The following is a 57,671-nucleotide window of genomic DNA, read 5'->3' as shown; positions in this document are numbered from 1 at the left end:
TTTCCTGCAGGGTGTAGGCGGCGCCGTACGCTTCCAGCGCCCACACTTCCATCTCACCGAAACGCTGACCACCGAACTGGGCCTTACCACCCAGCGGCTGCTGCGTAATCATCGAGTACGGGCCGGTGGAGCGGGCGTGAATCTTATCGTCCACCAAGTGGTGCAGCTTCAGGATGTACTGGTACCCCACCGAGATCGGGTCAGGGAACGGCTCACCTGAACGACCATCAATCAGACGGGCCTTACCGGAGCGGTTAATCAGGCGGTCACCATCACGGTTCGGGTTTGCGTGGTCCATGAGGTCAAACAGCTCGTCCTCATGGGCGCCGTCAAACACGGGGGTTGCCAGGCGGGTGGGGCCGGACTCCTTCGGGAAGTTCGGCATATTCTTCAGCCAGGCCGGGTCGCCCTCAATCTTCCAGCCCTGCTTGGCCAGCCAGCCGGTGTGAACCTCAAGCACCTGCCCAATGTTCATACGGCCGGGCACACCCAGCGGGTTCAGGATGACATCCACGGGAGTACCGTCTTCCAGGAAGGGCATATCCTCAATCGGCAGGATCTTGGAAATAACACCCTTGTTGCCGTGGCGGCCCGCGAGCTTGTCACCATCGGTGATCTTACGCTTCTGCGCCACGTACACGCGCACCAGCTGGTTCACGCCCGGGGGCAGATCGTCCTCGTCGTCGCTTTCACGGTCGAAGATACGAACACCGATCACAGTACCGGATTCGCCGTGAGGAACCTTCAGGGAGGTATCGCGTACCTCGCGGGACTTCTCACCGAAGATCGCGCGCAGCAGGCGCTCCTCCGGGGTCAGGTCAGTCTCACCCTTGGGGGTGACCTTACCGACCAAAATGTCGCCAGCCTCAACTTCGGCACCAATGTGGATCACGCCGCGCTCATCCAGCGCGGACAGGGCCTCATCTGAGACGTTGGGGATATCGCGGGTGATTTCCTCAGGCCCGAGCTTGGTGTCGCGGGCATCGATCTCGTGCTCCTCAATGTGGATGGAGGTCAGCACGTCCTCGGAAACCATGCGCTGGGAGAGGATAATCGCATCCTCATAGTTCAGGCCCTCCCACGGCATGTATGCCACGAGCAGGTTCTTGCCCAGAGCAAGCTCACCACGGTCGGTGGAGGGGCCGTCCGCAATAACGTCACGCTCTTCCACACGCTGACCGGCCTTAACCACAACACGCTGGTTGTAGCAGTTACCCGGGTTCGAGCGGGAGAACTTCATGATCGGGTACGAGCTGCTGGTGCCGTCATCATTACGAACCATCACCAGGTCAGCCGAGACCTCCGAGACCACGCCAGCTTTCTTCGCCAGCACGGAGTCACCGGAGTCAAGCGCAGCGTACTTCTCCATACCGGTACCCACCACGGGAGCCTCAGACTCCAGCAGCGGCACAGCCTGACGCTGCATGTTCGCGCCCATCAACGCGCGGTTCGCGTCGTCGTGCTCAAGGTAAGGAATCAGAGCGGTTGCCACCGACACCATCTGGCGCGGGGAAACGTCCATGTACTGCACGTCAGTCGGTGCTACCAGCACGGCCTCACCGGAACCATCGCCTGCACGGCAGAGAACCTCGTCCTCAGCGAAGGTGCGGTCAGCGGTCAGCGGGGCGTTTGCCTGCGCAATAATAACGCTCTTCTCGTCATCAGCAGTCAAATAACGCACCTTGTCAGTGACCTTGCCGTCTTCAACCACGCGGTAGGGGGTCTCAATAAAGCCGTAAGAGTTAATGCGGCCATAGGTTGCCAACGAACCGATCAGACCAATGTTCGGGCCTTCAGGGGTCTCAATGGGGCACATACGACCGTAGTGCGAGGGGTGCACGTCGCGCACTTCCATGCCCGCGCGGTCGCGGGAAAGACCGCCGGGGCCCAGCGCCGACAGGCGACGCTTGTGGGTTAGCCCAGCCAGCGGGTTGTTCTGGTCCATGAACTGCGACAGCTGTGACGTACCGAAGAACTCTTTAATGGCCGCCACTACGGGGCGGATGTTCACCAGGGACTGCGGGGTAATCGCATCCACGTCCTGGGTGGTCATACGCTCACGCACCACACGCTCCATGCGGGAAAGACCGGTGCGGATCTGGTTCTCAATCAGCTCACCCACGGTACGGATACGGCGGTTCCCGAAATGGTCGATGTCGTCCACATCAACCTTCAGGTCGATCTCCTGGCCGCCGCGTGAACCCTTAATGGTGGGCTCACCAGCGTGCAGGGCGCACAGGTAATGAATCATCTGTGCAATATCGTCCTGGCTCAGCACCGACGCTTCATCCGAGTCTAGGGGCACCTCCACGCCGAGCTTGCGGTTCACCTTGTACCGGCCAACCTTCGCCAAATCGTAGCGGCGCGGGGTGAAGTACATGTTGTCAAGCAGTGCCTGGGCTGCCTCAACTGTGGGGGGCTCACCCGGGCGGAGCTTACGGTAAATATCGAGCAGGGCCTCGTCCCGGGTTGAGACGGAGTCCTTCTCAAGGGTTGCACGGATCGAGTCGTACTGGCCGAACTCTGAAAGAATCTTCGACTCGCTCCACCCCAGGGCCTTCAGCAGCACGGTCACGGACTGTTTACGCTTACGGTCCAGGCGCACACCCACCTGGTCGCGCTTGTCAATCTCAAGCTCGAACCAGGCGCCGCGTGAAGGAATCACACGTGCCGAGTAGATGTCTTTATCCGAGGTGCGGTCCGGGGCCTTCTCAAAGTAAGCACCGGGCGAGCGCACCAGCTGGGAAACGACCACACGTTCGGTACCGTTAATAACGAAAGTACCGGATTCGGTCATGAGCGGGAAGTCGCCCATGAACAGGGTCTGCTGCTTAACCTCGCCCGTGGCGTGGTTAATGAACTCAGCTTTGACATAGAGCGGAGCGGCATAGGTGGCGTCACGGTCTTTGCATTCTTCAACCGTGTACTTGGGGTCCGCGAACTCCGGGTCGGAGAAGGAGAGCTGCATGGTCTCCTGAAAGTCCTTAATCGGGGAGATTTCTTCGAAAATCTCGGCAAGACCGGACTTACGCGGAACGGAGGTATCGCCAGCAGCTTCAGCTGCTTCAAGGCGAGCCAGCCACCCGGCGTTACCGACAAGGCGGTCAAAACTATCGGTCTGGATAGCCAGCAGGTTAGGAACCTTCAACGGTTCGTTAATTTTTGCGAATGAAATACGGCGGTCGGTGTTACCCGCACCGTTAGCGGCGTCATGGTTAGAGGTGCTCGAAGCGACCAAGATGGGGATCCTTCCACAGACATGTCTGTTAGCAATCAGCCTCCCGGCAACGTTACCGAAAACACAGACTCCGGGCCGCAGATACGGTGCACGAAGCTACAGATGTCGAACGGGGAAACGTCACCTTCAAGCCTGTGCCCACCGCTATATGAAGGCACTCAGGTTAGGGAAAGCGTAAATATTAACGATACACCATTGTTTGAGGATTGTCTACCACACCCCGTGGGATGATGCAAGCGCCGGTTCACAAGAACTTGTGATGCCCCTTGTGAAAGCTTCAATAGTATGCCCGCAATAATTAATCACCGGATTTTGAACCGCTCATGAGAGTCTCTCACTCTCCCCCGCCCCGGCTGGCCTTCATGCTTCTAGTGCCCATAGTCAAAAATAGTGCCGTCAGGGTTGGTGTACGACTCAACCGCCATACCCACTTTCACCAGTTTTACACCGTCCTGGTACACCATTATCATGCCATGTTCAATATCCCACTCAGTCTCGGCTTCCACCACAATCAGCAGGCTGTTATTGTCCAAGGCCACCGTGCACTGATCCCAGATAGGGCCCACCAGGCTCCACACCTGAGATTCAGGAATATCCGGCAAGTATTGTTCCCACCCGTACTCATCCGCCATATCAAAATACATGCGGTAGAACTGGTGCACATACGGGGTTGCCTGAGCAAAAATATCGGCATCGGGTGAGCGGAAGTTATCAATCGCGGCACGAATACGCTGCCACCCGGCAGAGTCAAGAGTCTGCAGATCGAACCTAAACGTTACTGCATTCTTCTTGAGCGCAGGCACGTCCACCGGGTCGCTCACATAGAGCTCTTTATCGGTATCATAGGTGAAGTTTATGGTCTCAGGTTCAGGAGTGCTCTCAGGTTTCATCGCCGCCACTTTCCTTCTGTATGAACTCTCATTATTTCATCGCCGCGCCCCGTTCCGGTCTTTTTAGCGAACGTGTTCTTGAATCGTTGTCTCTAGTTCTTCTAGAAACCGTGCGGTGGGCGGACACGCCTAACACCCGGTAGCTAGCACTCCACCACATTCAGCGCGAGACCGCCCATGGAAGTCTCCTTATACCGGTGTGACATGTCCATGCCGGTTTGGCGCATGGTCTCAATCACCTGATCCAGCGACACCCGGTGCACCCCGTCCCCGCGCAGGGCCATGCGCGCCGCCGTCACCGCATTCGATGCGGCCATAGCATTCCGCTCAATGCACGGGATCTGCACCAGCCCACCCACGGGGTCGCAGGTCAGCCCCAGGTTATGCTCCATCGCGATCTCGGCGGCATTCTCAATCTGCTCATTCGTGCCGCCCAGCACCTGCGCCAGCCCAGCCGCCGCCATTGACGAGGCGGTACCAACCTCACCCTGGCACCCCACCTCAGCCCCCGAAATGGAGGCCCGTTTCTTATACAGGGCACCGATTGAGGCAGCCGCCAGGAAGAACTTAACCACCGCGTCCTCACGCGCAGCCTGGCCACAGTGGCGAATTCCCGGGGTGTAATTCATGGCGTAGTGCAGCACCGCCGGAATAATACCTGAGGCGCCGTTCGTTGGGGCCGTCACCACGCGCCCACCGAAGGCGTTCTCCTCATTCACGGCAAGCGCGATCAGGTTCACCCAGTCCGTGGCGAATTCCGCCGACTTCTCGGGGTCCTCCACCATAAGGTCACGGTGCCAAGCCCCCGCACGGCACCGCACTTTAAGCGGCCCCGGCAGGTACCCCACGCGTGACAGCGAAGACCCAATGCACTCTTTCATGACCTGCCGAATGCCTAGAATACCAGCGCGTACTTCCTGCTCGGACCGGACGGAACACTCATTCGCCATTTTCAGTTCGGCAATACTCAGCCCGGCATCATTCGCCAGCTGCAGCAGCTCGGCACCGGAGCCAAACGGATAAGGCGGGTTCGACAGGGACGCCCCTCCCGTGGCCTCCTCATCACCTTCAACAACGAACCCGCCGCCAATTGAGAAGTAGGTGCGCTCCGCCAGTATCTGCTCACCAGCAAACGCAGTGATTTTCATGCCGTTCGTGTGGCGTGGCAATACCGTGAGCGGGCGCAGGGTCATCTCGGCTTCACGGTAGTTCAGCACCGGCCCGTACACTTTCCCGTCCTCACTGCCGGGGGCTCCCCCCGTGTAGGCCTGGGACGGGTACCCGGCAAGCGGCAAGGTGCCATCTACACTATTGCGCTGCATCATCGCCTCGGCATCAGCAATGCAGATGGTTTCGGGGACGAACCCGCAGAGTCCTTTCAAAGCCGCGCTCATGGTGCCGTGCCCGGCCCCGGTTGCCGCAAGGGAACCGTAAAGATCGACGTGGATACGGCTCACCCTATCCAGCAGGTTCGCGTCGATCAGCTCGGCAATAAAACGGTTGGAGGCGCGCATCGGCCCCACTGTGTGCGAACTTGAGGGGCCCACCCCCACACTGAACAGCTCAAAGACACTAATGTCATACTCCAGTGCCTCCGCTTTCTTCTGCACGGCGCTGGGTATGCTGGCGGTGCTGGGGTTCCGGTCGTCATCGGGCGCACCAATGTTAAGAGCCATAGTTCACTAAACTTTCTGATTTTTTCCCGGCACGACATTGCACCGCAACAGTGTTCTCACCCAGCCCCATACGGTGCCGAACCCTGCCCCGGGTTCTGGGGTGAGGCGGCGAAACGCTACAGTATCTGCGGTATGAGCGGAGCCGCCGAGCAGGTATCAACAGCAGACGTTTCCCATCCTATCCCACCGGGCACCAACCTTAAAACTAAGGGTGGGTTACCCTGCACTCATGCCCGCCCGCTAAGTATTCGTTCACCCAAGACACCACAAGCAGAGGACACACACAAAAACCGGGGTGCCGCTCCCCCACCGCTGTGAGGAGACAGCACCCCGGCCGGATCCGTGCGCAAGCCCTACCGGCTACACTGTGAGCAGCCGCCGCTTGTTGCTACTTCTCGCGCTTGTAGAACGGCAGCGGAACCACATCAAACGTTGCGCGCTTGCCGCGAATATCCACGTCCACCTCGGTGCCGACCTCGGAAAATTCGCGCTTCACCAAGGCCATTGCCACCGGGTAACCCAGGGTCGGCGAGGGAATACCGGAGGTGACCTCACCAATCTGGTTGCCCTCAGCATCAACAAGGAACGAACCCGCACGTGCCGGACGCTTCGCCTGTGCCTTCAGACCCACCAGGATGCGCTCCGACGGAGACTTCGCCAGCTCGGTCAGGGCGGCACGGCCCACGAAGTCAACGGCCTTCTTCTCCAAGGCGATCTCAACCAGGCGACCCAAGCCAGACTCGAACGGGGTAATATCCAGGCCCAGCTCGTGGCCGTAAAGCGGCATACCAGCCTCAAGGCGCAGGGAATCACGGGAAGCCAAACCAGCAGGAGTCAGCCCGAACGGCTCACCTGCGGCTGCGAGGGCCTCCCACAGTTTCACGGCATCAGCGTTCGGCACGAACAGCTCGAAACCGTCCTCGCCGGTGTAGCCGGTGCGTGCCAGCAGCACGTCCACCCCGGCGATGGTAACCGGCACAGAAGCGTAGTATTTGACCTCACGCACCGCGTCCTCATCGGAAGCACCAGCGGCCAGCAGAATCTCCTCAGCACGCGGACCCTGCACAGCAACCAGGGAGGTTTCCTCAGACTCATTGACGAACTTCACATCAAAATCGCCCAGGCGCTCACTCATGGCGGCGAAATCTTTATCAATATTGGCGGCATTGGGCACCACCAGGAACTCCTCGTCACCCAGACGGTAGGTGATGAGGTCGTCAATAACACCGCCCTTATCGTTCACCAGGATCGAGTACTTGGCGCGGCCAGGCTTCAAGACAGACATGTTGGAAACCAGCGCGTAGTCAAGGAACGCTGCGGCGTCCGGCCCGCTCACACGGAACTCGCCCATATGGGAGAGGTCAAAGATACCGGCGCGGGTGCGCACAGCCTCATGCTCGGCAACATCGTTAGCGTACTTGAGCGGCATATCCCAGCCACCGAAGTCGGTGAACGAGGCACCCAGTTTTTCGTGGACGGGGTACAGGGCGGTTTTCTTGGGTGACATATTATCTCCTTACTACACTGCTTCGTGTAAAACTAGTGCAAGAACAATCGTTCTGCTATAAGTGTGGTTGGTGTGCTGGGGTACGCCCCGCTCCCCTGCCCTCCCGCGTCTGGGGGGGGAGAGCGAAACGGGGCGCCCCTGAACCGGTGCTACCGGCCGAAAACCCTACTGGGCTTCAAGGTCGAATGCCTCCATCGGCGGGCATTCGCAAACGAAGTGGCGGTCACCACCGGCACCATCAATACGGCCCACCGGGGTGAAGTATTTATTCAGACGCAAAGACTTCACCGGGTACGCCGCCTGCGTGCGGGTGTAGGGGCGGTCCCACTCGTCAGCAGAGACGACCTCCACAGTGTGCGGGGCGTTACGAAGCACCGAATCCTCCAGTGCGACCTTACCGTCTGCGACCTCAAGAATCTCGTCGTAGATGGTCTCCATCGCCTCAATGAAACGGTCGAGTTCCTCCTTCGACTCCGACTCGGTCGGCTCCATCATCAGGGTGCCCGGAACCGGGAACGCCAGGGTGGGGGCGTGGAAGCCGAAGTCCATCAGGCGCTTGCACACGTCCTCAGCGGTCACATGCGAGCGGTCGGTCAGCTCACGCACATCCAGGATGCACTCGTGACCCACCAGCCCGCCCGGGCCGGTGTACAGTACGGGGAACTTATCGTTCAGTTTCTTCGCAACATAGTTGGCGTTCAGTACCGCATATGCGGAAGAGCTCTTCAGACCCTCGGCACCGCTCATCGCAATATACATCCAGCTGATCGGCAGCACCCCGGCCGAGCCGAAGAACGCCTGCGCAATCGGAAGCGCCGCGCCTTCAGGCAGGTTACCTTCAGCGTCAGCGGTGTAGGCATCACCGGGCAGGTACTTCACCAGGTGCTCCCGCACCGCCAACGGGCCCACGCCGGGGCCGCCGCCGCCGTGCGGAATGGAGAAGGTCTTGTGCAGGTTCAGGTGGGAGACGTCGCCGCCGAACTTACCGGGCTGCGCAAAGCCCATCTGTGCGTTCAGGTTAGCGCCATCCACATACACCTGCCCGCCCGCGGCGTGCACCAGCTCGCACACCTGGGCCACCTGCTCCTCAAACACGCCGTGCGTGGAGGGGTAGGTGATCATAATGCCTGCGATCGCATCGCCGTACTTCTCAATCTTCGCCTTCAAATCCTCAACATCGATCGAGCCGTCGGATGCGGTTGCCACACCCGCAACCTTAAGCCCAGCCAATGCGGCAGATGCGGCATTCGTGCCGTGCGCAGAGAGCGGAATGAGCACAGTATTGCGCTGATGGTCACCATTAGCCTCGTGGTAGGAGCGGATGGCACGCAGACCGGCGTACTCGCCCGACGCGCCTGAGTTCGGCTGCAACGACACCGCATCGTACCCGGTGATAGCCACCAGCCAGTCAGAAAGCTCACGGATGAGCTCATGCCAGCCCTGGGCCTGATCGGCCGGTGCCAGCGGGTGAACGCCCGCGAATTCAGGCCACGAGATCGGCTCCATCTCAGCCGCCGCGTTCAGTTTCATGGTGCACGAACCCAGCGGAATCATCGTCCGATCCAGCGCCAAGTCCTTATCCGAGAGGCGGCGCAGGTAGCGCATCATCTCAGTTTCGGAGCGGTACTTGTGGAAGATGGGGTGCTGCATGTAGTCGTCGGTGCGCAGCAGTGCATCCGGGATACCAAACGCAGGGTCAGCTTCGGCGGGCAGCTCCCCGCCGAGGGCCTTCACAAGGCGCCCCAGCACGGCATCACCATGCGACTCACCCACCGAGATACCCACGCGGTTAGCGTCGAAACGGCGAATGTTAACACCGGCATCCAACGCCTTAGCCACCAGCTCATCAGCCGCACCGGGTGCTTCGACAACAACGGTGTCGAAGAAGTTCTTGTGCACAATACCGTAGCCAGCCTTCTGCAGGGCAGTGGCCACACGTGCCGCATTTGTGTGCAGGCGTTCAGCAATAGCGCGCAGCCCCTCGGGGCCGTGGTACATGGCGTAAGCACCGGCAACAATCGCCAGCAGAGCTTGGGCGGTACAGATATTACTGGTGGCCTTCTCACGGCGGATGTGCTGCTCGCGGGTCTGCAGTGCCAACCGGTACGCAGGTTTACCCGAAGAGTCCTGCGAAACACCCACCAGACGACCCGGCAGGGTACGTTCCATACCCTTATGAACCGCCATGTACGCGGCGTGCGGGCCGCCGAAGAAGAACGGCAAACCAAAGCGCTGGGTGTTGCCCACCGCAACATCGGCACCCAACTCACCCGGGGACTTCAACAGGGTCAAAGCCAGCAAGTCGGCGACCACGGTCACCAGGGCCTTACGTTCTTTAGCGGCCTTAATAAGCGGCTCAATATCGCGCAGCTGGCCATCCTGGGCGGGGTACGCGAAGACCACACCGTACAGGTCGCCCTCAGGCAGCCCATCTGAGAAGTCGGTGATTACAAACGGGATGTCGAGCATCTGCGCACGGCCACGCACCACCGAAATCACCTGGGGCAGGCAGCGTGAGTCAATGGCGAAGAAACCGTTCTTCACCTTACGGTTAGCGCGGTGCATCATCACAACCGCTTCAGCAACCGCGGTCGCCTCATCCAGCAGGGAAGCGTTGGCGATCTCAAGACCGGTCAGTTCCATGACCGTGTTCTGGAAATTCAGCAGAGCCTCCAGGCGGCCCTGCGAAATTTCAGCCTGATACGGGGTGTATGAGGTGTAAAACCCGGGATTCTCAAGAATATTACGGCGAAGCACAGCGGGGGTTACGGCATCATAGTAGCCGGCACCAATCATCTGTGCGTACACCTTATTCTTAGCGGCATACCCGGCGATCTTAGCCAGCGCATCCTGCTCAGTCAGCGGCTCCGGCAAAGGCAGATCGGCACGAAGACGAATCTGTTCGGGGACGACGGCGTCCATCAGAGCCCCTAGGGAGTCATACCCCAGGGTGCTGAGCATCTGCTCAGCGTCTGCGGAACGGGGGCCGAGATGACGGTCAATGAAAGACATAATATCTATCTCCTAATCGGCGCAAACCGTTAGCGGTTCACAACGGTGCTGTTGTGTATAACAGTACTAATTTTCCCACAATGTGGGCTTAAACTTCTAGCTGTCTGTGCCCTGTGACCCGCATATTATGGGGGTTTACCGGCACATATATGAGCAGGTTAGGGCGCGTCAAGAGACTTCTTGCCGCCGCGCACTATGAGCGTCATCCCCACACCGACGGCCGCGGTCAGGGCCAAGAGCATCAACCCGTTAAAGTAGCTGTTCGCGGCGGCATTATAGGTTGCGCCCATCACCAGCGGCGGGAAGAACCCGCCCAGCCCACCGGCGGCACCAATAATCCCAGACGCGATGCCCACCTTATCGGCTGGAATAGCACGGCCAACCCAGCCAAATACGCTGCCGCACCCAAGCCCCAGCAGCACCGCCATCATCAAGAACAGCGGACCATACACGTGCTCCCCTTCCGGCTGGAAGGCCACCGAGGCCCCCAGCACCACGGTTCCGCCCATACCTATCAGGGTCACCAAGCGCGGACCCACCCGGTCGGCCAGTATCCCGCCGAGAGGACGAGCCACCACCGCAGCAACCGCGAAGCCAGAGGCACGCATCCCCGCCTCAATCAGGTTCTTCTCGTACACGTTCGTAAGGAACGTGGGCAGGTAGTTTGAAAACGCCACAAAGGCGCCGAAGAAAATCGAGTACAAAAAGCACAGCTGCCACGTTTCTTTAACGCGGGAGGCCGCCAAAAGTTTAGGGATTATCGGCTCCGCAGAACGAGTGAACTGCGGGGAATCACGCAGAACCGTAAAACATACGGCCGCCATCACCAGGCACAGGGCGGCCAGCAGAATATGGGTGGGCCAGTACCCCAGCTGCCTGTGCAAAATCGGGGTCACAAACGCCGAAACGGCGGTACCCACGGTGCTCACCCCATAAATACCGGTCGCGAACCCCTTCTTCGAGGCACCGTACCAAGCTGCACTGAACGGGATACCCACTGCGAACACGGTACCGGCAATACCAAGAAGGAAGCTAAACACCAGCATCAGCCCGAACGATTTCATCGAACCCGCCAGCGCCACCAGCAGCGTTAATGGGGCGCTGAGCGCCATAACAGCGGTGAGCATCACGCGCCCGCCGTACTTATCGGTGAGCGCCCCAGCAGGGATACGCCCTACCGCCCCCACCAGTACAGGCATAGCAATCAGTAAGCTGGAGCCTCCCTCATCCAGATGCATTTGGTCTGGGGAGGAATAGAATTTGGCGAGCGGGCTAATAACGCTCCAGGCCCAGTACGCAAAAATGGAGGCGAACGTTGCCACCAGCAGGTTACGCAGCTGCCCTTTCTTCAGGTCAGCATGTTTCACTTCAGAAGCTTCCATGGTTCCTCGTTGGTGTATCGGTGTTGCGTTGTCTACTAAAACCCACACTGAATATATGCATAGTTTATACGAAATTTATGGGTTATTGTGACTGTCGCCCCATAAGTTTGTTGTTTTACGATTTGAAACCCACAGAAAAAGCTCTGGTCGTTCCCCACCAGGGTGGGGAACGACCAGAGCCGTGGAACAAACAGTTGAGTGAAAAACTCAGCTACTGTTTCGCAACAACCTAAGCCTTATGATGCTCCGGCTTGCCTCCGTGCTTGACCAAGAATGCCGAGGCGAAGGCCAAGGCCGCGGTTACAGCCAACAGGGTTAGGCCAACGAAGTAGTTACGATGTGCAGCATCGTAGGTTGCGCCCATCACCAGCGGCGGGAAGAACCCGCCCAAAGCACCAGCAGCAGCGATCACACCAGAAACCGCACCCACGTTCTTCGGGTCAGCCGCGCGGCCAACCCAGCCGAAGACCGAGCCGGAGCCCAAGCCCAGCAGAGCTGCCATCGCCAAGAAGATGGGGCCATAAACGTGCTCGGCGTCCGGCTGGAATGCGGTAACCAATGCCAAAGCCGATACGCCGCCCAAGGCAATGAAGGTAATGATCTTCGGGCCGAACTTGTCAGCCAAGATACCGCCGAAGGGACGAGCGACCACGGCAGCCGCCGCGAAACCTGCGGCACGAGCACCAGCAGCCTCAGCGTCGAAGTTGTAGATATTGTTCAGGTAGGTCGGCAGGTAGTTCGAGAACGCCACGAAGCCGCCGAACACCACAGAATAAAGGAAGCACAGCTGCCAGGTGGACTTCACCTTGAACGCCCGAATGATCTTCGGCATCAGCGGGGTAACCTCGCGGTTAGCGGTCGCCGGTGAATCACGCAGAAACAAGAATGAGATGGTGGCGGTCACTGCGCACAGGCCAGCGATAATGTAGTGGGTGTTCATGTAGCCCACGAGAGACAGCAGACGCGGAGTGAAGAAGGCCGACAGTGCGGTACCGACCATGCCTGCACCGAACACGCCGGTTGCGAAGCCTTTACGCGCGGGCGGGTACCAAGCTGCACTGAACGGGATACCCACTGCGAACACGGTACCGGCAATACCGAGCAGGAACGAGAAGACCAGCATCAGGGGGAAGGACTTCATCGAACCGGCAAGACCGACCAAAAGCACCAGCGGGGTGCTCACAGCAAGCACCAGGCTCATCATGATGCGCCCGCCGTACTTATCGGTCAGACCACCGATCGGGATACGCCCGACTGCACCAATAAAGATCGGCATGGCAACCAGCAAACTGGTGGTGCCCGGGTTTAGGTTCATCTGTTCCGGTTTAGCGTAGTACTTAGCTAACGGACCGACGATTGTCCACGCCCAGAACCCGACGGTCGAGGCGAAGGTAATCAGCAGCAGATTAAACAGCTGACCTTTTTTCAGGTCGTAACTCTCAGCAGCGGGAGCACTCATGTTTCCTCATTATGATTGTGTGTTTACTTATCGGCGGAAGACATCTTCACGGTCGTGAGTACCGATCGGATCCCAACCACGGCGTGCGCCCACACGCTCCCCACCGCGGGAACGGTAGATGGTGTACGGGCGGAACAGATAGTGCAGCGGCATAGTCAGCGCGTGCACCAGGCGAGTGAACGGCCAGATGATGAACAGCACCATAGCCGCAATAATATGAATCTTGAAGGATAGCGGCACGTTGACCATCAGTGCCACCTCCGGGTGGAAGTAGAAGATGGAACGGAACCACACCGCAACTGAAGTACGGTAGTTGAACTCCACTTCGTGCCCGTTCACCGGCGGCAGGCCGCCGGAAGGATTAATTGCCGAGAACAGGGTCGCGGCGGTACCGGCCAGAATCACGGCCACCAGCACGAAGTACATGAATTTATCGTTCGCAGTAGTTGCGGTGAACACCTGGGCGTTATTGCGGCGGCGCCACAGCAGCAGTGCCAAACCGGCAATGGTGGCTAGAGCGGCAGCCGAGCCGCCCACCAATGCAACAATGTGGTAGGTGTGATCATCCACCACATAATCCGTGAGCATCTTCGGGACCACAAGACCGCCCACGTGTCCCATGAACACGGCGGCTAGGCCGTAGTGGAACAAGGGCGAACCCAAACGCAGCATCTTCGATTCGTAAATCTGCGAAGAACGTGTGGTCCAGCTGAACTGATCGGTGCGGTAACGCCAAATGGTGCCACCGATCAGGATAAGAATGGTGACGTAGGGAAGCACGCCCCACAAGAGGATATCAACAATCCCCGGCTCGCCAACAGGCACAGGCACCCCATGGGCTGCATGCTCAGATGCGAGTGCGTACACGATGTACTCCTATCGAGGGGTTTAAGGGTTATTAGGATTAGCTTGGGCGATGCGGGGGTCGGCGTACCCGGAAAGACCAACGGTCTCAACGGGCGGTCCGTACCCTGCCATCTGCTGCACCTGCTCCTGGGTCTCGGGAGAGACGCCCGGCAGGGTGCCGCAGATACTATGCAAAAGCCCATAGTGGGGCAGGTTTCCGTCTTTCAGGGACAGACGCAGAAGCTCCAAAGAAGGGCGGTACGCCTGTAACGCGGCACGCCCTTTTGTACGATCCACAAGAGCGGCGAATTCCAGCACCAGCGGCAGGTAGTCGGGCAGTTCCCCATTGAGCTGAGTAAACATTCCCGAGTCGCGGTACATCTGCTTAAACTTGAGCAGGGTCTCACCGCGGCGGCGGGTGTCGCCATCCGTCCAATAGGAAAGGTGCAGAGCGTGGCGGCGGGAAAGGTCATACTCCTGCACGTACTCGCTCTGAACATCTTCCAAATCTTGTGCGGTCATCCAGTTAGCGACGGTCTGCACGGCCTGGGTGAACTCGTCATCCTCAGTGGCCTGCGCCAAGCGGATAAGTTCGGGAAGGGTTTGCACTAGCTCCTCGCTGGGGTAACCCAAGAGCATGCCGCTGACCTGGTAGATGACCGAATCCCGATCCTGCCCGGGACCGAAGTCCCGGTCAAAAGGGTCGATATTATCCTGCGCGGGGTGCGCCGGATCCGAGGTTTTATCCTCGGACCCGGCTGTACCCATGAGCCTGGAGAAGAAACCAGCCACTTACCTACTTCTTTCCGGTGGTGTTCGGGAAGAGGCCGTCGGGGCGGGAATTGCCGTCCCAGCTGAAGAGACTCACCTTATTTGAGTTCTCATACACGCTCGTGGACACCGGAGTGGGGCGACCCTCCATGTCGTTGAAGGCGTCACCGTACATTCCGGGACCGCCGTCTACGCTCAGGGAGCATCCCATCTCTTCAAGGTTGTGGGCATCTTCCATGTGGGCACGCGGAATCACGTAGCGCTCGTTGTACTTGGCGATCGCCATAAGACGGTACATCTCGTACATCTGCGCACCGGTCATGCCCACCGAATTTGCGATCTCTTCGTTGCCTTCGCCGCCCAAGGTGATGTCACGCATGTAGGCGCGCATCGCAGCCAGGCGCTTGAGCACAAAGGTGACCACTTCGGTGTCGCCCGCAGTGAACAGCTCAGCCAGGTATTCAACCGGGATGCGCAGTGCTTCAATCGCACCAAACAGGTTCTGGCTGCTCTCAGCGTCGTGGCCCTGGTCCTTGAGCAGATCCACGATCGGCGACAGCGGCGGCACGTACCAAACCATCGGCATGGTGCGGTATTCGGGGTGCAGCGGCAGAGCCACCTTCCACTCTTTCGCCAGCTTATACACCGGGGAGTTCTGAGCGGCAGTAACCCAGGCATCCGGAATGCCGTTTGCGCGAGCCTGCTCAATCACACGCGGATCGTGCGGGTCAAGCATCAGCGAAAGCTGTGCCTCGTACAGGTCTTTCTCGTCCGGTACGGAGGCTGCTTCGGTCACACGGTCTGCATCGTAGAGGAAGATACCGATATAACGCATACGACCCACGCAGGTCTCGGCGCATACGGTGGGGATACCAGCCTCAAGACGGGGGTAGCAGAATGTGCACTTCTCGGCCTTACCGGTCTTGTGGTTGAAGTACACCTTCTTGTAGGGGCAGCCGGTGATGCACTGGCGCCAACCGCGGCAGCGGTCCTGGTCAACCAGAACAATACCGTCTTCGGCACGCTTGTAGATAGCGCCGGAGGGGCATGCCGCCATGCAGGACGGGTTCAGGCAGTGCTCGCAGATACGCGGCAGGTAGAACATGAAGGTCTGCTCGAACTCGAACTTAATCTTGTCCTCTGCCTTCTTGCGCACCTTCTCAACCAGCGGGTCAAGGTGGCCGTGCTCGGGGGCACCACCTAAGTTATCGTCCCAGTTCAGACCCCACTGAATCTTGGCGTCTTTACCGGTGATCAGCGAAACTGGTTTCGCTGCCGGGAAGTCATCACCCAGAGGCGCGGTGGTCAGGTTCTGGTAGTCGTAGGTCCACGGCTCGTAGTAGTCGGTCAGCTCAGGCTGAATCGGCGAGGCGAAGATGGAGAAGAGCTTCTGGAAGCGGTTACCGCTCTTGAGCTCCAGACGGCCGCGCTTATTCAGTACCCAGCCGCCCTTCCACTTCTCCTGGTCCTCGTACCGACGCGGGTACCCCTGACCGGGGCGGGTTTCAACATTGTTGAACCACACGTACTCGGTACCAGCACGGTTTGTCCATGCCTGCTTACAGGTCACGGAGCAGGTGTGGCAGCCGATGCATTTATCAAGCGCCATCACCATAGCAACTTGGGCCATAACACGCATTAGAATGTAACCTCCTGCGACTTGCGACGGCGAATGTACGAGACAATGTCACGCTGGTTGCCGGTCGGTCCGAGATAGTTGAAGGCGAATGCCTGGTGGGCGTAGCCGCCGATCATGTGGGTCGGCTTGAGCAGGATACGGGTCATCGAGTTGTGAATACCGCCGCGTTTGCCCGTGGTTTCGGTCTTCGGCGTCATCATACGCTCCTGGGCGTGGTGCACGTAGCACACACCCTCAGGCATACGGTGGGAGACAACCGCACGACCCACAAACACACCGTTGGTGTTCACGCATTCGATCCATTCGCCGTCCTTGACGCCGATCTTCTCGGCATCCTGGGGGCTCATCCAGGCAGTCTGACCGCCGCGGAACAGGGTCAGCATATGCTGGTTATCGAAGTACTGGGAGTGGATAGCCCACTTATTGTGCGGGGTCAGGTAGCGCACCGCAACCGAAACACCGTCGGTAGCACCAATCTCGGGTTCTTTGAAGAGCCCGGTCATATCCAGCGGCGGACGGTAAATCGGGGTTGCCTCACCCATCTCGTGCATCCAGTCGTGATCCAGGAAGAAGTGCATACGACCGGTGAGGGTATGGAATGGCTTCTTCTTCTCGATGTTCACAGTGAACGGCGCGTAGCGACGACCACCGGTTTCCGAACCGGACCATTCGGGGGAGGTCATCACCGGCTGCGGGGATGACTGGGTCATGGGGAAGGTAATCTTCCGCTCCTCATTACCTTCGGCAAGGTCCACCAAGTGCAGGCCGGTCTGCTTCTCAAGCTCCTTGAAGCCTTTAAGAGCCACCTGACCGTTGGACGTACCGGAGATACGCAGAATAGACTCAGCGATCTTCACATCGGTATCCAGTGCAGGACGACCCGCGCCCTTACCGGAGTCCATCACACCAAATTCTTTCGCCATCTGAGCGACTTCGTCCTTCAGATCGTACGTCACGTATTTGGTGGTGGCACCGACCTTGTCAAAAAGCGGACCCACGGAGGTGTACATATCGTACATAGCGCCGTAGTCGCGTTCGACAGTCATGAAGTTCGGCATGTTCATGCCGGGAACGCCCACCATATCGGGGGTGTTCTTCCAGTCGGGGGCATGTCCGCCAGGCTGCTTAATCTGACCCGGAGTGTCATGCAGCAGCGGAACCGAAACAATGTCTTTACGAGTGCCCAGGTGTTTCTTCGCCTGACGCGTGAACTCATACATGAGAGCCTTGAAGGTCTCATGATCAGTCTTTGCCTCCCACGGCGGGTCAATCGCGGGTGAGAACGCATGCAGGAAGGGGTGCATATCGGTCGAGGAGATATCGTACTTCTCGTACCAGGTAGCGGTGGGGAACACCACATCCGACAGCAGGGTCGTGGTGGTCATACGGAAGTCTGAAGATACCAGCAAGTCCAGCTTGCCCTGCGGGGCATCCTGGTACCACTTGACCTCACGCGGAATGGATTCCTCGTGGTCGGCACCCTGCACGTTGTCCATGCTGCCCACAAGGTGCTTGAGGAAGTAGCTCTCGCCCTTAGCGGAGGAGCCGAACAGGTTCGAGCGCCACAGCATCAGGGTACGCGGCCAGTTCACGGGGTTGTCCACGTCTTCGACAGAGAATTCAAGGTCACCGGAGTTCAGGCGCTGTGCCACATAATCGGCATTATCCTTAGCTTCTCCGCGTGCTACCGCCGCCTCTGCCTTATCGGCGAGGTCGAGCGAGTTCTCGGGGAACTGCGGGTAGAACGGCATCCAGCCCATACGGGTGGACCGCGCGACAACATCCGCAGTGTGTACGTTCTTCAGCTCGCCCTTACCGAGGGGGGACTGCAGGTAGTCGGTGGAGTAGCCGTCCTGACGGAACTGGTCGGTGTGCATGTACCAGAAGCCGGTGCCGATCATATGACGCGGCGGGCGGCTCCAGTCCAGAGCGTTCGCCATATTGGTCAAACCGGTGAGCGGACGTGCCTTCTCCTGACCCACATAGTGGGCCCAGCCGCCGCCGTTACGGCCCTGGCACCCGGTCAGGTTCAGCAGAGCCAAAATAGCACGGTAGGTGGTATCTGCGTGGTACCACTGGCAAATACCAGCGCCAAAGATGATCATGGAACGACCGTGCGAGTCGATAGCGTTCTGCGCAAACTCACGTGCCACGCGGATTACGGCCTCCGGCGGAACCGAAGTAATCTGCTCCTGCCATGCCGGGGTGTTCTGGATCGACCAGTCGTCGTAGCCCGAGGCCCATTCACCGGGCAGCCCGGGGCGCCCAATACCGTAGGTAGCGAGCATCAGGTCGAAGACGGTGGTAACTTCCTGGCCCTCGACGTAGCTGACGGGCACACCACGGGTAATAATGTCGCCGTGGCCCTTGGGGTTATCGAAGGTGGGAAGTTTAATCTCGACCGCTGCAGCCTCACCCTGGGGCAGATCGCGGATCGACAGAATGGGTTTGCGGCCATCCAGTTCAAGGTTCCAGTTACCCTGATCAGACTCAGAGTAACGATGCCCCATGGTGCCATTGGGAATGAAAACCTCACCGGTTTCGCGGTCCATCATGGCGGTCTTGAAGGCGGCGTTCTCCTGGTGCTTCTCCCCCGCCAGCGACGCAGCGGTCAGGAACTTGGAGGGCACCTTGGTACCGTCTTCACGAGTTTCGAGGGTAACCAAGAAAGGAAGATCCGTGTAGGTCAGTGCGAAGTCCTCAAAGAACTCCACGCGCTGATCCACATAGTTTTCCTTAAGAATGACGTGACCCATCGCCATAGCCAGCGCCGCGTCGGTGCCTGCCTGTGCGGGCAGCCATTCATCAGCGAACTTGGTGTTGTCGGCGTAGTCGGGGCTAACCGAGACAACCTTGGTGCCGCGGTAACGCACCTCGGCAACCCAGTGGGCATCCGGGGTACGGGTCACGGGAATGTTCGAACCCCACATGATCAGGTAGGAAGCATCCCACCAGTCACCGGATTCAGGCACGTCGGTCTGATCGCCAAAGACCTGCGGGGAGGCCACGGGAAGGTCGGCGTACCAGTCGTAGAAGCTGGTCATCACGCCGCCAATAAGCTGGATGAAACGCACGCCAGCGCTGAAGGAGACCATCGACATTGCAGGAATCGGGGTGAAGCCGGTGCAGCGGTCGGGCCCGTAGTACTTAATGGTGTGCACATGAGCGGCCGCAACAAGTTCGAGTGCTTCAGCCCAGGTGGAGCGCACCAAACCGCCTTTACCGCGTGCACTAATGTAGCGGTTGCGTTTAACAGGGTCGGAGACGATGGAGTGGAATGCTTCCACCGGGTCGCCGTAAAGCGCCTTCGCCTCACGGTACATTTCGAGCAGCAGACCGCGCACATAGGGGTATTTCACGCGGGTCGGCGAGTACGTGTACCACGAGAAGGCTGCGCCACGGGGGCACCCGCGGGGCTCATATTCGGGACGATCGGGACCGACTGTGGGATAGTCAGTTTCCTGCGCTTCCCAGGTGATAATGCCGTCTTTGACATACACCTTCCAAGAGCAGGAACCGGTGCAGTTCACCCCGTGGGTTGAGCGAACTTCTTTATCGTGGCTCCAACGGTCACGGTAGAAGGCGTCACCTTTACGGCCACCTTCACGGAAAACTGCACGGCCGTCATCTGTTTCATCCCAACGGGAGAAGAACTTACCGAATTTAATCAGTTGATCGGTAAGGGGGCCATCTGGGCCCTTGGTCTGTGATGCTTGTTCCATATAGCCAATATATCGTAAATTTGGTACCCGGAATACGATATAAAAATCTTATCTAATCAAGGGAATTCATAGGGTTATTCAGACCGTAAGCCAGCTCGAAATACCACCCGATAGAATGCGAACTGGAGCCTGTGTGAGGGGGGTAATTTCACGGGCAGCTTCAACGGATCGGGTGTATCCGGTGCAGTAAATAACCACCAGGTTTGTTTCAGGGGCAATTTTTTCGCGTAATTTAGCGGAAAGTGAGCCCTTACGGGCCCGCGAGAGGATGTCGGTCAGGGGAAAATTCACGGCATTGTCGATCGCGTAGGCCTCAAATTCGACCCGTTCACGCACATCAATCACAACAACTTTTTGACGGGATATGACATCTTGAAGCTCCGCTGCACTAATATCCGACCGGGTGCTGTCTTCGGAAACTGTGTCTAAAAAAACCAAATTGTTACGAAATGTTACGCGATTTTCAGGCTCTTTCCTCCTCTCAGAGTGAGATTCGGCGTTTTTCTGAGGCAGAGCTTGCGTGTTAGCTAACAGAGGTATATATTTCCACTCCCCACTTAACCCCGAGTATAGGCCAACCTCACCAACAAGTGGTTTTCCGGAACCTGTGATGACTTTAATAGTCTCCATCGCCATCGCTGAGCCCACTACCCCGGCGAGCGCCCCGATAATCCCGGCGGTACTGCACGAAGGGACGCTTCCCGGCGCAGGGGCTTGCGGGTAGAGGTCTTCGTAGACTGGACCGCGGCCGGGCCAAAAGACACTGAGTTGTGCGTCGAAACCCAGGATTGCCGCCCAAATATGCGGGATGCCCAACTGTTGTACCGCAGCCGAAACCGCGTAGCGAGCCTCAAAGTTATCGCTGCCATCAAGCACCGCATCCGTGCCAGTGAGGAGAGTCAAAGCATTACTGTCGGTGAGGCGTTCGCGGATAACGGTCACCGTGATGAAGGGGTTGAGCGCGCGCATCGTTTCGGCAGCCGATTCTGCCTTCGAGTTTCCCGCCCGTGCGTAGCTGTGGATGACCTGCCGGTGCAGGTTTGAGATCTCAATGGAGTCATCGTCGATGATGATAATCTCGCCCACCCCGGCTCCCGCAAGATAGAGCAGGGCGGGGGCACCAAGCCCACCGGCACCGAGTACAGCAACCCGTGCCGCCTTCAGCTTCAGCTGCCCCGCCATGCCGATTTCGGGCAGAATCAGCTGACGCGCGTAGAAGGCGCGTTCAGCCGCGCTCAACCGGGTCGAGGGCTCCGGCGCGGTTTCGGGGTCTGGGATAAAGCTCATCCTAATAGTGTCTTTCGCGGAAATACGTGTTGAGTTTCTAGGTGTCTATGCCCACCCATTCGGTGCTGCCGTCCGTCAGCTCCTGTTCTTTCCAAATGGGAACCTGGGCTTTCACACGGTCGGCCACCGCCTCGCAGGCCTCGAAGGCTCGCCCACGATGTGCTGCAGCGGCAAGCACGGTCAGCGCGGACTCTCCTATAGCGATGGGACCGACGCGGTGAACCGCCCACAGACGAACCCCCTCCAGCTCATCCGCTACAGACTGCACAACACGCGCAATATATTCTTTCGCCTGCGGATGCGCACTATAGGACAGCCCGCGCACCGCGCTGCCGTGATCATGGTTGCGTACAATGCCGTCGAATACAACAAGGGCGCCCATGGCCTCTGTCATGACCTGAGCCTTCGCGGCGTTGGCAAGCGGCTCTAGGGCTTCCTCGGTAATATCGGTGAAAATGACAACCGAACCGGTGGGCTCAGCACCGTGCGCCCCGCTGTGGTCGAGCCCCTGCGGCTTAGTGGTCATGGTAGTCCTCCATCTGGCGGCAAATATGTTCCACGAGTGGGTCTAGGGTTTTCACTCCATCTTTAACTCCGCCGCGCGACCCAGGCAGAGTCATCACGAAGGTTTTATCGATCACGCCCGCAACCCCGCGTGAGAGCACTGCGGAAGATACGTTCTGCAGGCCGTTCGCCCAGAAAGCATGCATGATTCCGGGGATTTCCTTATCCAGATGCGGGCGTACCGCCTCCACGGTCTGATCGTCCGTGTTCAGCCCGGTACCGCCGCTGGTGAGAATAAACGTGGGCAGGTTATTATTCTTCTTCCCATCGGCAATGAGGGTGTTGAAGTAGTCGATAATCTGCCGGTCTTCGATCACGACGGCGTCCGGGGTGTCGAACCCGCGCGAACGCAGCCACTCGACCGCGATAGGACCCGATTTATCCTCATAGATACCACGGGCGGCGCGAGTAGATGCCACAATAACAAGCCCGGTCAGATTCTCGGGAAGCTGGATTTCTTCTGCACTCATGGTGTGCCCTCCTTATAGAGTGGTTACTAGTGTGGTGATGCGGCGGGTTTACCGATCTGTTACAGCCCAGTCGCCGGATTTTCCGCCGGATTTCTCTAGTACCCGAATATTGCTGATCACGGCGTATTTATCGACCGCTTTAATCATGTCGAAAATCGTCAGCGCCGCGGTGGAGACCGCGGTCAGCGCCTCCATTTCAACCCCGGTAACGCCCCGGGTTTTCACCGAAGCCACAATGCGCACAGAATCCTCGCCACGTTCAAAATCCAGGGTAATTTTACCCAGGGGCAACGGGTGGCACAGCGGAATAATATCCGGGGTGCGTTTAGCGCCCATAATACCGGCCACACGTGCAACCGGCAGGGCATCGCCCTTAGGTAAGTCGGCATCAAAAATCTTGGCGATCACATCGGCGCGAGTGTGCACGGTTCCCTCAGCGAGCGCCGTGCGTGTGGTGACGTCTTTCATCGTCACATCAACCATATGGGCCGACCCGTCGGCGCGCACATGAGTCAAGTCTTGGGCTGGCTGTGCCGCATCGGGGTGAAGATTCTTCTCGGTCACGGTATGTCCTTAAGGTCTGCGTTGGGGTGAGGGTTCAGCCACGTTCAGTTATCTGTAAGCCGGATACGGTGGTACCGCACCGCTTCTCCCCCGGTGTACGTGGTGCCCGGCGCCAGCTCGATGAGCACATCGGCGGTCGCAGCGTGATGCAGCAGATGCGATCCGGGCAAAACATCGGGGTATAGCTCCACCTGGTAGGTTCCCGGTTCGGATTCAACCATCGTCAGGTTCCCGCGCAAAAATTGGCGTTTATTGGCCGGTGCCGTCAGCGGTTTGTCAATGACGAGCACGCCGCGCGGGGCATTGTCGAGAGTTGCCATGCGCGAGGCCACCTCGTGCGGGGTGCCGTAGGGGCCGCCCGCACGCAGGTAGGGGCGAAGCATCAGCACATAGGAAATAAGGGTACTGACGGGGTTGCCGGGGAAAGAAATCATGGGCAGACGGTGCCCGTTGAAATCCAGCACGTTCACGCCCTGTGGCCCGCCGGGCTGCTGGCTCACATGGCCGAACCAACTGAGCGGAATTGGCAGCCCCAAAGACGGTGCTATAGCGATGGCATTGCGCACCACTTCGTATTTGCCGTGGCTGATCCCGCCGGAGGTAATAATAATATCCGGTGCGAAAGTCTCATATTCTTCCCGCAAATGCTCAATCAGAAGCTCCGGGTCATCCCCAATCGAGATGCGCCGCACCACGGCGCCGTCTTCGACCAGCATTGAGGTGAGCATGGGGCCGTTCGCATCATAAATCTGGCCGTAGGCGAGGTCGGTGGCCGTATCGTCGCCGTCTTCGGTGAGAGTGGGGCGAACTTCGTCGCCGCCGGTGCACACCAGCACGCGCGGTCCGCAGGCCACCGTCACGCGGGTGTACCCCTGCGCGGCCAGTGTACCCAGCAGCGCGGGGGTCACACGCTCGCCAGCGCGCGCAAGAACCTGCCCGGCTACCACGTCTTCGCCACGGCGACGTATAAACTGCCCTTTGGGCGCCTGAGGGAGCCTAATTTTTTCGCTGGGACGCCCGAAAGATTCGGGTACGTCGGGATATTCGATGCGCTCAGAATGCTCAACCGGAACCACCGCCACATACCCCTTAGGAATGGGGGCACCGGTCATAATCGGGTAGGTTAAATCGTCGGATGCGCGCGAACGCTGCAGCGGCCGCCCCGCCGGGATTTCACGCCCCACCGTGAAGATGCGGTTCTCACGGCTGGCGCCTTCGGCGGTTAGGGCATAACCATCCATCTGGGAGTTATCGAAACTCGGTACATCGAGCCTAGCCAGCACGTCCTGAGCGAGGATGCGGTTGGTAGCACGCGCCAGTGGCAGGTTTTCGGCGCGACCAATAAAAGTATCACGCAACAAAAGCGCCAGATAGGCGCGATACTCTTCGGTGCTGGGGGTGCCATCGAACTGGGGCTTGTGCATCTGTACTCCCAAACGGTAATAAATTATCTACTAGTTATTGTAAGAGGCTTTGGCACGCAGTTTCTTCACCACGGAAAATAGGCCGAGCAGACCAAAGATACACAGGTACAGGCTGATGAGCATGAGCGCGCTTCCCAGAGCGCCAGACATATTGCCGCCGCTAATGGCTAGATCAATGCTCAGCGGGATGGTCTCGGTTTTGCCTTTGACGTTTCCGGCGAAGGTGACGGTGGCACCGAATTCTCCCAGTGCCCTGGCGAAGGAGAGCAGGAACCCAGTGGCGATGCCGGGCGCAGCCAGTGGCAGCAGCACCCGGTAGGTGATTTCTGATGCTTTTGCGCCTTCGACTTCGGCAATTTCTTCGTATTCTCGGGGGATGGCTTGCAGGGTGGTGACGGCGCTGGCAACGAAGAATGGTAGGGCCACAAAAACTTGGGCAATAATGACGGCGGTGGTGGTGAAGGTGATTTTGATTCCGGCATCATACAGGGCCGCCCCTATGATGCCTTTACGCCCCCAGAAGAAAAGCAGCCCCAGGCCCGAAACAACGGGAGAGAAAATAATGGGCGTGTAGATAATAGCGTAGAGCAGGCTCCCGGCGCCGCGCAGGCGGGAGCGGTCGAGCACTTTGCAGAGTGTGAGCGCCAGGGGGGCACCAATTACACCGCAGATAAGGGTTGAGATGCTGGCGGTGACCAGTGAGAGCTGGGTGGCTCCGACCACCTCTTCATCAATAATTTCGTGCAGACCCATCCAGGGGATGTTGTACAGCAGCCCCAGCAGCGGCCCCAGAATAAGAGCTAACCCGATGAGGGAGGGGATGGTGAAATACCACGGTACGACGCTGAAGGTGGTGCGTTTTTTCACGTGGTCACTCCTGTGTGGGTGTTACTTACTGGGGTTCTACGATACAGCTGTTGCGGGCGCCTACTGTGGGATAGCGCCCGCAACGGGTGCGGCTGCAGGTTAATTATCGAGCGGATTCGAAGCCGTGCTCCTTAAGGATTTTCTGGGCCTCGTCGGTGGTGAGCCACTCGTTGAACTTCTTGGCGGCTTCGGAGGAGTTACCTTTTGAGGTCAGCGCCGAGGGATACTCGTTCTTCTCCACATCGGGCAGGTCTACTGAGCCGAGGTTCTTGCCGTCTTTCTTAGCGGCGGCAAGGTCGGTGGTGTAGATGAAGCCCGCATCGGCACTACCGGAGGTGACCTTGGTGGTCACTGCGGCCACATTCGACTCGTTGGTGGCGTTCTTCAGCTCAATATTGTGGTCCTTGAGTTCCTTATGGGCTAGGGTGCCGCAGGGTACGTCTTCCTTGCAGATGGCCACGGTGCCGTCGGTGTTCTTCAGATCGTCGATGGAGTTGATCTTACCGGGGTTGCCGTCGGCGGTGACCAGTACCAGCTTATTGGTTGCAATAACCTCGCTCTTGGAGCCTTTGAACTCGTCGAGCTTGGCGGCCTTGTCCATGTTCTTCTTATCGGCGGTGATGAGGAGATCGGCATCCTCACCCTGCTCAATCTTCTGCACCAGCTTGGAAGAGCCCTCATAGGTGAAGCTGAAGTTCACGTTCGGGTGCGCCTTCTTGAAAGCAGCTTCCAGGTCTTTCCCGGCGTTGCGCAAAGATGCTGCGGCGAACACCTTCACCTCGCCCGAAACGGAACCAGCGGCTGAAGAGTCAGCTGAGGCGCTTGATGAGGAGTTCGCGTTGGAGCCGCATCCGGCCAGTGTTAGGGAAGCAGCCAGTGCTGCGCCGACGCCTACGGCTTTGAGGGAGTTCTTCATACGTGTTCTTCCTTTGCGGTTGGATGAATCGAAGTGAGTGGATACAATGCGAGGTGTCTCCATGTTCTTAGGGTGTGTGCGTGTGCACTGCTTCGGGGATGTAACTTACCCTTGGCGCACTATCGGTGATTACCCAAAACATGGAATAATTTATATTGTCGCTTTTAGTATGCATATTTTCTATGAAGGTTCCAATGGCTTACACACCCGGTTCGGGCCGGTCTCAGCTAATCGCTGGCCCCGTGTTACACACCTTAGCTTCTGCTGAGGGTGAGACAGCCGGTTTTGTGACGCCTCAAAAAATCCAGGCCCCGGATATTAAGCGGCGTAAACCGGCGAATATTAAGAACAGCGGTCCGCTCTTAGACCGCTGGGGTCGTATCGCCACCGACCTGCGTATTTCTTTGACAGATAAATGTAATCTTCGTTGCATTTATTGCATGCCAGCCGAAGGGCTGCAGTGGCTTCCCAAGAACGATCTGCTCACCGCCGACGAGATTGCACGATTAGCCGATATCGCGATCCGTGAGCTCGGTGTTGAGGAGATCCGGTTCACCGGCGGTGAACCGCTGGTTCGCGCCGACCTGGTGGATATTATTGGGCTGATTCACGCCATGCACCCGCAGGTGCCTCTTGCGATCACGACGAACGGCATCGGGCTGGAAAAACGCGCCAAGACGCTGGCAAAAGCCGGGCTGGCCCGCATCAATGTCTCCCTTGACACGATCTGCCCAGAAACGTTCGCTGAGCTGACCCGCCGCGATAAGCTCGACGCCGTACTGCGTGGCATTGATGGTGCAGCGGCGGCCGGGCTGCACCCGATTAAGATTAACGCGGTGCTCATGCCCGGGCTAAACGATACGCAGGCCCCGCAGCTGCTGAAGTGGGCCCTAGCGGGCGGCTACCAGCTGCGGTTCATTGAGCAGATGCCCCTGGACGCCGATAACCGGTGGACGCGTGAAGGCACTATTACCGCGGCGCAGATACGCGCCATGCTCGCCGATGAGTTCACGCTCGGGCCGGTATCTGAAGAACGCGGTGACTCCCCCGCCGCCCTGTGGGAGGTGTACCCGCACGGCACCGCCCTCACCGACGGGGTACCCGCTGACGGCACAGCATCCCTGGGGCGGGTAGGTATTATAGCCTCGGTCACCGAATCATTCTGCGGGGCGTGCACCCGCACACGGCTCACCGCCGACGGTAAAATCCGTTCCTGCCTGTTTTCGGATTCCGAGACCGATCTGCTGCAGCTGCTGCGTTCGGGGGCATCCGATAAAGAGCTGGCGCTGCGCTGGCGTGAGGGTATGTGGTTTAAGCCGCGCGCCCACGGCAAGGAAGACGCCGATTTCGATATTGAAGAGTTCGCTCAGGCAAGCCGCTCTATGAGCGCGATCGGGGGGTAAGCAGTGATTGTCAGGTTTTATGCGGCCGCATGCGCGGCAGCTGGCGTGGATCAGGTGAACATTACGCTCAGCGACCTCGTCTCCCCCACCCTCGGGGCGCTCGTTCAGGAGCTGGGAGACCGTTACACGGGCACCACCGCCTCCGGGCTGACGTTAGCGCAGGTAATGCAGCAGTGCTCATTCCTGCTCGACGGGGTGCGTTCAGAGCACGAGGCGGCTCTCACCGAAGAAACCCGCGTGGATGTGCTTCCCCCCTTCGCGGGCGGCTAAACCGGGTCCTCCATCCCGCCTCAGGCGCCACCTGCAGGTTCCTATTAAGGGCACTCAACTATTAACTAAAGCGTTCTGTACGGCAGCAGCAGGGATGCCACAATATTCACAAGCGCACACCGCGCCGGTACACTTACTGTAGCCATTGCGGCTTACCGAACCACACAATGAGGGGTTACGTATGCACACACCGGGTTTCTGCGCCATTATTGTTGCCGGAGGAAAATCTTCCCGCCTGGGAAACACCCCCAAAGCTGGCCTCTCAAACGGCACGCACACCCTCCTCGACCGGGCCCTCCTGGCGGTTTCTCAAGCCGATGCCTGCGTGGTTGTAGGCCCCGAAACCCTGCCGGTGCCCAACGATGTACTCCTCACCCGTGAAGACCCGCCGTATTCCGGGCCAGCTGCCGCTATCCACGCCGGAGCCGAAAAGCTGGCCCAGCACTATTCAGGGATCGGCCGCCCGGCCCCTACCTGGTGCATCATCCTGGGGGTAGACACCCCCAATATCGCCCCGGCGGTAAGTTTGCTTGCCGAGCATGCGGGGGCCGCCGCCGGGCACGAAACCGGTTTCTGGGGCGTCTGTGACGGCGTCTACCAGCCTCTGGTTGGGATATACCGTTATGCGCCGCTGCGGCAGGTTTTTTCGGCGGGGAGCACTAACGCCTCCGTGCGCTCGTTCCTCAAGCAGTTGCACCCCCAAGAGGTAGAGCTCAGCCCCGCCCACACCGCCGACGTGGACACCTGGGAGCAGGCGCGGGCGCTAGGCTTCGACTCCCCACAGTGGAGCAGCTACTAGAAACTCCATAACCGCGCACCGCATCCGAACCACCCCGCAAGAAACTGAGGTACCCGCCCATGCCGCACCACCATCCTCCCGCCGTTGCCTGGGAGCAGGCACGTAAGAACCTGCACGCCGCCGGGCTCACGTGCACGGCGGGTACCGATGTTGAGACCCTGCCTCCCAAAGCCGCCATCGGGCGTTACACAGCCGATGATGTGTACTCACTTATGGACGTACCCCACTATGATTCCTCAGCAATGGACGGGTACGCCGTATCCGGCACCCCGCCCTGGCTGCTTGTCACCCCCGAATATCCCGACGACGAGCGCGTTAATATTCACCGCCTGACAGTGGCGATTGAGCCGGGGCAGGCCACCCCCATCCTCACCGGCGGGCTGCTGCCCCGCGGGGCGCAGGCTATTGTGCGGGAAGAACACACCACACTGAACACGGTAGGAGGTATCACCACCGTGACAATGGCTTCCGGGCATATCCCCCCGGCCAATGGCGCCGATATCCGCCGCACCGGGTCCGAGCTGCCCGCAGGCAGGCTGCTGGTTGAGCGCGGCACGCTCATTACCGCCCGCCTTGCCGCATTTTTGGGGATGAACGGCTTCGACGAAATCCCCGTCTTAGCGCCCGTTACCGCCCGCTGCGCGTTTACCGGGAACGAGGTTATTACTATCGGTGTGCCAGAGGCCGGGCAGGTGCGGGATGCTTTCGGCGGCTTCCTAGAGGCAACTCTCGCAACTCAGGGGTGCGCCGCGCTGCCTTCGGCCCGTCTGGCCGATACGGGGCATGATTTCACCACTTTTTTGAACACATCACACGCGCAGGTGCTGATTTTTACGGGCGGCTCCAGCACCTCCGGGGTGGATATGGTGCGTAAAACCCTCGCCGAGGCTCAGGCAACTTACCTGTTCGAGTCAGTGCAGGTGCGCCCCGGGCACCCGGCGCTCGCCGCCCGCTTAGCTGACGGGCGTATTGTGCTGGGGTTGCCGGGTAACCCGCTGGCAGCGTACACGGCCTTGTACTCTTACCTGCCGCCGCTGCTGGCGGGTATGCGGGGGCTGCCGCTGCCGCCTCTTGATACCGCTGAAATTGCCCAGGACATTCCCGCGCTCACCGCCAGCTCCCAGCAGCGGCTCATTCCGGCCCTAGTCCGTGAATGCCGGGCGCATCCGCTTCCCAGGCGTGCATCCTATATGCTTTCTGGGCTGTCGAAGGCCACCCACCTGCTGGTAGCGGATGCCAGCGGGCATACGGCGGGTGATCGTGTGCCGCTGCTGCCGGTGTTTTAGGGAGGGCCGCTACATCCCCTTCTTTTCCGCCGCAGCACACTGTGCTTTTATGGGCGCAGAATAAGCCGAACACCCGGTGTTCTCTCGGAGGATCAAGTGTACAATAACCTTTACGGTTAAGATTGCATACGTATACTGCAAAGGAGACTTACCCGTGTCAAAGCCTAAACTCGGCGATGTGGCCGCACGCGCAGGGGTTTCTCCCACCACAGTGTCGCGAGTCCTGAACAATAGAGGCTACCTGAGCCAGAGAACTCGTGAAAAAGTATACGATGCAATGCGGGAGCTGGGGTACCGCCCTAACGCTATTGCCCGCAGCCTTAAAGGTCAGCGTTCCCGTATAGTCGGGCTGGTTTTCCCAACTGTTGCTAATCCGTTTTATGCGGAGATGGTGTACCGGATTGAGTCATTTTTAGCGGACGCCGGGTACCGGGTGATTCTATGTAATAGTGACGACCACCCAGACCTGGAGGAACAGTATTTTGAGATGCTGCTATCGAACCAGGTGGATGGAATTATTACCGGTGCGCATTCGCAGGTGGTGGCGAACCTGCCGCATGTGCAGGCGCCGCTGGTGACAGTAGACCGCCCAGGTACGCAGAAGTACCCCAATATTCGTGCGGATAACTATGCGGGTGCACGCATGGCGGTTGAGCATCTGGTCGCCACCGGAGCAGGAAACATTCTGCATATCACCTCAACCGTGAGCGAGCAGAACCTTCGCCTGGCGGGCTACCGGGACGCGGTAACTGCCGCAGGAATGACCCCTCAGGTGCTTGAGTTAGGGTTCCGCACTCCCCTGCCCCGCAAACGTGAACTTATCGAACGTTATCTTAAGGAGAGCACCACAGGCGAGCGTGTTGACGCTGTCTTCGCCTCGAACGATACGTATGCGGCGATGACGCTGAACTGGGCGCGCACCCGTAACCTGTGTGTCCCCCAGGATTTTCAGGTGGTGGGGTTTGACGGCACCGAGACAGTACGCGCACTTATCCCGGATCTTGCAACTGTGGTGCAGCCGATTGAGCAGATCGCCGCGCGTGCAGTGCAGCGGCTGCTTCAGACGATCGAATCGGGCAGACAGGGCCACCCCGACGATACACCATCGCCTCATAAAAGCGATAAGAAGCAACAGGGTTCCACGGCTGATGTTTTCCCAGTGCACCTGCACGAAGGCGGTACCCTCAGGGCCATTACCGCCTCCTCTTAGCGGAACACCAGACCTCGCTACTTCCTCGCTATGCCGCCGATAAGAGGCCGTTTGCAGCGGCTGAATGCGGGTCGTACTGCACCCCGTCAATGGTGGCGGGGTAGAGCATCCCTGCTGCCGGGCTGGTTCCCTTATAGGTGCCGATGGGTACGAAACCGTGGCGGGTGTAGAGTGTGGCGCTGCGCGGGGTGGATGCCTCAAGATATGCGGCGGTTCCATTAAACCGGGTGATGCCGTGTTCTAGCAGTGCCGAGCCAACCCCACGCCCTTGGGCGGTAGCGCGCACACCGATAGTGTGCAGGTACCAGTGGTCGAAGGCAGGACGGTGTTTGCGAATGTAGATGTCGGTGGCGATCACGTGCCGCAGGGCACGGGCCCCGAGTATTTTGAGGTACTTCGGCCCGTCACGCAGCTCCAGTTTCAGGGTTCCTTGCTGGCCTTCGGGAGGCATCCACTGGGCGGTTCCGAGGATTGCGCCGTCGCTATCGACCGCAACATCAATGAATCCGCGTGGGATGTAGAGGCTTTTGAGCTGAAGCTCGAAGAGCCCGCGGATCTTCTCGGGCTGGGGTTCCTCTCCTAAAAGTACGCGCATAAACGGGTCTGGGGTGAACGCTTCAACGAGCACATCGAGGAGTTCCGGGAGTTCTTCGGGGCGGGCTTCACGAATCGTGTACGGTTCGGGTGGCATGGTATATCCCCCTGTGTGTTGGTGATTACATCTCTTTTCGATGCTAACGAAGGCCTTTACACGGTCAAAGTGCAAATATGATATACGCCACTTATCCTTGACTTTACGGTTTGCAGCAAAGCGGCGGCCTATCCCCTGTTATACGGGGCAGGCCACCGCTTCATCCGCCTCGTACAGGCAGGATATTCCGGAAAATATTAAGCCTGGGTGGTCGTCGCCTTCGTTTTGAGAGTGACATCCGCGAGGGTGTCTTTCCCGGCGGTCACGGTTGTACCAGCACCGGCAGCATCCGCCATGAGGGCCACAGCTTTTTTGGCATTGGTAACCACCAGCGGAGTGGTAACCGGGTACCCAGCCTTCTTAATGGCGTCAATATCGAATTCGGCGAGCACATCCCCACGCTTGACCACATCACCTTTAGCAACTTTGGGGGTGAAGTGTTTACCATCCAGCTCGACAGTGTCGAAACCGATGTGCATCAGCAGATCCAGCCCGTCCTCGGTGCGCATACCGTAGGCGTGCCCGGTGGGGAATGCCACGGTGATCTTGCCATCAGCGGGAGCCACTAGGGTGCCTTGAGTCGGTTCAATCGCGTTTCCAGAGCCAAGCGCACCAGATGCAAAGCTCTGGTCGCTCACCTCAGCCAGCGGTACCACGGTACCGCTCAGGTGCGCGGCCAGTTCAGCTTTCTCACCTTCAACCTCGGGAGTCTTAGGGGCCGCAACGGCGGTCTCGGCCTTGGTTTCGCCAGCAGTGGCGGGTTCTGCAGCATCCGGTGAGGAAGCCTCACCGCGTGCCACCTTCAGGCCCCAGACGTATGAGGCGGCGAAGGCAAGAGCGGTCGTCATCAGCAAGCAGACAATGAAACCAAGCCAACCGGCTCCAGCCTGAGGATTCACGGAAGGGATACCCAGGTAACCGGCAGCACCAAGGGCTGATGCTTTCACACCCAAAATTGCTGAGAGCGCTCCGCCGATACCAGCCGAAGCTATCGCGATATAGAAAGGCCAACGCAATACCAGGTTCACACCGAAAAGTGCGGGTTCGGTAATACCCAAAAATGCCGAAGGAGCCGAAGCCGAGGCCACGCCCTTGATCTTCTTGTTCTTGGTCGTCAGCGCGACACCTGCCGCTGCTGCGCCTTGGGCAACATTGGAGATCGAGGCAATCACGAAAATAAAGGAACCACCGCTTGCCCAGAGCGAGGTTTCGATGGGCGGGAAGGACTGGTGCAGACCGGTTATTACGATGGGCGCGTAGAGCACACCAAAGATCAGCCCGCCGATGGGACCAGCGGCAGTGTATAGCCAGTTCACGCCTTCGCCCAACCAGGTACCCAGCTGGAACATAGGCGGTCCCACCAACAGGAAGGTAACAAAGCCGGTAATGAGCAGGGTCAGGGTGGGGGTGAAAATAAAGTCGATTGTGCCCTTGAGAATCTTATGGAAGAATTTCTCGATATTCGCAAGGATAAAGGAAACCAGCAAGATAGGAAGCACGGTTCCCTGGTAACCCGCCTGCTGCACCTGAAGACCGAAAAGATCCCAGTACTTCATGGGGTCTGCACCCTCAGTGTGGGCGAGCGATGCCGCAACCTTATACCCGTTCATCAGCGCGGGTGAGACCATAGCCGCACCCATCGTTAAACCAAGGTAAGGGTTGCCTCCAAAGACCTTAGTTGCAGAGTATCCCACGAGCACGGGCAGGAAAGCGAAAGGCGCCGCCGAAAGCAGATTCACAATATCTGCGAAGCCTTCCCAGGCGGGATACATTTCAATCAGGGGCTTTGGCCCAAAGATGTTCTTGGCGCGAAGGACGTTATCAAGCGCCATCAGCATACCGCCGCCGACCAGCACCGGGATCAGGGGGATAAAAATATCGGCAATGGTTTTGATGAAGCGGGAGAAGATATTTCCCTGATTTGCCGCAATAGATTTCAGATCATCTTTGCTGACCTCGGGGGCACCCGATGCCACCATATGCTTAAAGACTTCGTTAACATCGCCGGGGCCCACAATAATCTGGAACTGTCCGGCATTCAGGAAACTGCCTTTAAGGTCTTCGTCATTGTCAATAGCACTTTGATCAACGGAATCCTGGTTCTTCAAGACCAGGCGCAGACGAGTTGCACAGTGAGCCGCCGCGCGGATGTTGCCCACGCCTCCGACATCCTGCAGCACGCGCTCTGCCACTGATTTGTGGTCCACGTTCTTCTCCTTGAGTTTGGGCGGACGGGGCCTTCCAGCAGATATGTCAAACGTTTGACATATTGGTGCGTAGAACGCCCCTGTACGCTGACTGCATTTACTTACAGCATACGTGAACGGCAGGTTAGCAGGCACGAAAAACCGCGCCCTGCACCACATAATTTTTGTGCTGCCAGGCACGGCTTCTGCCCCGTACAGGCTTCTTGCAGCCCACATGTTTAGCTCTTGCCTTACCGCGACACCTGGCAGGAGCCCTGTTAAGGGAGCGGGCCGCAAGTGAAACTACAGCACTGCGTAGCTCAGTTTCAGTACCTCGCCGTTACCGCCCATACGCACACGACGTTTGCTGCCCGAGAAGTAGGTGCGGGCCGAGAATACCTGCTCGTATGAGCCAGCCCCGTCCTGCCCGTTCACAGCACCGCCCACGAACAGTTCGGTGGATGAGGCATCCACCAGCAACTCAAACTCGCGCTCAGTGTTCGGGGTAAGGGCACGGCGGCGTAAAGTGCCGCCCTCAGTGTATCGGGTGCCCGAACGGTCCAGCTGCGCAAAATCCTCCGCGATCGTGATGCGCAACGCCGTACCATGCGCATCTTTCACCCGGATTTTTACCGGACCATCCGAAACATCAACGGTGCCGTGAAGCCGCCAGGTACCCGCGTCTTTGAGCACCGGAACTTTACCTTTCACCGCGTCAACAACCGTCGGCTCAAGCGGCAGCACCCGGTCAAGATGCGGCACTGGGGTTTGGTAGATTTTTCCTTCCCGCAGGTGCAGCTCACGCGGGTAGGTGAACATGTGCACCCAACGGTGCGCCCACGAAGGGTGGTCGTCCTGCTCGGCGTTACCCAACCAGCCGATCATCACAGTCTGCGGGTGCGGGGCATCATCATGTGCGCTGGTGCCGGTACCGTGCACGGTCTGCGGGGCGTAGAACTCGAACCCGGCATCCAGCTCCGTGAACGGGGTGTGCACCTCAAACCGCAGGGTCTGCGGGTCAAGCTCGCCCACAATGTACCCTGACTGGTAGATATTCTGGTACTTCTCCCCCTCGGGGCTCAGCCCCTGGGGGCTGAAAATCAGCACGTCCCGCAGGGTGCCCGTCGCCTCATCCCGCAGCTGCAGCAGAGACGGGCATTCGTACATGTAGCACCCCTCAACGGTGGGGTCGGTGAAGTCAAGTTCGCCTTTAAAATCCCAGCTGCGGCGGTCTGCCGAAGTGTACACGACTACGGTACCGGTGCGGTGCTTCTTCTTTTTGCCGTCTTTCTGGGCACCAATGACCATCCACCATTGGCCGTCCCGCTCAAATACGTACGGGTCGCGGTAGTGCGCCGTATAGCCCTCATGCGGGCCCTCAAGCAGCGGAGGCAGCTGCCGGGTGGGGTGTGCGTCTTCCCCCGCGGTGGCCAGTATCTGGTAGGTTTCGCGGTTATTGCGGGAGTCTTTCACGTTGCCGGTGTAAAAGAACTCAAAACCGCCGGGCACTCGGATGCAGGAGCCCGAGTAGCAGCCGTGCGAATCGTAGCGCGTGTTTGGTACTAGGGCGGTACCTGCGTCCTCCCAGTAAGTGAGGTCGTCGCTTATGGCGTGCCGCCAGTAGACAATGCGCTCTGGGTGCAGCGGCGAGTACTGGTAGAAAGCGTGGTAGTGCCGCCCGTCGTATACCAGCCCGTTCGGGTCGTTCAGGCGCCCTACTGGAGGGGCAAGATGCAGTTTCGGGTAGTCCCGGTCGCTGCGCACGGATTCCCCGAAGGCGGCCACGGTCTGATGGTCTTCGGCCGCTAAATCCCGCTGCAGGTACGGGGCGAGGGGTGCCAGCGTAACCGGCTTGGCGGCGGTTTGAGAGGGTGCGGTGTTCTCCGGCAGAGGTTCGAGCGTGATCTTCCCGAAAGAGGACCACGGGGTGGTGGGGCTCTCATCGACCGGCTGCACGTCGTCTGTGTCTAGTATGGGTCTATTCTGTTTAGTCATGCTCATTCTGTGGGTTCGTGCTTACAGTGGCGTGAGATATTCATGCGCCCTCGCGGGGGCTTTCTCGGGTGCCTGGCGGCTGCTTTGGATACTGCTGCCGGGTTTTACCGGGCGTTTCTCATCATACAGGATGCACCTTCTTCGTATCTTCGGATCTTGACACCGGCCCCTGCTGTTGAGGTGCCGAAAAGCTGTTTCCTCGCGAGCTGTCTTCCTGTAGGGTTTAGAGACAAAAAACCACCCGCCGGGCGGGCTCCGTCAGGGAGCTCATCCGGCGGGTGGGGTAAGAATCGAGAAGAAGTCGATTACTTGAGGGTAACGGTTGCGCCTGCGCCCTCAAGCTGCTCCTTAGCCTTCTCAGCGTCTTCCTTGGAAGCGCCTTCGAGGATCGGCTTGGGTGCGCCGTCAACGAGGTCCTTTGCTTCCTTCAGGCCGAGGGAGGTCAGGGCACGAACTTCCTTAATCACGGCGATCTTCTTGTCGCCAGCGGATTCGAGGATCACGTCGAATTCGGACTTCTCTTCAGCAGCGTCGCCGCCGCCAGCGCCGCCTGCTACAACTGCAACGGGAGCTGCAGCGGTAACGTCGAACTCTTCCTCGAATGCCTTAACGAACTCGGAAACCTCTACGAGGGAGAGCTCTTTGAAAGCTGCAATGAGTTCTTCGATGGACAGCTTAGCCATGTGTGGCTCCTTCACTATCAGGTGCGGGATGTACCCGCGTTTTAGATTTGAGTGCCGCACCCGGCGGGTGGGCTAAAGTTTTGGGTGCGTTTTCACGCGGTGAGTGCGGTGCGGCTTATGCCTCGTCCGCTGCCTCCTCGGCGGCGGGTGCGCCACCTTCCTGCTCTTCCAGCTTCACGCGCAGGGCGTCCACAGCCTGAGCAACACGGGCAATAGCTGCCTTCGCGCCACCAGCAACCTTGGACAGCAGAACCTCGCGGGATTCGAGGTCAGCGTAGCGCTTCACATCAGCTTCGGTCAGTGCGGCGCCTTCATAGAAGCCGCTCTTGACGATGAGCTGGGGGTTTGCCTTGGCAAAGTCACGCAGGCCCTTGGCAGCATCGATCAGGTCGCCCTTGATGAATGCCAGCGCGCTGGGGCCGTGAAGCTGGCCGTCGAACGCGTCGATGCCAACTTCTTTCGCCGCAATAGCAGCGAGCGTGTTCTTCACCACGGCGTATTCGGTCTCTGCACCGAGTGCACGACGCAGCTCCTTGAGCTGAGTCACAGTAAGACCGCGGTATTCGGTCAGGATCACTGCATTCGAAGCTTCGAAGAGTTCTTTCAGCTCGGATACTGCAGCGATCTTTTCCTGAGTCGCCATGGTAGTTCCTTCTTCCGATTCTTGTAAGGTCGCCGGTAGAGCACAATCGTGAGCACTAAAAAATGCCCCGATGCGCAGGGCTTCGAGGCATATAGAAAAGTCCCTTTTAGAGTTGAGGGAGGTTTTCTATTCACTTCTTCATCACCTGCGCGGGCGGCGAATCCCTGGAACGGGAATCTGCTCTTATCAGTGCTAATAACACTGGCAGCTTACGGCTATTCACCGAAAAATGCACAGCAAAACACTAGACCGGCGGTCTTTGGTCTAATCATCATGACAGGTTAAACCGGCAAAAGCAAGTTTCCCCTCGCAGGAAACCAACTCTGCGGTGTAGAACTTCATCTTACAGATAGTGCCGCGTGCCGTCGGCAAAGATAAAACAGCGATGCGGGGGAACCTGCACCTGTACCCGTTCCCCCGATGTCAGGACGGGCAGGGCGAGCGCATCCGGCTCAAAAAATTCGAGGGGCTGTCCACTGGGAACCTGCAGAGGAACTCGCGCCGAACCGTCATGCGACGCGGCATATACAGTCACCTCTGCCTGCGTTACAGCACGGTAGAGTGTGCCACCCACCTGCGGGAGTACACTCCGAACCTGCACCGGTATCGTATTCTCCGTGGGGTGCTCAGCAATGTTCTCTATGCGCCGCAGCGAGGTTGCACGCACATAGAGCGAAGCCCCAGCAGGAAGATGCTGCCCCTCCGTGAGAGTCAGCTCGTTCAGAGCTGGCGATGCTGTCAGCCGCGCCGCCTGCAGCGTATGCGGATTTGCCAACAGATGCTCGGGAGTATCAACCTGCACCAGGTACCCGGCATCCATGACCGCCACGCGCTGCCCAAGCTGCAGCGCCTCATTCTGATCATGCGTCACGTACAGCCCCGTGAACCTGTATTCAGCGTGCAGACGCGCAATATCCGCCCGAATACTTGCGCTCAGTTCCTCATCAACACTCGCCAGCGGCTCATCGAAAAGAACCACAGGTGCTTTGCGGATGAGGGCGCGCGCAATACCCACACGCTGCGCCTGCCCGCCTGAGAGTTCCTGGGGTTTGCGGTGCTGAAGCTCGCCAATCTGGAGCGCATCCATAAGATCCGTATAGTAATTTTTATCGACCTTTTGGCGGTAACCGCGCAGCGTAGTTGGAAAAAGAATATTCTTGCGAACCGACAGGTGCGGGTACAGAATCGGGTGCTGAAAAACGAACCCTACCTGCCCGGCGTTCAGCGGCTGACCCGCATAGGTAATGCGTCCGGCATTGGCTTCCTCAAGCCCGGCAATAATGCGCAAAAGCGTAGATTTACCGGTTCCGGATGCGCCCACCAGTGACACCATTTCGCCCGGTTCCACCTCAAGGTCGATCTCACGCAGAACGTGAGTATCCGCCCCAAAACTCTTCGCGACACCACGAATCTGAAGCCCGCCGTGAGTCGTCGTTGAGGAAGGCTGAGGTGTTGAACCTTGAGTTGTCATGTTTCTATTATGACCTCCGGCGTTCTACCCGAAAAGCAGCGCCACAGCCCACACGTTCCTGAGGCTCTGTGTTCGATGAAGCTACCGCACTAAAAGCTTGCCGCGTATCGCCAGCACCAGCATCCCGAGCCAAAGCACCGCGATCAGTGCGGTGCCAAGAATCCACAGCGCCCAGCCAAGCTGCACGAGCTGAGAAACCGCGACCAGGTGCATTCCGGCACCCGCCATAGCGCCCAGCCCGAAGGAGAATCCCCACAGGCTCATAGTGTACCCCGCTTTGAGAATCCACGGCACTAAGCGAAGCAGGAACAGCAGCTGAAGCACCCCGTAACCCGTGAGCGCCAGGAAAACCCAGTCCACGTGTCCGCCGTTAGCCGCCAGATAGGCGTTACCGCCCACAAACGGAGGGGCCAGCTGAACCCCTATAATGCCGCGTACCGCAGGATCCAACGCAGGTTTGGTGCGCAGGCGGCCCAGGATTGCAGCCTCCACGCTAAACCACGAGAGAAGACCCATACCGAAGAACAGCATCGCCCAGTCGTGGTGCCCCAACGCCCCTAACCCGGACGCGGAGGCAAAGTTCGCGGCCACCGTTGGTAGGTAGATGACCGGGGTTGTCGCCGCCACTGTATGCGTTCCACGCCAAAGCCCGGCGGTGCGGTACATCGAAAATGCCAGCTGTCCCAGCACACCGATAAGAATCAGCGAATACCCAAGCGGGGCCGCATAGGGGCGTGCGGATATCCCGATTTCGATGGTGGTGACCGGAACCAGCGCCAGGAAGCAGCACATCACGAGGTCGCGAAGTTCGTTCTGGAGCGCATCGCGACGGGTTATAAGTTTGACGGCAAATGCCGTGATCAGCACCAGCCAGGTTGCTGAGGCGAGCGCCAGTATGCTCTCCCCTACCCAGGACGGTACCAGGTGTGCGGTGGCACCGTACCGCCACGACAGCCCCAGCGCACTCGTTCCCAGCGCCACCGAAAAGTAGCTCGTTGGAATAGGGAACGGTTTTGTGGTGGTGGGCGTGCCCAAAGGTACGGGTTGTGCGGCGGCGGTACTCATGTAATCCTCCCGAAGTATATGCACAGTATACGGCGGCGCTCTCACCTGAGGTATCGCCTCGTATGGGTCTGGCTTGTGTAGCTGCCGGGGTATATAAGTAGAAGTTTTCCCGCTTTATTCCCGCGCAGGTGCTCAGGCGGCTCTGGGGTGCGGCTTTGCGACGCATCATAACCCCACCACAAGCAGCAAAGAGCCCGCCACCCCACCGGGATAACGGACTCTTTGTATGAAAGCTGGTAACGCTACAGCGTCTTATGCAGCGACCTCTGCCGGATCCACCGGAATGCCGGGGCCGAAGGTGGTCGCAATGGTAGCCTTCGAAATGTAGCGGCCCTTAGCCGAAGAGGGCTTCAAACGGTTAACCTCTTCCAGGGCTGCCGCGAAGTTCTCCGCGAGCTGCTCAGCAGAGAAGGATGCCTTGCCGATAATGAAGTGCAGGTTCGAGTTGCGGTCAACGCGGAAGTCGATCTTGCCGCCCTTAATGTCGGCAACAGCCTTTGCAACGTCCATGGTCACGGTGCCGGTCTTGGGGTTCGGCATGAGGTTACGGGGACCCAGAACCTTACCCAGGCGACCAACTTTACCCATCATATCGGGGGTTGCAACTGCAGCGTCGAAGTCGGTCCAGCCGCCCGCGATCTTAGCAATCAGCTCGTCCGAACCGACATAGTCGGCGCCCGCTGCCTCAGCTGCGGCAGCCTTATCGCCTGCGGCAATAACAACCACGCGGGCGGTCTTACCGGTGCCGTGCGGCAGGTTCACGGTGCCGCGAACCATCTGGTCGGCCTTACGGGGGTCAACCGAAAGGCGCAGAGCCACCTCAACGGTTGCATCGGTTTTAGCGGAGGAAGTCTCCTTCGCCAGGGCTACTGCCTCGGCGGGGGTGTAGAGTTTACCCTCTTCAATCTTGGCTACAGCCGCCTTGTACGCCTTGCTGCGCTTTGCCATCTGCTTATCTCCTTATGCAGTTGTGGTCTCGTGAGCCGCGCTCGGCTCTGCCACATCCCACGCTCAAACGTGGGCATTTACAAGTTAAAACGCGAAAACCGCGGTTGCCGAAAAACGGCTTAGACTACTCGACGGTGATACCCATGGAGCGAGCGGTGCCGGCAACGATCTTGGTTGCGGCATCCAGGTCGTTCGCGTTCAGGTCGGGCATCTTGGTCTCGGCGATCTCACGTGCCTGAGCCTCGGTGATCGAACCAACCTTCACGGTGTGCGGGGTTGCTGAGCCCTTCGCAACACCGGCGGCTTTCTTGATCATCTCAGCGGCCGGAGGGGTCTTCGTAATGAAGGTGAAGGAACGATCCTCGTATACGGTAATTTCAACGGGGATCACGTTACCGCGCTGCGATTCGGTAGCAGCGTTGTATGCCTTGCAGAACTCCATAATGTTCACGCCGTGCGAGCCCAGTGCCGGGCCGACGGGCGGAGCCGGGTTAGCGGCGCCTGCCTGGATCTGCAGCTTAATAAGGCCGGTGACCTTCTTCTTGGGAGCCAATGTTAGGTCCTTTTCTTAGCTGGGAAACTGACGCACAGGAGCGTACGCCAGCAGACGGTGACCGTGGCGCGGCCACCCGTGCGGGCGCATGAAAGCGTGAACATGCGCATACACAAGCGAATATTCTACCGTTAATCGCATTTTTAATCCACTGGATTCCTGCGTGAACACGGCTGACAAAACGGGGAGGGATGGGTAGTGAGTTATCTCCCCGTCACACTGTGCGCCCCCCGCACCACGGTTACCGTCCGGCGGGTGTTGGTAGTTCTAGGCAGCCTGCTTTTTCTTCTGCTTCAGCTCTTGCAGTTTAGCCAGGCGGTCTGCCCGCTCCTGTGCGGTCAGAGCAGCCGGGGCGTTATTCATCCCGGCCTTGATGGTGTTCACCCGATGAATCAGTTCGGGAAGGTGAGGATAATACTCACCGGGGCATGAGGTGCTAATAATATCCCGGTGCCCAATCAGGTACAGCGAATGCCCCAGCCGCACCTCAATATCTGCAATGAGCTGCGCCAGCGTGTCCAGATCCTCGGAGCGGCAATCGGGTCGGTTCTCCAGCCCGATTGACACCTCATTCACCTCCCACTGTCCCGCGTGAAGAGCTACATCCTGATCATCGGCGATCTGAGCGACACGACCGGCTTCTACCACATAGTTCGCGGATACCTTACGGTCGTTATTGCACAGGAAGTTAACGGTTTCATCAAAAGACTTTCCCTTATCGTCACCCCACCAGTGAACGACGCCATACAGAACATCGCTCAGCTTACGGTAGTTGATGTGACGGTTTTTAGTCTTAGATGTCGTGATCAGCTCGTAGCTCATGAGGTGCCTTCTCTCTCGTGCATCGGTGAAGCGGCAGGTTCCCGCTGGTACAGTATCTACCCTGCCATCCTAATTCTGCGGGCGCAAGAGGTTAAGCACCCTCAGCATAAGCACCGCCGTCTCAGATCCAACCGTACCGCCCGCATAAAAACCTCTTGGGGCGGTGCAAGAAAACGGGTTCTTGCACCGCCCCAAGAGGCTGATACGTTCAGAGTCAGAAAAGAGTTTACATCTTCTCGATCTGGCTGAATTTCAAGGTCACCGGGGTGTCACGTTCGAACACCGAGATGAGGGTGACGACTTCCTGCGCCTCGGGCTTAATCTCGGATATCGTGGCGTCCATACCCTCAAACGGGCCGGACTTCACGCGAACATTATCGCCCACCGAGTAGTCGGATTCGACCACAGGCTGAGGAGTGGGCAGGCCCTTGCTCTGCTGCTCTTCTTCAAAGACCGGCAGGAGCATATCGAACACCTCATCCATACGCAGCGGCATGGGGTTGTATGCGTCCTGACCAACGAACCCGGTCACACCGGGGGTGTGGCGCACCACGCCCCACGAGTGGTCGGTCAAATCCATGCGCACCAGCACATAACCGGGCACACGTACGCGGCGGATGGTCTTTTTCACCGTGTTCTTGTACTCAACAACGGTCTCCATGGGAACCTGAACCTCGAACACCTCATCCTCGGCCTCCAGGTTCTGGATGCGGGTCTCAATCCCGGCCTTCACCTTATTCTCGTACCCCGAGTAGGTGTGTACCACATACCAGTCACCGATCTGGCGGCGCAACTTCGCTTTGAACTCCTCCAGCGGGTCGGCAGCGGCAGCAGCCTCTGCGGAGCTCTGAGACTCCTCCGTTTCAGGCTCCTGCTCAGCGGTGTCCGCAGCGGGCTGCTCATCAGCTGCGATGCTGCCGATTTCCTCTACTTCGTCTTCAAAAGTTTCGGCCTCAGCGGGTTCCACCTCGACCTCTTCAACCTCGGATACCATATCCTTCTCGGGCACGTCGCTCCTACTTTCTCAGTTCGTTACCTGTGCCCGGCGCCAGGTGGCGGGGCGAATTGATGCGGGTACGGGCTTAGCTTCCGCCCGTCTGAATGGTTCCGTTACCGAAGACCCAGAAGGCGCCCTGACCGAACACCCAATCCAGACCCGAAATTAACAGAAGCATAAAAACAACAAAGAAAAGCACGCCGAAGAAGTAGCCAATCAGCTCTTTACGGGTGGGGGTGGTGACCTTCTTAAGCTCCGTAATCACCTCACGGATGTACTGGAATAGGCTTCGCCGTGTCTTATCCTCAGCGGACTCAGAAACCGTCTCGGCGGTAGCAGATTTAGCCATCTCCTCGCCCCTTTCTACTGTCTAACATGGCGCCCTATAACCGGTACGCACAGAACATTTCATTGAGGCACTAGCAGGGCGGACAGGACTCGAACCTGCAACCTGCGGTTTTGGAGACCGCTGCTCTACCAATTGAGCCACCGCCCTTCGAAGCTTCCACTCCGTCGGTGTGGGGTGTTGCTCCCCACGTGTTTGCACCCTCGAATGCCTCACAGCCGGCGGCTATACAAGGGAACAAACTAATGCACCCTAGTAGCGGGTGCAGAAACAACTCTAGACCATACAAAGCCCGCTTGGCAACTTGAACCGCAAATATTTTCCGCGAATCCGCCGCCTCCGCACTGAAGCGTTTCTCCGCCCAACATGCAGCACAGTTAGCGCACGCACACTCTGAGCACACCCAAGACGCAGGCTAAGATGCGCTTCCGCCGACCGGCGGTAACCCCCTATCATAGTAGGAAGGTGCCCAGCACGCAGCCCCACGCACACGCACCTTCGGGCCGCTAAGGGTGGACTACACCGGGCTTATCACCGAATTTTGCACTGAAGTATTGGTGCAGAACACTATGAAAGCGAGAGAGAATGCCGCGTATTGCCAGCCGTATTGCCGCCATCACCCCTTCAGCAACCCTCGTCGTCGATTCCAAGGCCAAGGCGCTCAAAGCCGACGGTCAGCCGGTGATCGGTTTCGGTGCGGGAGAACCTGATTTTCCCACTCCCGCGCACATTGTAGAGGCCGCCCGTCAGGCACTTAACGACCCGAAGAACTTCCGCTACTCCCCCTCTGCCGGATTGCCTGAGCTGAAACAGGCCATTGCTGAGAAGACCCTCCGTGACTCCGGTGTGCAGGTTGACCCCTCACAGGTGCTCGTCACCAACGGGGGTAAGCAGGCGGTCTACGAGGCGTTTGCGACTGTTATTGATACGGGCGACGACGTTCTTTTACCCGCCCCCTACTGGACCACCTACCCTGAGTGCATCCGCTTAGCGGGCGGAAACCCCATTGAGGTTTTTGCTGGAAGCGAGCAAGACTATAAGGTCACCGTTGAGCAGCTGGAGGCCGCCTACACCCCCGCCACAAAAGCCCTGCTGTTCGTCTCCCCCTCAAACCCAACTGGTTCGGTCTACACCGAGGAAGAGACGCGCGCTATCGGGCAGTGGGCGCTCGCGAAGGGGATTTTTGTGTTCACCGACGAAATCTATGAGCACCTCACCTACGACGGTGTTAATTCGGTCTCTATTCTCAAGGTGGTTCCGGAGCTCACCCCGAACTGCATCATCCTCAATGGTGTGGCGAAAACGTACGCCATGACGGGGTGGCGTGTGGGCTGGATGGTTGGCCCGCAGGATGTTATCGCGGCCGCCTCAAACCTGCAATCGCATTTGAGCTCAAACGTGAACAATATCGCCCAGCGTGCGGCGCTGGCGGCACTGGCCGGCCCGCAGGATGAGGTCGCGGTCATGCATGCCGCGTTCGACCGGCGGCGTAAGGCTATTGTTGCCGGGCTCAACGCCATTGAGGGCGTGCACTGCCCCACCCCGCAGGGTGCGTTCTACGCCTACCCGGATGTGCGCGGGCTACTCGGTAAGGAATTTGACGGGGTGCGTCCGCAGACTTCCGCCGAGCTGGCCGACCTCATCCTGGAGAAGGCGCTTGTGGCGGTGGTGCCGGGTGAGGCGTTCGGCCCCAGCGGGTACCTGCGGCTCTCCTATGCGCTCAGCGACGAAGACCTCGCCGAGGGTGTGGAGCGTCTGCAGAAGTTTTTGGGAAGTGCGCGGTAGGAACCGTCTCAGTCACACCCGGTACGTTGATTTAGGTGCCTATTACCTGAACTTTTCTGCCGGACTTCGGCATCATTTCGGTAAAAACACACCCAACCCAACACTTACCCACACAACCCAAACGCGCTAGAATAGATAGCAAGAGAACGGCCTCCCGGGCTCGTGCCACGCGTTGCTTAACGCGTCGCACAAGCTTTGCGGAGGCCATCATTATATGACCGCGCGCCTAAACCCAACACCTGCGGGCGCCAACCCAAGGAGCCATCATGAAAATCGGTCTGCTTACCTCCGGAGGCGACTGCCCCGGTCTCAACGCCGTTATCCGCGGCGCAGTTCTCAACGGTGTCAAGAAGTACGGCTACGAATTCGTCGGTTTTCGTGACGGGTGGCGTGGCGTCGTCGATGGGGATTTCATGGATCTGCCCCGCACTAAGGTGCGCGGCCTGGCCAGCCAGGGCGGCACTATTATCGGCACCTCGCGCACCAACCCCTTTGATGGACCTAACGGCGGACCCGAAAACATCGAAATTATGATGGAACGCCACGGGATTGACGCCATTGTCGCCATCGGCGGTGAAGGCACCCTGGCCGGGGCCAAGCGCCTGGCGGATGCGGGTCTTCCTGTTATTGGTGTGCCAAAAACTATCGATAATGACCTGCGCGCCACCGATTACACGTTCGGGTTCGACACGGCTGTTTCCATTGCGACTGAGGCAATGGACCGTATTCGCACCACCGGCGAGTCACACCACCGGTGCATGGTGGCCGAGGTGATGGGCCGTCACGTGGGGTGGATCGCGTTGAACTCCGGCATGGCCTCCGGCGCACACGCGATTCTCATCCCCGAGGTGAAGGTGTCAATGGACGAGGTCTGCCAGTGGGTGAAAGAGGTACATGACCGTGGCCGCTCCCCCCTGGTGGTGGTTGCGGAAGGGTTCATCCCCGAAGGCTCTGACGAGGTCATGGCGAATAAGGGTACCGAAAAAGACGGGCGGCCCCGCCTGGGTGGTATCGGTGAATACATTACCCACGAGATTGAGACCCGCACCGGTATTGAAACCCGCAACACCATCCTGGGGCATATTCAGCGCGGTGGCGCACCAACCGGTTTTGACCGGGTGCTGGCAACCCGCCTGGGTATGGGCGCGGTGGATATGGTGAACCAGAAGCTCTGGGGCAAGATGGTGTCGCTGCAGGCCACCAATATTGTGTACGTTCCGCTTGAGGAGGCACTTGACGGGCTGAAAATGGTACCGCAGGAACGCTGGGACGAGGCGGCCGTACTGTTCGGCCGCTAGACGCTGGCCCCTAACGAGTGGGTTAGGGCCATCGAACACACAGATATATTGAACGCAGAGGGGGTGCCTGGTGATTTTTCACCGGGCGCCCCGATTCACCGTGATGCGATGGCCGCGTTTATCTACCGGTACAAGCACTAGCCGATACGTACTAGCGCGCGGCCGTCTTTACGACGGGTACGGGGCCGCTAACCCCGCCAGTGGGCGAAAATACTGTAGCGTCACAGAGGTTTGCGAGCAGCCTGTGACGCTACAGTGACGTCGGGGTGTTTTCCGTGGACGGCTGTGGCTGGGTACGGCGTTTTTTGAACGTCATAATAGCCAGCGTCGCAAAAAGGAAGCACAGCACCATATCGATTTTGTCGGCTGTGAAGGCCAGCAGCCTCTGCGGGTCCTGCTCCGTGAAGAACGCTGTCCCAGAGATTATTTGGTACACCAGACGAGCAGTTCCGTACAGGCCCCACAGCGCACCAATAATATTGACCACGATAATGTACACAAGAGCCCGGTTACGCAGGTACAGGATAGCGGCAATAATCTGTGCTACCAGATACGCCGTATACACTGCCGAAATCAGAAACGAAGGCATGGCCCACTGAAGGTAGGTCTCTGTGCTTGGACCATATCCATTGGAGCCCTCCGCCAGAATAAATATAAGAAACACCACCGTGGACACGACATTTACCACCAGTAAGATCACAAAAATAGCGATGCGCACACCGTAGAGCCATTTCAGCGGTGTGTGCGGGCGTACCTTAGCAGCTGGAGGCTGTTGCACCTCAAGCCTTGCGCCCTGTTGTACAGCGTCAGGGTAGTTCCCGCCAGGTGCGGATGGCTGAACCGTTGGTTCTCGGTGTTTTTCCGTGTGGCTTTCTGACCGGTGTGGCTGATAAGAATCGTCGTGATGCCCGGAAGTCTGTTCACTCATGTACCTGAATGTACCACGGCCACCTGACAATCACCGTTATTATAGTGAAGTTTCAGAAGTAGCAATCCTGTGCACTATCAAATAGCCTGCCCAGCAAACCGGAAGGCTCCTAGCGTTTGAGGAAGTCTTGCCCCGCAACGGATTTGCGGGCAATTTCGCCAGCCTCGGGAGAGACGATGAGAGTCTGCGCCGCAGCGTATTCGGTCGCGGGGGCTGAGGATTCATCGGTTGCGGCCTCACCGGTATCTACCGCACGCAGAGGTGCCGCAGGGTCCACAGCCCGCTTAATGACGGCGAGCGCTATGGGGCCCGCCTCATGATGCAGCGCCACCGAGGTGATGCGCCCCACCGCACGGGGTTTACCCTCTACAAAGAGTTCGCTGCCCGCTGCAGGCAGGGTGTGCTCAGAACCGTCAAGGTCGAGAAAGACCAGGCGACGCGGCGGATGCCCCAAGTTGTGCACACGCGCAACGGTTTCCTGCCCCTTGTAGCATCCCTTCTCGAAGTGCACGGCGGTGCGGGTGTAGTCCAGCTCTTGCGGAATGGTTTTATTATCAACTTCGGTGCCTGCGCGCGGGCGCCAGGCTTCGATGCGCAGCGCCTCAGCCGCCCAGACGCCCGCCAGCTGAGCACCCTCCGTGAGGGTGGTGAGCTTTTCGCGGGGAATAATGCTCAGGTACCGTTCGTAGTCGGTACCGGGATGCGAATCAGGCGTTGCGCTGTAATGGTAGCCGCCTTCGACGAGTGCCGTCCACGGGTCGCGCCAGATCAGGGCATCCGCAAAGGCAGGATGGGCCGCACCCTGTTTTCCGCGCGGGTTTCGGGCGGTCTCAACGACGGCATAGTCGCCGCTCATATTCTCAATATCGACGCGAAGCATGAACTTCATGCGGTTCAGGTAGTCGGTCAGCGGCTCCGCCTGTGCACCCTCGACGACGAGCCAGAGCGCTTGCCCGTCCTCGACGGCGGCGGGTGCATATTCGATGCGTCCCTGCGGGGAGAGTAGTAAAAATTCGCGGCTGTCCCCCGGGTTCATGTCGGTCAAAATCTGGGATGCGAGGGAGGTGAGCCAGCTGGCGCGGTCGGGCCCCGAGACCCTCACGACGCCAAGAGAGGAACGGTCCACAACTACGGGGTCCCCCGTGGTGGCTCCACGGTCGCGGACTAAAGCACGCTGTTCGGCGAGGGGATTGCCGTAGTGCGCCGCGACGCCCGCATCCGGCCCATCTGCGGCGAAGGCACCGTGTACCTGCATGAGGGGGCTGGGTATAGGGGTGTATTCGGGTGCATCAGCGGCAATATTTTCGGCGGTGCTCATGATGGTTCCTCTCATGCTTTCTGATCGTGAGTGACGGCCAGGCGGTCTGCAAAACCCGCACACCACAACGGGGCGGCGGGTGTGCGGGTTCTATGCTGTGTGGCGTAGTCCTAGTTTTCGGCGGAGCCTTCTTCTGCGCCGTCGTCGAGGGAACCAAACATGCCGGTGCCCAGCGAATCTCCGGACATGGATGAGGTTTTTCGCAGTTCTGCGGAGGCGTGCTTGTGCAGGTTCCCTTCGTTATCTGCGATCTCCCAGTCCCACATGAGGTTGCCGTTCACCAGCCCCCACAGGCGCACCGAACCGGCGTACTGGTGGGAGATATCGTCGCGAATCAGGTTTGCCGTCTGCATACGCACCACGGGCCCTTTGACCATGCCCACATAGTTTTCACTGATGCCGCCGGGGTGGGCGATAGTGGCGATCAGGTTAAATCCGTCATCTTCGTTGCGGAGGGTTTCGACCGATTCCGCGTCGGCGAAAGCGGGAACAATGTCTTTAGGCACCAGCCCAAACCCGCCATCCGCGTCGGTGAGGGGGCGGTCAATCTGCCAGAACCCTGTTTCTATAGTGATGGGGCGCAGCTTCTGCCCGCTATCATCCAGCAGGAACGACTCTGCTCGGTATTCCAGGTACGGCAGGCCGTCTTGGGTGAAGGTAATAATCTGGCCAAAAGGGGTTTTCTCCTGCTCTTTGTACCACATGGTACCAGTGCCCTCCCAGGTTCCAAGGAGCCACGAGAAAGGCACAAGTTCGGGGGTTAAGTTGCTTGGAATTTCAATTGCCATACACACCAGTCTAACGGTGCGCGGGCACACACTACCATATGAGGCAGCTAATTTCCCTACCGGAATAACCGCCCCAGACGTCCACGTCTCACGTTCTAAAGCTCACCCAGTGTAAGGGCCAGTATGCGCATCACCACGCTATTAAGCCGCCCTGAGGAGGTTGCGATAAGGTGCTGTACCCCGCCAGCTGGAGCCGCACCTGGGCCGTCATGAACCGCACCGTTACAGCCCTTAGCGCCGCATAAACCTATACAAACCAGCAGGGCACGAACGGTGTGCCCCGTGTTCGCTGCGTACAGGTTTACTTCTGGCCGCGGTACAGGCCCAGAAGCACCTTCAACGCACCAATTGCGATGCAGATAGATGCCAGGCCCAGCAGGCAGATAAAGAAGATTTCAAGAGCAAAAATGTTATCCATGCTTAAAAAATATCACAGCGGATGCGCGCCCGGCCCTAATGTTAACCTCAGGTTATTTCAGGTAACTCAACCAGCCCCTTGGCCCGCACCGCCACCGAGCAGGCCCGCCTCTTAACCGGCCGCACCGGGTAGCGCGCACAGCGTTCGTACAGGGGGCTCACACCCCGACGGGTAAAATGGTGTTCTACCAGGTAAAACCCAGGAGGGCCCATGTACCGCATTACGCTACTGAGCGACGCTTCCGGCGAGCAGTCCGATATCGCCGCCCTGAGCGTGCTCAGCCACCGCGTGGACCTGTACCCCCTGGCTACCTCCGCGAAACGTTTTGAGACGGCGCACCACGATGTTGTGATGATTGATGCCCGCCGCAAACTCATTGAGGCACGCAACACGGCGCAGGCGCTCAAAACGGCGGGATTAGACGTCCCGCTCATGATGGTGCTCACCGAAGGCGGGATGGCGGCTGTCTCTTCAGCATGGATGGTGGACGATATTGTGCTCGACCAGGTGTCTCCATCCGAGCTGGATGCACGCCTGCGCCTGGTCGTCACCTCCCCGGAATCTTCCGCAGACACCGAAAACTCCGCACAAATCATCCGGGTAGGGGCCCTGTATATTGATGCCCCAGCGTACTCGGCGTACCTCAACGGCGTCGCACTGAACCTCACGTTCAAAGAGTTTGAGCTGCTGAAGTTCATGGCGCAATACCCCGGCCGGGTGTTCACCCGCGCCCAGCTGCTCTCGGAGGTGTGGGGGTACGACGCCTACTATGGCGGCACCCGCACCGTGGATGTGCACGTGCGGCGGCTGCGCTCTAAACTCGGCACCGAATATGAGCAGATGATCTCAACTGTACGCAACGTGGGGTACAGCTTTAACGCCCAGCGCTAACCCGCCGCCGCAGCACACCGCATACGCCGAGGTTCAGCGCAGGGTAATACACCCCTCAACCGTCACCAAACCGCACAGAAAACCGATAGAGTTAAACACAGAAGGCACAGCGGAAAGAAGGCGTACATGGCACCAGAGCAGTTCACCCCCGAAGCGGTCTCTTTCACTCAGCCCGTGCTCAGTGACGAGTTCTTGGCGCGGTTCGATGACTTTGCCGCCACAGTGCAGGCGCACGACGGCACCCCTGCCTTCTCCGAACAGACCCGCATTGAGCTGAGTAAGGCGCTCGCCACGCACGATGCGGTGCCCCCGCGCGTATTTGTGCTGGAGCGAGCCGGCTACCTTGCGGCGGCGCTGGTGGCGGTGCCCGCATCCGGCGGGCAGCAGGACACGGTTCCGGGGGTCATTGAGGCGGCTGTTCACCCGGATGCGCGGGGCGTGCACCTGGGCCAGGAATTCTTCGAACTGGCGATCGCCGAGCTCGGGGCCGAAGCTTCCTTGTACAACCTGTGGGTGCACGGCAGCGCGCAGGACACCGGTATTGAGTCACCCGCGAATGCGCTGGCGAAAGCTGAAGGGTTCAAACCGGTGCGGGTGCTGTACAAGATGGTGCTGCCGCTGGATCCGCAGACACGGGAGAACCTGGTGGAGGCCTCCGACGCCCGCCAGCTGCCCGATGACCTGCTGCTGCGCACCTACACCCGTGACGACGAGCAGCCCTGGCTGCGGGTCAACGCCCAGGCATTCGCCCACCACCCCGAGCAGGGGCGGCTGACCCTCGCAGACCTGCGTGAACGCACCGGCGCCGACTGGTTCCGCCCCGAAGGGTTCTTCATTGCCAGCGACCGTGAAAACCCCAGCAGCATCGCCGCATTCACGTGGACGAAAATACCGCGCTCTCAGCCCGCCACGGCACTGTCACCGGCCGGTGAAATCTACGTGGTAGGTGTTAGCCCAAGTGCTCAAGGCGGCGGCTTGGGCCGGACCCTGGTGCTGCGCGGGCTGGCGTACCTGGCGCTGGCGCATGACGAACACAACGTGCCGCTGCGGTCCATCGAACTGTACGTGGATGCAGACAACACCCCGGCGGTGGCGTTGTACGAGTCGCTGGGCTTTGCGGTGGCAACTATTGACCGCATGTACGCCCCAGCCCGCCCGGCATCAGGCGAATAAGCGGCACTACACAGGTAAACCCACCCGCACCTGTAAAGAACGTTCGTTCCTTTACCGGAGGGCGATGAGGCCCCCGGTTAGAGGAACACCGAAAAATATGATCGACCGAAAGGAACACTGTGGCACCTAAAACCCCGCAAAAGAAAACCAAAGAGCCCGCACCCGTCACCGGGGTGATTCACATCGGGAACGACGTCTCAAAGATTGAGCGCGCCGAAACACGCAGCGACCGCATCGAAGCAGGCGAAAAAATCACCCTGCCCAGCCTTGAAGGCGATTTCGGCACCGAACGGTTCCTCGACCGCGAAAGCAGCTGGCTCGACTTTAATACGCGCGTGCTCGAACTCGCCGAAGACCCCGACCTGTACCTGCTGGAACGGCTGAATTTTCTTTCTATCGTGGCCTCGAACCTTGACGAATTCTTCATGGTGCGAGTGGCCGGGCTCAAACGCCGTATCGCCACCGGGCTCGCCGTACCATCCGCCGCCGGGCTCACCCCAGACGAGCAGATGGAGGCAATAGCCACTGCCGCACACCAGCTGCAGGAGCGACACGCGCAGGTCTTCCACCAGCAGGTACTTCCCGAACTGGAAGAACAGAACATTCATATTGTGGGCTGGGATGACTTAGACGCAGACGCCAAGACCCGTCTGCGCCAAGAGTTCCTGCGCGATATTTTCCCGGTACTCACCCCGCTGGCGGTAGACCCGGCACACCCGTTCCCCTACATCTCGGGGCTTTCGCTGAACCTGGCGGTGCTGGTGCGCAACCCGCAAACCGGCAAAGAACTGTTCGCACGCGTGAAAGTACCCGACCAGCTCGACCGCATGATCTCGGTTGATGGTGCACGCGCCGCCAACACCGCCGGGAAAGAGTCACGGTACATCCCGCTGGAAACGATTATCGCCGAGCACCTAGACACGCTCTTCCCCGGCATGGAAGTGGTGGAACACCACGTCTTCCGGGTGACCCGCAACGAAGACCTTGAAGTTGAAGAGGACGACGCCGAAAACCTGCTGCAGGCGCTCGAAAAAGAGCTGCTGCGCCGCCGATTCGGCCCGCCCGTGCGCCTTGAGGTTGAAGATACGATCAACCCCACAATCCTTGACCTGCTCATCTCCGAGCTGAACATTGACGAATCCGAGGTGTACAAGCTGCCCGCGCCCCTAGACCTGCGCGGTGTGGGTGCAATCGTGCGCGCCAACCGGCCCGCCCTGCACTACCCCAAACATATTGCCCACACTTCCCGCTGGCTCAACGCCGCCGAAACCGCTAAAGAAGCGAACGTATTCGCCGCAGCACGTGACCACGATGTGCTGCTGCACCACCCCTACGACTCGTTCGCCACCAGTGTGCAGGCGTTCCTCGCCCAGGCCGCAGCCGACCCGCGTGTGCAGGCAATCAAGCAGACCCTGTACCGCACCAGCGGCGACTCCCCCATCGTAGACGCCCTCATTGAGGCGGCAGAAGCAGGTAAGCAGGTTGTTGCCCTCGTCGAAATCAAAGCCCGTTTCGATGAGGAAGCAAACATCTCGTGGGCCCGGAAACTCGAACGTGCAGGCGTGCACGTAGTGTACGGCATCGTGGGTCTCAAAACCCACTGCAAGCTCTCCCTGGTGGTGCGCCGCGAAGGCAACCAGCTGCGCCGCTACGCGCACATCGGCACCGGCAACTACCACCCCTCCACCGCACGGTTCTACGAAGACCTGGGGATTATCACGTGCGACGAGCAAATCTGCGAAGACGTCTCACGCCTGTTCAACCAGCTCTCCGGGTACGCCCCCAAAACCAGCTACAAATCCCTGCTGGTGGCACCGCGCTCGCTACGCAGCGGGCTGATCGAGTGCATCGAAAAGGAGATTGAGAACCACAAGGCAGGCAAAGAGGCACGCATCCAGATCAAGTGCAACTCCATAGTGGATGAGGCGATTATCGACTCGCTCTACCGTGCTTCACAGGCTGGGGTTCCCGTGGATGTGGTGGTACGCGGAATCTGTGCCCTACGGCCCGGCGTTCCCGGGCTCAGTGAGAACATCCGGGTGCGTTCGGTGCTCGGGCGGTTCCTGGAGCACTCCCGCGTGTTTGCTTTCGCTAACAACGGTGAGCCTATCGTCTACATCGGGTCAGCCGATATGATGCACCGCAACCTCGACCGCCGTATCGAGGCGCTGGTGCGGATCAAAGATCCCCGCCACATTAAGTATCTGCTCGACATGTTCACGGTGTACATGAGCGACGAATCCCGCACCTGGCATCTAGACGCCAACGGCACCTGGACACGTTTTAACCAGGACGCTGAGGGTAACCCGCTCAGGGATGTGCAGTCACACTACCTGCGTTCACGCTCCCGGAAGAACGTGGACAAGGTGTAACCGCACTGAGGCGCTGAGGCTCACCCCTGCGAAAAGTGGCTTCTAGCTGCGAAACGCCCCTGCACACATACCGGGCTGCCAGAAAGCCGCTTTTCGCAGGCCACCGAGCAGCAGACCCCACCACCAAAGTAAACGGAAGGTAACGCACAGGTGACGGAACGGGGCGTTTAATCCCCTAGAATAGTTATGGGAGGAACGGACGCCTAACAGCTCCACCCCGACCACACCTCGCCCGCCCGTTACGCACCGAGAAGGAACACGTGCCTAAAACAACGTACTACTCCGCGCATACCCAACCCAACGGCCTAGCCCTCACCTACACCCCCAAAAACGCCGCTGAAATTATTGCCGCAGGCGCACTCATCTGGCGCGTACGCAACAGCAAAATCGAGCTGCTCATCATTCACCGCCCCCGCTACGACGACTGGTCATGGCCCAAAGGCAAACAGGACGCGGGCGAAACCATCCCCGAAACAGCAATCCGTGAAATCTCCGAAGAAGTGCAGCTGCGGGTACACCTAGGGGTACCCCTGGGCACCACCCGGTACAAGGTCAACAGCAAAACCAAAGACGTCTTCTACTGGGCCGCACAGCTGCCGACGGGACAGAAACCACGCGCTGACAAGGACGAAGTGGACGATATCCAGTGGGTGAGCATTAAGAAGGCACGCACCATGCTCACCAACCCCTCAGACCTGCAGCCGCTAGAGGCGTTCGAGAACCTGTGGGCTACCAGCGGGCTGGACACGCACCCCATCATTATTGCCCGCCATACGAAAGCCAAACCGCGCGCCAACTGGTCAGCAGCCGAAGACGAGCGGCCCCTCGCTGGTACGGGTAAAAGGCAGGCGCTTGCGCTGGCCCGGTTGCTGCCGGCGTGGGAGCCTTCTCGGGTATTGTCCTCGCCTTGGCTTCGGTGTGTGCAGACCGTCGCCCCCTACGTGAACGAGTACTCCCTGACGGTGAAAGAGAAAAAGTCACTCTCAGAGGCGGGCGCAGAACGCCACCCCAAACGCACCGCAAAAACCATTGCGTCCCTCTTCGAGAAGGGCACCCCTGCCCTGGTGTGCACGCACCGTCCGGTGCTGCCGGTGGTGCTGGATGCGGTAGCCGAACACCTGCTCACCAAAAAGCAGAAGGAGCACCTGCCCGCCAAAGACCCGTACCTCGAACCGGGGGACATACTGGTGCTTCAGGTCTCCGCGTACGAACGCGGCGGCATCGTATCGGCTGAAGTGGTGCGCCCGTTCACGGACTAAGAACCCGGCCCGTATGCCATCCATCCCTGCCCCGCTGCAGACGTGGGGCAGGGATTACTATTGCCCTGATGAGCTGTTTTGCGCTGTAGGGGCCCTGCCCCATCTACAGTACAATGGTATTTTGGCCAAGTGTCTATAGCCCAGGAGTCAAGTCACCATGAGTACGCCCGCGCACCACGCCTCTGGTCAGCAGAGCATCCCAACGCCCTATGAGGATCTGTTGCGCGAAATTCTTGATGAGAACCGTGATGCTATTGCCGCCGATGCTCAGCGCAAAGACCGTACGGGCACCGGCACGTTCGGCGTGTTTGGGCGGCAGATGCGCTTCGATCTGCGTAACTCTTTCCCCCTGATTACTACCAAGCGTGTGCACTTCAAATCGGTGGCGGTCGAGCTTCTGTGGTTCCTGCGCGGCTCCTCAAACATACGTTGGCTGCAGGAACGCGGCGTGACTATATGGGATGAATGGGCTGACGAAAATGGTGACCTCGGTCCGGTCTACGGGGTGCAGTGGCGCTCCTGGCCCACCCCCGACGGCGGCACCATCGACCAGATCGCGAAAGTGATCGAATCTCTCAAAACGACCCCGTCGTCACGCCGCCACATTGTCTCGGCGTGGAACCCCGCCGAGGTTGATGAGATGGCACTGCCGCCCTGCCACGCCATGTTCCAGTTTTACGTGCACGAGCGCCCTGACGGTGTGAAGGAACTGTCGTGTCAGCTGTACCAGCGCAGCGCCGACATGTTCTTGGGTGTACCCTTCAATATCGCCTCCTACGCCCTGCTGACCTACCTGATAGCCCACGAGGTCGGTATGGAACCCGGCGAGTTCATATGGACGGGTGGCGACTGTCATATCTACTCCAACCACCTGGAACAGGTGAAAAAGCAGCTCGGTTACGGCAACGACCCCGAGGGTAATCCCTATCCCCCGCGTGAGCCCTACCCGTACCCCAAACTCGTTATCAAAACGAAGAAACCTTCTATTTTTGATTACGAGTATGAAGACTTTGAGCTCATCGATTATAAGCATCATCCGGGGATTTCTGCCCCCATCGCGGTTTAGGACAATCGATGCGTGAAGATGAATCCCCCTCCCCCGCACAACCGTGCCTCGGCGCTATTTGGGCGCAGACCGATGCGGGTATTATTGGGCGCGACGGCACCATGCCCTGGCGTGCCCCCGAAGACCTTGCGCATTTCAAAACCGTCACCATGGGTAAGCCCGTCATCATGGGGCGGCGCACCTGGGAGTCTTTTCCACCGCGTTTTCGACCGTTGCCTGAGCGCACCAATATCGTCATCAGTCGCAGTATTACGGGCGATTCAGCCGCGCCTCTTAAACGCGATGGCGCGCTTTGGGTTCCGTCGCTGGATGCGGCTCTCACCCTCGCGGGCAACACGCCTTTAACGCCCAACACTACCCAGCACTCAGATGCGGCACATCAGCGAGTTACTGCCTGGATCATTGGCGGCGGCTCAGTCTATGCGGAGGCGCTTTCCCGCGAGGATTTACCTTCCTTTGGTCGCGTCGAGATTATCGAACGCACCTTCTTCTATTGTCAGGAAGGTAACGAGATTACGGGTGATACCTACGCCCCCGAACTCGCGGTAGAAGGATTTGTGGCTGCGGACGAACCGGTGCGATGGCGCATCCTGGGTGAAAGCGCTTGGGAGAAGAGCGAGCGCGGCTACCTGCTGGATGCTTCGGGCGGGAAAAATCCCATGTACTACTCGTTTCAGACCTTAGCCCGCCTCTGATGTACCTGGCGCGGAAATTCCCTACAACAACGTTCGCCTGTGCGAACGGCAAAGTGTAGTCTCGTTTGTCTGAGGTAC

General features: G+C 59.0%; 47 protein-coding genes and 1 tRNA gene (1 of these 48 only partly in view). 14 read left to right on the top strand and 34 right to left on the bottom strand.

Going from position 1 to position 57,671, the window contains the following annotated elements; translation table 11 throughout:
• The 18 genes from rpoB to modA all read right to left on the bottom strand — a co-directional run.
• A protein-coding gene (gene rpoB / locus I6I94_RS09050) for a DNA-directed RNA polymerase subunit beta (RefSeq protein WP_006887789.1) crosses the window boundary here: on the bottom strand, positions 1-3,238 show its 5' portion. The gene continues 269 nt to the left of window position 1, outside the view; 3,238 of the gene's 3,507 nt are visible here — the first part of the coding sequence; the start codon lies at positions 3,236-3,238; its stop codon lies beyond the left edge, outside the window.
• 368 nt (positions 3,239-3,606) lie between these two features.
• A complete protein-coding gene (locus I6I94_RS09045) occupies positions 3,607-4,128 on the bottom strand; it encodes a DUF6985 domain-containing protein (RefSeq protein WP_128088054.1) in 522 nt (173 codons plus the stop codon).
• 143 nt (positions 4,129-4,271) lie between these two features.
• Positions 4,272-5,804 carry an L-serine ammonia-lyase gene (locus I6I94_RS09040; RefSeq protein WP_128088055.1) on the bottom strand — a complete coding sequence of 511 codons (1,533 nt, stop codon included), beginning with the start codon at positions 5,802-5,804 and terminating at the stop codon, positions 4,272-4,274.
• 388 nt (positions 5,805-6,192) lie between these two features.
• Positions 6,193-7,311, bottom strand: coding sequence for a glycine cleavage system aminomethyltransferase GcvT (gene gcvT, locus I6I94_RS09035; protein ID WP_094757549.1), 1,119 nt, complete (start codon positions 7,309-7,311; stop codon positions 6,193-6,195).
• A 165-nt stretch (positions 7,312-7,476) separates the two neighbouring features.
• A complete protein-coding gene (gcvP, locus tag I6I94_RS09030; RefSeq protein WP_128088056.1) occupies positions 7,477-10,323 on the bottom strand; it encodes an aminomethyl-transferring glycine dehydrogenase in 2,847 nt (948 codons plus the stop codon).
• A 158-nt stretch (positions 10,324-10,481) separates the two neighbouring features.
• The gene (locus tag I6I94_RS09025; RefSeq protein ID WP_128088057.1) at positions 10,482-11,705 is read right to left on the bottom strand and encodes an MFS transporter; all 1,224 of its coding nucleotides are present in this window, start codon (positions 11,703-11,705) and stop codon (positions 10,482-10,484) included.
• A gap of 229 nt (positions 11,706-11,934) precedes the next feature.
• Positions 11,935-13,164: an MFS transporter gene (locus I6I94_RS09020; RefSeq protein WP_201620635.1), complete on the bottom strand. Its 1,230-nt coding sequence runs from the start codon at positions 13,162-13,164 to the stop codon at positions 11,935-11,937.
• 27 nt (positions 13,165-13,191) lie between these two features.
• Positions 13,192-14,031 (bottom strand): respiratory nitrate reductase subunit gamma, encoded by an 840-nt coding sequence (narI, locus tag I6I94_RS09015; protein ID WP_128088058.1) that lies wholly within the window; start codon positions 14,029-14,031, stop codon positions 13,192-13,194.
• A gap of 21 nt (positions 14,032-14,052) precedes the next feature.
• Positions 14,053-14,802, bottom strand: coding sequence for a nitrate reductase molybdenum cofactor assembly chaperone (narJ, locus tag I6I94_RS09010; RefSeq protein ID WP_006887766.1), 750 nt, complete (start codon positions 14,800-14,802; stop codon positions 14,053-14,055).
• A gap of 4 nt (positions 14,803-14,806) precedes the next feature.
• Entirely contained in the window at positions 14,807-16,420 is a 1,614-nt protein-coding gene (gene narH / locus I6I94_RS09005; RefSeq protein WP_006887783.1) for a nitrate reductase subunit beta, read from the bottom strand.
• Positions 16,420-20,142, bottom strand: coding sequence for a nitrate reductase subunit alpha (locus I6I94_RS09000; RefSeq protein ID WP_128088059.1), 3,723 nt, complete (start codon positions 20,140-20,142; stop codon positions 16,420-16,422). The genes narH and I6I94_RS09000 overlap by 1 nt, the downstream gene beginning before the upstream one ends.
• 78 nt (positions 20,143-20,220) lie before the next feature.
• Entirely contained in the window at positions 20,221-21,429 is a 1,209-nt protein-coding gene (locus I6I94_RS08995) for a ThiF family adenylyltransferase (protein ID WP_201620634.1), read from the bottom strand.
• Between the two features lie 37 nt (positions 21,430-21,466).
• A complete protein-coding gene (locus I6I94_RS08990; protein ID WP_006887700.1) occupies positions 21,467-21,955 on the bottom strand; it encodes a molybdenum cofactor biosynthesis protein MoaE in 489 nt (162 codons plus the stop codon).
• Positions 21,945-22,463 carry a MogA/MoaB family molybdenum cofactor biosynthesis protein gene (locus I6I94_RS08985; protein ID WP_006887785.1) on the bottom strand — a complete coding sequence of 173 codons (519 nt, stop codon included), beginning with the start codon at positions 22,461-22,463 and terminating at the stop codon, positions 21,945-21,947. The genes I6I94_RS08990 and I6I94_RS08985 overlap by 11 nt, the downstream gene beginning before the upstream one ends.
• Positions 22,464-22,511: 48 nt before the next feature.
• Positions 22,512-23,027 carry a cyclic pyranopterin monophosphate synthase MoaC gene (moaC, locus tag I6I94_RS08980; protein WP_126500414.1) on the bottom strand — a complete coding sequence of 172 codons (516 nt, stop codon included), beginning with the start codon at positions 23,025-23,027 and terminating at the stop codon, positions 22,512-22,514.
• A 44-nt stretch (positions 23,028-23,071) separates the two neighbouring features.
• Positions 23,072-24,451, bottom strand: coding sequence for a molybdopterin molybdotransferase MoeA (locus I6I94_RS08975; protein WP_128088060.1), 1,380 nt, complete (start codon positions 24,449-24,451; stop codon positions 23,072-23,074).
• Positions 24,452-24,481: 30 nt separating this feature from the next.
• On the bottom strand, positions 24,482-25,318 hold the full coding sequence (locus I6I94_RS08970) for a molybdate ABC transporter permease subunit (protein WP_128088061.1): 837 nt from the start codon (positions 25,316-25,318) through the stop codon (positions 24,482-24,484).
• Positions 25,319-25,421: 103 nt separating this feature from the next.
• Entirely contained in the window at positions 25,422-26,234 is an 813-nt protein-coding gene (gene modA, locus I6I94_RS08965) for a molybdate ABC transporter substrate-binding protein (RefSeq protein WP_128088062.1), read from the bottom strand.
• 194 nt (positions 26,235-26,428) lie between these two features.
• Here modA and moaA point away from each other — a divergent pair, with 194 nt between their 5' ends.
• From moaA to I6I94_RS08940, 5 genes are all read left to right on the top strand, one after another.
• The gene (gene moaA / locus I6I94_RS08960; protein WP_128088063.1) at positions 26,429-27,637 is read left to right on the top strand and encodes a GTP 3',8-cyclase MoaA; all 1,209 of its coding nucleotides are present in this window, start codon (positions 26,429-26,431) and stop codon (positions 27,635-27,637) included.
• Between the two features lie 3 nt (positions 27,638-27,640).
• Positions 27,641-27,907, top strand: coding sequence for a MoaD/ThiS family protein (locus tag I6I94_RS08955; RefSeq protein ID WP_128088064.1), 267 nt, complete (start codon positions 27,641-27,643; stop codon positions 27,905-27,907).
• A 181-nt stretch (positions 27,908-28,088) separates the two neighbouring features.
• Positions 28,089-28,706, top strand: coding sequence for a molybdenum cofactor guanylyltransferase (mobA, locus tag I6I94_RS08950; protein WP_128088065.1), 618 nt, complete (start codon positions 28,089-28,091; stop codon positions 28,704-28,706).
• 59 nt (positions 28,707-28,765) lie between these two features.
• Entirely contained in the window at positions 28,766-29,992 is a 1,227-nt protein-coding gene (locus I6I94_RS08945) for a molybdopterin molybdotransferase MoeA (RefSeq protein ID WP_126500418.1), read from the top strand.
• Between the two features lie 154 nt (positions 29,993-30,146).
• Entirely contained in the window at positions 30,147-31,202 is a 1,056-nt protein-coding gene (locus I6I94_RS08940) for a LacI family DNA-binding transcriptional regulator (RefSeq protein WP_201620633.1), read from the top strand.
• A 28-nt stretch (positions 31,203-31,230) separates the two neighbouring features.
• Here I6I94_RS08940 and I6I94_RS08935 read toward each other — a convergent pair whose 3' ends face one another.
• The 5 genes from I6I94_RS08935 to rplJ all read right to left on the bottom strand — a co-directional run bounded on the left by I6I94_RS08935 (position 31,231) and on the right by rplJ (position 37,400).
• The gene (locus I6I94_RS08935; RefSeq protein WP_128088066.1) at positions 31,231-31,893 is read right to left on the bottom strand and encodes a GNAT family N-acetyltransferase; all 663 of its coding nucleotides are present in this window, start codon (positions 31,891-31,893) and stop codon (positions 31,231-31,233) included.
• 197 nt (positions 31,894-32,090) lie between these two features.
• Positions 32,091-34,100 (bottom strand): sucrose-specific PTS transporter subunit IIBC, encoded by a 2,010-nt coding sequence (locus I6I94_RS08930; RefSeq protein ID WP_201620632.1) that lies wholly within the window; start codon positions 34,098-34,100, stop codon positions 32,091-32,093.
• A gap of 282 nt (positions 34,101-34,382) precedes the next feature.
• Complete coding sequence (locus I6I94_RS08925) at positions 34,383-36,074, bottom strand: glycoside hydrolase family 32 protein (RefSeq protein WP_236588853.1); 1,692 nt, start codon at positions 36,072-36,074, stop codon at positions 34,383-34,385.
• Between the two features lie 305 nt (positions 36,075-36,379).
• Positions 36,380-36,757: a 50S ribosomal protein L7/L12 gene (gene rplL, locus I6I94_RS08920; protein WP_004005325.1), complete on the bottom strand. Its 378-nt coding sequence runs from the start codon at positions 36,755-36,757 to the stop codon at positions 36,380-36,382.
• Between the two features lie 115 nt (positions 36,758-36,872).
• Entirely contained in the window at positions 36,873-37,400 is a 528-nt protein-coding gene (gene rplJ, locus I6I94_RS08915; RefSeq protein ID WP_006887692.1) for a 50S ribosomal protein L10, read from the bottom strand.
• Positions 37,401-37,448: 48 nt separating this feature from the next.
• Here rplJ and I6I94_RS08910 point away from each other — a divergent pair, with 48 nt between their 5' ends.
• Positions 37,449-37,685 (top strand): hypothetical protein, encoded by a 237-nt coding sequence (locus tag I6I94_RS08910; protein WP_131588802.1) that lies wholly within the window; start codon positions 37,449-37,451, stop codon positions 37,683-37,685.
• A gap of 58 nt (positions 37,686-37,743) precedes the next feature.
• On the opposite strand, the gene I6I94_RS08905 is transcribed toward I6I94_RS08910, so the two are convergent.
• From I6I94_RS08905 to I6I94_RS08870, 8 genes are all read right to left on the bottom strand, one after another.
• Positions 37,744-38,871, bottom strand: a complete 1,128-nt coding sequence (locus tag I6I94_RS08905) for an ABC transporter ATP-binding protein (RefSeq protein WP_128088067.1) — start codon at positions 38,869-38,871, stop codon at positions 37,744-37,746.
• Positions 38,872-38,952: 81 nt separating this feature from the next.
• Positions 38,953-39,936, bottom strand: coding sequence for a dicarboxylate transporter/tellurite-resistance protein TehA (tehA, locus tag I6I94_RS08900; protein ID WP_128088068.1), 984 nt, complete (start codon positions 39,934-39,936; stop codon positions 38,953-38,955).
• Positions 39,937-40,188: 252 nt separating this feature from the next.
• Positions 40,189-40,884: a 50S ribosomal protein L1 gene (gene rplA, locus I6I94_RS08895; protein ID WP_126500425.1), complete on the bottom strand. Its 696-nt coding sequence runs from the start codon at positions 40,882-40,884 to the stop codon at positions 40,189-40,191.
• Between the two features lie 124 nt (positions 40,885-41,008).
• On the bottom strand, positions 41,009-41,437 hold the full coding sequence (gene rplK, locus I6I94_RS08890) for a 50S ribosomal protein L11 (protein ID WP_006887755.1): 429 nt from the start codon (positions 41,435-41,437) through the stop codon (positions 41,009-41,011).
• 267 nt (positions 41,438-41,704) lie between these two features.
• Complete coding sequence (locus I6I94_RS08885) at positions 41,705-42,259, bottom strand: peptidoglycan recognition protein family protein (RefSeq protein ID WP_006887726.1); 555 nt, start codon at positions 42,257-42,259, stop codon at positions 41,705-41,707.
• 226 nt (positions 42,260-42,485) lie between these two features.
• Positions 42,486-43,268: a transcription termination/antitermination protein NusG gene (gene nusG / locus I6I94_RS08880; RefSeq protein WP_128088069.1), complete on the bottom strand. Its 783-nt coding sequence runs from the start codon at positions 43,266-43,268 to the stop codon at positions 42,486-42,488.
• A gap of 73 nt (positions 43,269-43,341) precedes the next feature.
• A complete protein-coding gene (gene secE / locus I6I94_RS08875; protein ID WP_006887732.1) occupies positions 43,342-43,605 on the bottom strand; it encodes a preprotein translocase subunit SecE in 264 nt (87 codons plus the stop codon).
• A 74-nt stretch (positions 43,606-43,679) separates the two neighbouring features.
• Positions 43,680-43,752, bottom strand: a tRNA-Trp gene (locus tag I6I94_RS08870).
• Between the two features lie 435 nt (positions 43,753-44,187).
• On the opposite strand from I6I94_RS08870, the gene I6I94_RS08865 reads away from it, so the two are divergent.
• Together I6I94_RS08865 and I6I94_RS08860 are read left to right on the top strand one after the other, a co-directional pair.
• Positions 44,188-45,387, top strand: coding sequence for a pyridoxal phosphate-dependent aminotransferase (locus I6I94_RS08865; protein ID WP_201620631.1), 1,200 nt, complete (start codon positions 44,188-44,190; stop codon positions 45,385-45,387).
• 266 nt (positions 45,388-45,653) lie between these two features.
• A complete protein-coding gene (locus I6I94_RS08860; protein WP_201620630.1) occupies positions 45,654-46,685 on the top strand; it encodes a 6-phosphofructokinase in 1,032 nt (343 codons plus the stop codon).
• Positions 46,686-46,935: 250 nt separating this feature from the next.
• Here the strand turns inward: I6I94_RS08860 and I6I94_RS08855 are convergent, their stop codons facing one another.
• The 3 genes from I6I94_RS08855 to I6I94_RS08845 all read right to left on the bottom strand — a co-directional run bounded on the left by I6I94_RS08855 (position 46,936) and on the right by I6I94_RS08845 (position 49,719).
• Entirely contained in the window at positions 46,936-47,613 is a 678-nt protein-coding gene (locus I6I94_RS08855; RefSeq protein ID WP_128088070.1) for a hypothetical protein, read from the bottom strand.
• Between the two features lie 109 nt (positions 47,614-47,722).
• Positions 47,723-48,931: a CAF17-like 4Fe-4S cluster assembly/insertion protein YgfZ gene (gene ygfZ / locus I6I94_RS08850; protein ID WP_128088071.1), complete on the bottom strand. Its 1,209-nt coding sequence runs from the start codon at positions 48,929-48,931 to the stop codon at positions 47,723-47,725.
• Positions 48,932-49,041: 110 nt separating this feature from the next.
• Positions 49,042-49,719, bottom strand: a complete 678-nt coding sequence (locus tag I6I94_RS08845) for a nitrobindin family protein (protein WP_201620629.1) — start codon at positions 49,717-49,719, stop codon at positions 49,042-49,044.
• Positions 49,720-50,347: 628 nt separating this feature from the next.
• On the opposite strand from I6I94_RS08845, the gene I6I94_RS08840 reads away from it, so the two are divergent.
• The 6 genes from I6I94_RS08840 to I6I94_RS08815 all read left to right on the top strand — a co-directional run bounded on the left by I6I94_RS08840 (position 50,348) and on the right by I6I94_RS08815 (position 57,593).
• The gene (locus I6I94_RS08840) at positions 50,348-51,028 is read left to right on the top strand and encodes a winged helix-turn-helix transcriptional regulator (protein ID WP_023133184.1); all 681 of its coding nucleotides are present in this window, start codon (positions 50,348-50,350) and stop codon (positions 51,026-51,028) included.
• Between the two features lie 126 nt (positions 51,029-51,154).
• Positions 51,155-52,201, top strand: coding sequence for a mycothiol synthase (gene mshD, locus I6I94_RS08835; protein WP_201620628.1), 1,047 nt, complete (start codon positions 51,155-51,157; stop codon positions 52,199-52,201).
• Positions 52,202-52,374: 173 nt separating this feature from the next.
• Positions 52,375-54,573 (top strand): RNA degradosome polyphosphate kinase, encoded by a 2,199-nt coding sequence (locus I6I94_RS08830; RefSeq protein ID WP_371519048.1) that lies wholly within the window; start codon positions 52,375-52,377, stop codon positions 54,571-54,573.
• 260 nt (positions 54,574-54,833) lie between these two features.
• The gene (locus tag I6I94_RS08825) at positions 54,834-55,832 is read left to right on the top strand and encodes an NUDIX hydrolase (RefSeq protein ID WP_201620626.1); all 999 of its coding nucleotides are present in this window, start codon (positions 54,834-54,836) and stop codon (positions 55,830-55,832) included.
• Between the two features lie 157 nt (positions 55,833-55,989).
• Entirely contained in the window at positions 55,990-56,898 is a 909-nt protein-coding gene (locus I6I94_RS08820; RefSeq protein WP_201620625.1) for a thymidylate synthase, read from the top strand.
• An 8-nt stretch (positions 56,899-56,906) separates the two neighbouring features.
• A complete protein-coding gene (locus I6I94_RS08815) occupies positions 56,907-57,593 on the top strand; it encodes a dihydrofolate reductase (RefSeq protein ID WP_128088072.1) in 687 nt (228 codons plus the stop codon).
• Positions 57,594-57,671: the final 78 nt, after the last annotated feature.

The organism is Rothia aeria, from assembly GCF_016726365.1.
In the GTDB taxonomy this organism is placed as follows: Bacteria; Actinomycetota; Actinomycetes; order Actinomycetales; family Micrococcaceae; genus Rothia; species Rothia aeria.
The sequence above is the reverse complement of the archived record's forward strand: the minus strand, read 5'-3'. Positions and strand labels throughout refer to the sequence as shown.

Coding starts and splice junctions, on each gene's coding strand:
- I6I94_RS09045 (WP_128088054.1), bottom strand. CDS start 4,128: ATGAAACCTGAGAGCACTCCTGAACCTGAGACCATAAACTTCACCTAT.
- I6I94_RS09040 (WP_128088055.1), bottom strand. CDS start 5,804: ATGGCTCTTAACATTGGTGCGCCCGATGACGACCGGAACCCCAGCACC.
- gcvT (WP_094757549.1), bottom strand. CDS start 7,311: ATGTCACCCAAGAAAACCGCCCTGTACCCCGTCCACGAAAAACTGGGT.
- gcvP (WP_128088056.1), bottom strand. CDS start 10,323: ATGTCTTTCATTGACCGTCATCTCGGCCCCCGTTCCGCAGACGCTGAG.
- I6I94_RS09025 (WP_128088057.1), bottom strand. CDS start 11,705: ATGGAAGCTTCTGAAGTGAAACATGCTGACCTGAAGAAAGGGCAGCTG.
- I6I94_RS09020 (WP_201620635.1), bottom strand. CDS start 13,164: ATGAGTGCTCCCGCTGCTGAGAGTTACGACCTGAAAAAAGGTCAGCTG.
- narH (WP_006887783.1), bottom strand. CDS start 16,420: ATGCGTGTTATGGCCCAAGTTGCTATGGTGATGGCGCTTGATAAATGC.
- I6I94_RS09000 (WP_128088059.1), bottom strand. CDS start 20,142: ATGGAACAAGCATCACAGACCAAGGGCCCAGATGGCCCCCTTACCGAT.
- I6I94_RS08995 (WP_201620634.1), bottom strand. CDS start 21,429: ATGAGCTTTATCCCAGACCCCGAAACCGCGCCGGAGCCCTCGACCCGG.
- I6I94_RS08990 (WP_006887700.1), bottom strand. CDS start 21,955: ATGACCACTAAGCCGCAGGGGCTCGACCACAGCGGGGCGCACGGTGCT.
- I6I94_RS08985 (WP_006887785.1), bottom strand. CDS start 22,463: ATGAGTGCAGAAGAAATCCAGCTTCCCGAGAATCTGACCGGGCTTGTT.
- I6I94_RS08975 (WP_128088060.1), bottom strand. CDS start 24,451: ATGCACAAGCCCCAGTTCGATGGCACCCCCAGCACCGAAGAGTATCGC.
- modA (WP_128088062.1), bottom strand. CDS start 26,234: ATGAAGAACTCCCTCAAAGCCGTAGGCGTCGGCGCAGCACTGGCTGCT.
- moaA (WP_128088063.1), top strand. CDS start 26,429: ATGGCTTACACACCCGGTTCGGGCCGGTCTCAGCTAATCGCTGGCCCC.
- mobA (WP_128088065.1), top strand. CDS start 28,089: ATGCACACACCGGGTTTCTGCGCCATTATTGTTGCCGGAGGAAAATCT.
- I6I94_RS08945 (WP_126500418.1), top strand. CDS start 28,766: ATGCCGCACCACCATCCTCCCGCCGTTGCCTGGGAGCAGGCACGTAAG.
- I6I94_RS08935 (WP_128088066.1), bottom strand. CDS start 31,893: ATGCCACCCGAACCGTACACGATTCGTGAAGCCCGCCCCGAAGAACTC.
- I6I94_RS08925 (WP_236588853.1), bottom strand. CDS start 36,074: ATGACTAAACAGAATAGACCCATACTAGACACAGACGACGTGCAGCCG.
- rplL (WP_004005325.1), bottom strand. CDS start 36,757: ATGGCTAAGCTGTCCATCGAAGAACTCATTGCAGCTTTCAAAGAGCTC.
- rplJ (WP_006887692.1), bottom strand. CDS start 37,400: ATGGCGACTCAGGAAAAGATCGCTGCAGTATCCGAGCTGAAAGAACTC.
- I6I94_RS08905 (WP_128088067.1), bottom strand. CDS start 38,871: ATGACAACTCAAGGTTCAACACCTCAGCCTTCCTCAACGACGACTCAC.
- tehA (WP_128088068.1), bottom strand. CDS start 39,936: ATGAGTACCGCCGCCGCACAACCCGTACCTTTGGGCACGCCCACCACC.
- rplA (WP_126500425.1), bottom strand. CDS start 40,884: ATGGCAAAGCGCAGCAAGGCGTACAAGGCGGCTGTAGCCAAGATTGAA.
- I6I94_RS08885 (WP_006887726.1), bottom strand. CDS start 42,259: ATGAGCTACGAGCTGATCACGACATCTAAGACTAAAAACCGTCACATC.
- secE (WP_006887732.1), bottom strand. CDS start 43,605: ATGGCTAAATCTGCTACCGCCGAGACGGTTTCTGAGTCCGCTGAGGAT.
- I6I94_RS08865 (WP_201620631.1), top strand. CDS start 44,188: ATGCCGCGTATTGCCAGCCGTATTGCCGCCATCACCCCTTCAGCAACC.
- I6I94_RS08860 (WP_201620630.1), top strand. CDS start 45,654: ATGAAAATCGGTCTGCTTACCTCCGGAGGCGACTGCCCCGGTCTCAAC.
- I6I94_RS08855 (WP_128088070.1), bottom strand. CDS start 47,613: ATGAGTGAACAGACTTCCGGGCATCACGACGATTCTTATCAGCCACAC.
- ygfZ (WP_128088071.1), bottom strand. CDS start 48,931: ATGAGCACCGCCGAAAATATTGCCGCTGATGCACCCGAATACACCCCT.
- I6I94_RS08845 (WP_201620629.1), bottom strand. CDS start 49,719: ATGGCAATTGAAATTCCAAGCAACTTAACCCCCGAACTTGTGCCTTTC.
- I6I94_RS08840 (WP_023133184.1), top strand. CDS start 50,348: ATGTACCGCATTACGCTACTGAGCGACGCTTCCGGCGAGCAGTCCGAT.
- mshD (WP_201620628.1), top strand. CDS start 51,155: ATGGCACCAGAGCAGTTCACCCCCGAAGCGGTCTCTTTCACTCAGCCC.
- I6I94_RS08820 (WP_201620625.1), top strand. CDS start 55,990: ATGAGTACGCCCGCGCACCACGCCTCTGGTCAGCAGAGCATCCCAACG.
- I6I94_RS08815 (WP_128088072.1), top strand. CDS start 56,907: ATGCGTGAAGATGAATCCCCCTCCCCCGCACAACCGTGCCTCGGCGCT.